Source organism: Mesorhizobium sp. M1088, assembly GCF_040318575.1.
In the GTDB taxonomy this organism is placed as follows: Bacteria; Pseudomonadota; Alphaproteobacteria; order Rhizobiales; family Rhizobiaceae; genus Mesorhizobium.
In genome coordinates, this window is the sequence record NZ_JAMYMO010000042.1 from 1 (window position 1) to 50217 (window position 50217).

The 50217-nt window shown below is 61.7% G+C and carries 56 protein-coding genes; 48 read left to right on the plus strand and 8 right to left on the minus strand.

What is annotated here, in order from left to right:
- The first annotated feature begins 373 nt into the window (after positions 1-373).
- The 3 genes from rpoB (at position 374) to NKH49_RS29290 (ending at position 9587) form a co-directional block, all read left to right on the plus strand.
- On the plus strand, positions 374-4510 hold the full coding sequence (rpoB, locus tag NKH49_RS29280) for a DNA-directed RNA polymerase subunit beta (protein ID WP_352682666.1): 4137 nt from the start codon (positions 374-376) through the stop codon (positions 4508-4510).
- 131 nt (positions 4511-4641) lie between these two features.
- Entirely contained in the window at positions 4642-8838 is a 4197-nt protein-coding gene (gene rpoC / locus NKH49_RS29285; protein WP_352643136.1) for a DNA-directed RNA polymerase subunit beta', read from the plus strand.
- An 83-nt stretch (positions 8839-8921) separates the two neighbouring features.
- Positions 8922-9587, plus strand: coding sequence for an O-methyltransferase (locus NKH49_RS29290; protein WP_352474774.1), 666 nt, complete (start codon positions 8922-8924; stop codon positions 9585-9587).
- A gap of 48 nt (positions 9588-9635) precedes the next feature.
- Here the strand turns inward: NKH49_RS29290 and NKH49_RS29295 are convergent, their stop codons facing one another.
- Together NKH49_RS29295 and NKH49_RS29300 are read right to left on the minus strand one after the other, a co-directional pair.
- The gene (locus NKH49_RS29295; RefSeq protein WP_352929050.1) at positions 9636-10565 is read right to left on the minus strand and encodes a Gfo/Idh/MocA family protein; all 930 of its coding nucleotides are present in this window, start codon (positions 10563-10565) and stop codon (positions 9636-9638) included.
- A 123-nt stretch (positions 10566-10688) separates the two neighbouring features.
- The gene (locus tag NKH49_RS29300) at positions 10689-10970 is read right to left on the minus strand and encodes a transcriptional regulator (RefSeq protein WP_254817147.1); all 282 of its coding nucleotides are present in this window, start codon (positions 10968-10970) and stop codon (positions 10689-10691) included.
- A 462-nt stretch (positions 10971-11432) separates the two neighbouring features.
- Here NKH49_RS29300 and rpsL point away from each other — a divergent pair, with 462 nt between their 5' ends.
- The 31 genes from rpsL to rplQ all read left to right on the plus strand — a co-directional run bounded on the left by rpsL (position 11433) and on the right by rplQ (position 30430).
- Positions 11433-11804, plus strand: a complete 372-nt coding sequence (gene rpsL, locus NKH49_RS29305) for a 30S ribosomal protein S12 (protein WP_006333356.1) — start codon at positions 11433-11435, stop codon at positions 11802-11804.
- A gap of 85 nt (positions 11805-11889) precedes the next feature.
- On the plus strand, positions 11890-12360 hold the full coding sequence (gene rpsG, locus NKH49_RS29310; protein ID WP_008875664.1) for a 30S ribosomal protein S7: 471 nt from the start codon (positions 11890-11892) through the stop codon (positions 12358-12360).
- A 30-nt stretch (positions 12361-12390) separates the two neighbouring features.
- Positions 12391-14481 (plus strand): elongation factor G, encoded by a 2091-nt coding sequence (gene fusA / locus NKH49_RS29315; RefSeq protein ID WP_023680448.1) that lies wholly within the window; start codon positions 12391-12393, stop codon positions 14479-14481.
- Between the two features lie 67 nt (positions 14482-14548).
- Positions 14549-15724 (plus strand): elongation factor Tu, encoded by a 1176-nt coding sequence (tuf, locus tag NKH49_RS29320; protein ID WP_352614181.1) that lies wholly within the window; start codon positions 14549-14551, stop codon positions 15722-15724.
- Between the two features lie 63 nt (positions 15725-15787).
- Positions 15788-16096 carry a 30S ribosomal protein S10 gene (gene rpsJ / locus NKH49_RS29325; protein WP_006205468.1) on the plus strand — a complete coding sequence of 103 codons (309 nt, stop codon included), beginning with the start codon at positions 15788-15790 and terminating at the stop codon, positions 16094-16096.
- Positions 16097-16192: 96 nt separating this feature from the next.
- A complete protein-coding gene (rplC, locus tag NKH49_RS29330) occupies positions 16193-16921 on the plus strand; it encodes a 50S ribosomal protein L3 (protein ID WP_352451050.1) in 729 nt (242 codons plus the stop codon).
- Entirely contained in the window at positions 16921-17541 is a 621-nt protein-coding gene (gene rplD / locus NKH49_RS29335) for a 50S ribosomal protein L4 (RefSeq protein WP_023675140.1), read from the plus strand. Before rplC ends, rplD begins: the two co-directional genes overlap by 1 nt.
- Positions 17538-17831, plus strand: a complete 294-nt coding sequence (locus tag NKH49_RS29340) for a 50S ribosomal protein L23 (protein WP_023675139.1) — start codon at positions 17538-17540, stop codon at positions 17829-17831. Before rplD ends, NKH49_RS29340 begins: the two co-directional genes overlap by 4 nt.
- 22 nt (positions 17832-17853) lie before the next feature.
- Positions 17854-18687 carry a 50S ribosomal protein L2 gene (rplB, locus tag NKH49_RS29345; protein WP_023675138.1) on the plus strand — a complete coding sequence of 278 codons (834 nt, stop codon included), beginning with the start codon at positions 17854-17856 and terminating at the stop codon, positions 18685-18687.
- A gap of 16 nt (positions 18688-18703) precedes the next feature.
- Complete coding sequence (gene rpsS / locus NKH49_RS29350; protein WP_006205463.1) at positions 18704-18982, plus strand: 30S ribosomal protein S19; 279 nt, start codon at positions 18704-18706, stop codon at positions 18980-18982.
- 2 nt (positions 18983-18984) lie between these two features.
- Positions 18985-19374: a 50S ribosomal protein L22 gene (gene rplV, locus NKH49_RS29355; RefSeq protein WP_006205462.1), complete on the plus strand. Its 390-nt coding sequence runs from the start codon at positions 18985-18987 to the stop codon at positions 19372-19374.
- On the plus strand, positions 19374-20099 hold the full coding sequence (gene rpsC / locus NKH49_RS29360) for a 30S ribosomal protein S3 (RefSeq protein ID WP_023675137.1): 726 nt from the start codon (positions 19374-19376) through the stop codon (positions 20097-20099). The genes rplV and rpsC overlap by 1 nt, the downstream gene beginning before the upstream one ends.
- 27 nt (positions 20100-20126) lie before the next feature.
- Positions 20127-20540, plus strand: coding sequence for a 50S ribosomal protein L16 (gene rplP / locus NKH49_RS29365; protein WP_006205460.1), 414 nt, complete (start codon positions 20127-20129; stop codon positions 20538-20540).
- Between the two features lie 13 nt (positions 20541-20553).
- Positions 20554-20754 carry a 50S ribosomal protein L29 gene (rpmC, locus tag NKH49_RS29370; protein ID WP_006205459.1) on the plus strand — a complete coding sequence of 67 codons (201 nt, stop codon included), beginning with the start codon at positions 20554-20556 and terminating at the stop codon, positions 20752-20754.
- An 11-nt stretch (positions 20755-20765) separates the two neighbouring features.
- Positions 20766-21005, plus strand: a complete 240-nt coding sequence (gene rpsQ, locus NKH49_RS29375) for a 30S ribosomal protein S17 (RefSeq protein WP_023675136.1) — start codon at positions 20766-20768, stop codon at positions 21003-21005.
- A gap of 82 nt (positions 21006-21087) precedes the next feature.
- The gene (gene rplN, locus NKH49_RS29380; protein WP_006205457.1) at positions 21088-21456 is read left to right on the plus strand and encodes a 50S ribosomal protein L14; all 369 of its coding nucleotides are present in this window, start codon (positions 21088-21090) and stop codon (positions 21454-21456) included.
- Between the two features lie 12 nt (positions 21457-21468).
- Positions 21469-21783 (plus strand): 50S ribosomal protein L24, encoded by a 315-nt coding sequence (rplX, locus tag NKH49_RS29385; protein ID WP_254817150.1) that lies wholly within the window; start codon positions 21469-21471, stop codon positions 21781-21783.
- On the plus strand, positions 21776-22354 hold the full coding sequence (rplE, locus tag NKH49_RS29390) for a 50S ribosomal protein L5 (protein WP_008875670.1): 579 nt from the start codon (positions 21776-21778) through the stop codon (positions 22352-22354). The genes rplX and rplE overlap by 8 nt, the downstream gene beginning before the upstream one ends.
- 27 nt (positions 22355-22381) lie before the next feature.
- Positions 22382-22687 carry a 30S ribosomal protein S14 gene (gene rpsN / locus NKH49_RS29395; RefSeq protein WP_352451046.1) on the plus strand — a complete coding sequence of 102 codons (306 nt, stop codon included), beginning with the start codon at positions 22382-22384 and terminating at the stop codon, positions 22685-22687.
- Between the two features lie 12 nt (positions 22688-22699).
- Entirely contained in the window at positions 22700-23098 is a 399-nt protein-coding gene (gene rpsH, locus NKH49_RS29400; RefSeq protein ID WP_006205453.1) for a 30S ribosomal protein S8, read from the plus strand.
- A gap of 89 nt (positions 23099-23187) precedes the next feature.
- Positions 23188-23721 (plus strand): 50S ribosomal protein L6, encoded by a 534-nt coding sequence (rplF, locus tag NKH49_RS29405; RefSeq protein WP_023675133.1) that lies wholly within the window; start codon positions 23188-23190, stop codon positions 23719-23721.
- An 85-nt stretch (positions 23722-23806) separates the two neighbouring features.
- Complete coding sequence (gene rplR / locus NKH49_RS29410) at positions 23807-24166, plus strand: 50S ribosomal protein L18 (RefSeq protein ID WP_023675132.1); 360 nt, start codon at positions 23807-23809, stop codon at positions 24164-24166.
- 83 nt (positions 24167-24249) lie between these two features.
- Positions 24250-24813: a 30S ribosomal protein S5 gene (rpsE, locus tag NKH49_RS29415; RefSeq protein ID WP_006333394.1), complete on the plus strand. Its 564-nt coding sequence runs from the start codon at positions 24250-24252 to the stop codon at positions 24811-24813.
- Positions 24814-24837: 24 nt separating this feature from the next.
- Positions 24838-25035 (plus strand): 50S ribosomal protein L30, encoded by a 198-nt coding sequence (gene rpmD, locus NKH49_RS29420; RefSeq protein ID WP_006205449.1) that lies wholly within the window; start codon positions 24838-24840, stop codon positions 25033-25035.
- A gap of 22 nt (positions 25036-25057) precedes the next feature.
- Positions 25058-25531 carry a 50S ribosomal protein L15 gene (rplO, locus tag NKH49_RS29425; RefSeq protein WP_352929052.1) on the plus strand — a complete coding sequence of 158 codons (474 nt, stop codon included), beginning with the start codon at positions 25058-25060 and terminating at the stop codon, positions 25529-25531.
- A 191-nt stretch (positions 25532-25722) separates the two neighbouring features.
- Positions 25723-27063 carry a preprotein translocase subunit SecY gene (gene secY, locus NKH49_RS29430; RefSeq protein WP_352471807.1) on the plus strand — a complete coding sequence of 447 codons (1341 nt, stop codon included), beginning with the start codon at positions 25723-25725 and terminating at the stop codon, positions 27061-27063.
- The gene (locus tag NKH49_RS29435; protein WP_352614179.1) at positions 27060-27671 is read left to right on the plus strand and encodes an adenylate kinase; all 612 of its coding nucleotides are present in this window, start codon (positions 27060-27062) and stop codon (positions 27669-27671) included. The genes secY and NKH49_RS29435 overlap by 4 nt, the downstream gene beginning before the upstream one ends.
- 198 nt (positions 27672-27869) lie before the next feature.
- The gene (gene rpsM / locus NKH49_RS29440) at positions 27870-28238 is read left to right on the plus strand and encodes a 30S ribosomal protein S13 (protein ID WP_006205445.1); all 369 of its coding nucleotides are present in this window, start codon (positions 27870-27872) and stop codon (positions 28236-28238) included.
- A gap of 139 nt (positions 28239-28377) precedes the next feature.
- On the plus strand, positions 28378-28767 hold the full coding sequence (gene rpsK / locus NKH49_RS29445) for a 30S ribosomal protein S11 (RefSeq protein WP_006205444.1): 390 nt from the start codon (positions 28378-28380) through the stop codon (positions 28765-28767).
- A 104-nt stretch (positions 28768-28871) separates the two neighbouring features.
- Positions 28872-29882: a DNA-directed RNA polymerase subunit alpha gene (locus NKH49_RS29450; RefSeq protein WP_023675128.1), complete on the plus strand. Its 1011-nt coding sequence runs from the start codon at positions 28872-28874 to the stop codon at positions 29880-29882.
- A gap of 116 nt (positions 29883-29998) precedes the next feature.
- Positions 29999-30430: a 50S ribosomal protein L17 gene (gene rplQ, locus NKH49_RS29455; protein ID WP_023675127.1), complete on the plus strand. Its 432-nt coding sequence runs from the start codon at positions 29999-30001 to the stop codon at positions 30428-30430.
- 66 nt (positions 30431-30496) lie between these two features.
- Here the strand turns inward: rplQ and NKH49_RS29460 are convergent, their stop codons facing one another.
- Complete coding sequence (locus NKH49_RS29460) at positions 30497-31123, minus strand: hypothetical protein (protein WP_352614178.1); 627 nt, start codon at positions 31121-31123, stop codon at positions 30497-30499.
- A gap of 134 nt (positions 31124-31257) precedes the next feature.
- On the opposite strand from NKH49_RS29460, the gene NKH49_RS29465 reads away from it, so the two are divergent.
- The 10 genes from NKH49_RS29465 (at position 31258) to NKH49_RS29510 (ending at position 41127) form a co-directional block, all read left to right on the plus strand.
- The gene (locus NKH49_RS29465; RefSeq protein WP_352614177.1) at positions 31258-32745 is read left to right on the plus strand and encodes a DegQ family serine endoprotease; all 1488 of its coding nucleotides are present in this window, start codon (positions 31258-31260) and stop codon (positions 32743-32745) included.
- Positions 32746-32788: 43 nt separating this feature from the next.
- A complete protein-coding gene (locus NKH49_RS29470; protein WP_352502953.1) occupies positions 32789-34099 on the plus strand; it encodes a replication-associated recombination protein A in 1311 nt (436 codons plus the stop codon).
- A gap of 136 nt (positions 34100-34235) precedes the next feature.
- Entirely contained in the window at positions 34236-35066 is an 831-nt protein-coding gene (locus tag NKH49_RS29475) for an aspartyl/asparaginyl beta-hydroxylase domain-containing protein (RefSeq protein WP_352614176.1), read from the plus strand.
- A 31-nt stretch (positions 35067-35097) separates the two neighbouring features.
- On the plus strand, positions 35098-35466 hold the full coding sequence (gene crcB / locus NKH49_RS29480) for a fluoride efflux transporter CrcB (RefSeq protein ID WP_352929055.1): 369 nt from the start codon (positions 35098-35100) through the stop codon (positions 35464-35466).
- Between the two features lie 125 nt (positions 35467-35591).
- Positions 35592-35963, plus strand: a complete 372-nt coding sequence (locus tag NKH49_RS29485) for a CrcB family protein (protein ID WP_352451039.1) — start codon at positions 35592-35594, stop codon at positions 35961-35963.
- Positions 35960-36298 carry a DUF190 domain-containing protein gene (locus NKH49_RS29490; protein WP_352541989.1) on the plus strand — a complete coding sequence of 113 codons (339 nt, stop codon included), beginning with the start codon at positions 35960-35962 and terminating at the stop codon, positions 36296-36298. Before NKH49_RS29485 ends, NKH49_RS29490 begins: the two co-directional genes overlap by 4 nt.
- A gap of 62 nt (positions 36299-36360) precedes the next feature.
- Positions 36361-37341, plus strand: a complete 981-nt coding sequence (locus NKH49_RS29495) for an RluA family pseudouridine synthase (RefSeq protein WP_352451037.1) — start codon at positions 36361-36363, stop codon at positions 37339-37341.
- Positions 37342-37409: 68 nt separating this feature from the next.
- Positions 37410-38261, plus strand: coding sequence for a DMT family transporter (locus tag NKH49_RS29500; RefSeq protein ID WP_502907960.1), 852 nt, complete (start codon positions 37410-37412; stop codon positions 38259-38261).
- Positions 38262-38263: 2 nt separating this feature from the next.
- A complete protein-coding gene (locus NKH49_RS29505; RefSeq protein ID WP_352929066.1) occupies positions 38264-39055 on the plus strand; it encodes an ATP12 family chaperone protein in 792 nt (263 codons plus the stop codon).
- Between the two features lie 185 nt (positions 39056-39240).
- Positions 39241-41127 (plus strand): MFS transporter, encoded by a 1887-nt coding sequence (locus NKH49_RS29510; RefSeq protein WP_352929059.1) that lies wholly within the window; start codon positions 39241-39243, stop codon positions 41125-41127.
- An 85-nt stretch (positions 41128-41212) separates the two neighbouring features.
- Here the strand turns inward: NKH49_RS29510 and NKH49_RS29515 are convergent, their stop codons facing one another.
- Complete coding sequence (locus tag NKH49_RS29515; protein WP_352772917.1) at positions 41213-41407, minus strand: DUF2735 domain-containing protein; 195 nt, start codon at positions 41405-41407, stop codon at positions 41213-41215.
- 319 nt (positions 41408-41726) lie between these two features.
- Between NKH49_RS29515 and NKH49_RS29520 the strand changes: the two genes are divergently transcribed.
- Entirely contained in the window at positions 41727-42767 is a 1041-nt protein-coding gene (locus NKH49_RS29520; RefSeq protein WP_023717535.1) for a glutamine synthetase beta-grasp domain-containing protein, read from the plus strand.
- A 116-nt stretch (positions 42768-42883) separates the two neighbouring features.
- Here the strand turns inward: NKH49_RS29520 and glnA are convergent, their stop codons facing one another.
- Both glnA and NKH49_RS29530 read right to left on the minus strand, forming a co-directional pair.
- Positions 42884-44293: a type I glutamate--ammonia ligase gene (glnA, locus tag NKH49_RS29525; protein WP_023675115.1), complete on the minus strand. Its 1410-nt coding sequence runs from the start codon at positions 44291-44293 to the stop codon at positions 42884-42886.
- Positions 44294-44347: 54 nt separating this feature from the next.
- Complete coding sequence (locus tag NKH49_RS29530) at positions 44348-44686, minus strand: P-II family nitrogen regulator (protein ID WP_019857988.1); 339 nt, start codon at positions 44684-44686, stop codon at positions 44348-44350.
- Between the two features lie 358 nt (positions 44687-45044).
- Here NKH49_RS29530 and NKH49_RS29535 point away from each other — a divergent pair, with 358 nt between their 5' ends.
- Genes NKH49_RS29535 through NKH49_RS29545 form a run of 3 tightly spaced genes read left to right on the plus strand, consistent with a single transcriptional unit; the run spans position 45045 to position 48561 of the window.
- On the plus strand, positions 45045-46574 hold the full coding sequence (locus tag NKH49_RS29535; RefSeq protein ID WP_352815518.1) for an NAD(P)H-hydrate dehydratase: 1530 nt from the start codon (positions 45045-45047) through the stop codon (positions 46572-46574).
- Positions 46571-48433, plus strand: coding sequence for a hypothetical protein (locus NKH49_RS29540; protein WP_352929062.1), 1863 nt, complete (start codon positions 46571-46573; stop codon positions 48431-48433). Before NKH49_RS29535 ends, NKH49_RS29540 begins: the two co-directional genes overlap by 4 nt.
- The gene (locus tag NKH49_RS29545; protein WP_352919798.1) at positions 48388-48561 is read left to right on the plus strand and encodes a hypothetical protein; all 174 of its coding nucleotides are present in this window, start codon (positions 48388-48390) and stop codon (positions 48559-48561) included. The genes NKH49_RS29540 and NKH49_RS29545 overlap by 46 nt, the downstream gene beginning before the upstream one ends.
- Positions 48562-48605: 44 nt before the next feature.
- Here the strand turns inward: NKH49_RS29545 and NKH49_RS29550 are convergent, their stop codons facing one another.
- Both NKH49_RS29550 and NKH49_RS29555 read right to left on the minus strand, forming a co-directional pair.
- The gene (locus NKH49_RS29550) at positions 48606-49676 is read right to left on the minus strand and encodes a M48 family metallopeptidase (protein ID WP_352815522.1); all 1071 of its coding nucleotides are present in this window, start codon (positions 49674-49676) and stop codon (positions 48606-48608) included.
- Between the two features lie 7 nt (positions 49677-49683).
- Positions 49684-50217: carboxyl transferase domain-containing protein (locus NKH49_RS29555; RefSeq protein WP_352929064.1), on the minus strand; the 534-nt coding region annotated here is incomplete at its 5' end.

Sequence of the window (50217 nt, forward strand, 5' to 3'; positions counted from 1 at the left end):
CCGCGGGTCATGCCCGCGGTACCCCCCGCCCACGCGAAAAATTGAAAGGCCCCGGGGCACCCCGCGGGCGCAATGGCCTACGTGATGAACGGGTGGCCTCCGGGCGGCGGGCGCCGCGCGGCCCGCCACTCCTTTCGCGTCGAAGGGAGGCTGCGTAACGCGAAGAGTGCGAAAACCTCTTTCCTGAGGGCCGCAAACCGGCCTTCAGGAAACGGGTTTTCTCCCGTTTCTGGCCCGCCGCCAATTGGCGCCGGGTGAAAAGACAAGAAGCCGCCGACAGGCGGCGGGCAACAAGGCAGGGCCGCCAAGGTGGCCCGAGATGCAAGGCGAGCCGCGGCGAGGCTCGTCCCGAGAATTGAGCTAAGGAGCGACGATGGCCCAGACCCAGACTTTCAATGGCCGCAGACGCGTACGCAAGTTTTTCGGAAAGATCCCGGAAGTTGCGGAGATGCCGAACCTGATCGAGGTTCAGAAAGCATCCTATGACCAGTTCCTGATGGTGGAGGAGCCCAAGGGTGGGCGTCCTGACGAGGGACTGCAGGCAGTTTTCAAGTCGGTCTTCCCGATTTCCGATTTTTCCGGCTCCTCGATGCTGGAATTTGTGAAGTATGAGTTCGAGGGACCGAAATTCGACGTTGACGAATGCCGTCAGCGCGACCTGACCTATGCGGCGCCGCTCAAGGTGACGCTGCGCCTCATCGTGTTCGATATCGACGAGGATACCGGCGCCAAGTCGATCAAGGACATCAAGGAGCAGGACGTCTACATGGGCGACATGCCGCTCATGACCTTGAACGGCACCTTCATCGTCAACGGCACCGAGCGCGTCATCGTCTCGCAGATGCACCGTTCGCCGGGCGTCTTCTTCGACCATGACAAGGGCAAGTCGCACTCGTCCGGCAAGCTCCTGTTTGCCGCGCGCGTCATTCCCTATCGCGGTTCGTGGCTCGACATCGAGTTCGACAGCAAGGACGTCGTGCATGCCCGCATCGATCGCCGCCGCAAGATCCCGGTGACGTCGCTGCTGATGGCGCTCGGCATGGACGGCGAAGAGATCCTGTCGACCTTCTACAACAAGATCACCTACAAGCGCGCCGGCGACCATTGGCGCATCCCGTTCAACGTCGACCGTTTCCGCGGCCTCAAGGCCGTTGGTGACCTGGTCGACGCCGACACCGGCGAAGTCGTCGTCGAGGCCGGCAAGAAGATCACCGCCCGCCAGGCCAGGGCGCTTGGCGAAAAGGGTCTCAAGGCGATCAAGGCGACCGACGAGGATCTGCTCGGCAACTACCTTGCCGAGGATATTGTCAACTACGGGACCGGCGAGATCTTCCTCGAAGCCGGTGACGAGATCGACGAAAAGACGCTGAAAGTGCTGCTTGGCACCGGTGACGATGAGATCAAGGTCCTCGACATCGACCACGTCAACGTCGGCGCCTACATCCGCAACACGCTCAACGTCGACAAGAACGAGAGCCGCCAGGACGCGCTGTTCGACATCTACCGCGTCATGCGCCCCGGCGAGCCGCCGACGCTGGAAACCGCTGAGGCCATGTTCAACTCGCTGTTCTTCGACAGCGAGCGCTATGATCTGTCGGCCGTTGGCCGCGTCAAGATGAACATGCGCCTCGAGCTCAAGGCCGAGGATACCGTGCGCGTGCTGCGCAAGGACGACATCCTGGCCGTGGTCAAGACGCTCGTCGAACTGCGCGACGGCAAGGGCGAGATTGACGACATCGACAATCTCGGCAACCGCCGCGTGCGTTCGGTCGGCGAGCTGATGGAGAACCAGTACCGCGTCGGCCTGCTGCGCATGGAGCGCGCGATCAAGGAACGCATGTCCTCGATCGAGATCGACACGGTGATGCCGCAGGACCTGATCAACGCCAAGCCGGCGGCTGCCGCCGTGCGCGAGTTCTTCGGTTCCTCGCAGCTGTCGCAGTTCATGGATCAGACCAACCCGCTTTCGGAGATCACCCACAAGCGCCGTCTTTCGGCGCTTGGACCGGGCGGTCTGACCCGCGAGCGTGCCGGTTTCGAAGTGCGCGACGTGCACCCGACGCATTACGGCCGCATCTGCCCGATCGAGACGCCGGAAGGCCCGAACATCGGCCTGATCAACTCGCTTGCGACCTTCGCGCGAGTCAACAAATACGGCTTCATCGAGAGCCCGTACCGCAAGATCGTCAACGGCAAGCTGACCAATGAGGTCGTTTACCTCTCGGCTATGGAAGAGGCCAAGCACCACGTCGCGCAGGCCAATGCCGAGCTCGACAAGAATGGTCATTTCGTCGACGAATTCGTCATTTGCCGCAACGCCGGCGAAGTGATGATGGCGCCGCGCGAAAACGTCGATCTGATGGACGTGTCGCCGAAGCAGATGGTGTCGGTGGCCGCGGCCCTGATCCCGTTCCTCGAGAACGATGACGCCAACCGTGCGCTGATGGGCTCGAACATGCAGCGTCAGGCCGTGCCGCTGGTGCGCGCCGAAGCGCCGTTCGTCGGCACCGGCATGGAGCCGATCGTCGCCCGTGACTCGGGCGCCGCCATCGGCGCCCGCCGCGGCGGCATCGTCGACCAGGTGGACGCGACGCGTATCGTCATCCGCGCCACGGAAGATCTCGATCCCGGCAAGTCCGGCGTCGACATCTACCGGCTAATGAAGTTCCAGCGTTCGAACCAGAACACCTGCATCAACCAGCGTCCGCTGGTGCGCATGGGCGACCGGGTCAACAAGGGCGACATCATCGCCGACGGCCCGTCGACCGAGCTCGGCGATCTGGCCCTCGGCCGTAACGTGCTGGTCGCGTTCATGCCGTGGAACGGCTACAACTACGAGGATTCCATCCTCCTGTCCGAGCGCATCGTCGCCGACGACGTCTTCACCTCGATCCACATCGAGGAGTTCGAAGTCATGGCCCGCGACACCAAGCTGGGGCCGGAGGAGATCACGCGCGACATTCCCAACGTCTCGGAAGAAGCGCTGAAGAACCTCGATGAGGCCGGCATCGTCTACATCGGTGCGGAAGTGCAGCCGGGCGACATCCTGGTCGGCAAGATCACGCCGAAGGGCGAAAGCCCGATGACGCCGGAAGAAAAGCTGCTGCGCGCCATCTTCGGTGAAAAGGCCTCGGACGTGCGCGACACCTCGATGCGCATGCCTCCGGGAACCTTCGGCACCGTCGTCGAAGTGCGTGTCTTCAACCGCCACGGCGTCGAGAAGGACGAGCGCGCCATGGCGATCGAGCGCGAGGAGATCGAACGCCTCGCCAAGGACCGCGACGACGAGCAGGCGATCCTCGACCGCAACGTCTATTCGCGTCTTTCCGACGTTCTCGTCGGCAAGGAAGCGATTGCCGGGCCGAAGGGCTTCAAGAAGGGCTCGAAGCTGTCGAAGGACACGCTCGACGAGTATCCGCGTTCGCAGTGGTGGCAGTTTGCCGTGGAGAACGAAAAGCTCCAGAGCGAACTGGAAGCCCTGCGTGGCCAGTACGACGATTCCAAGAAGGCGCTCGAGCAGCGCTTCATGGACAAGGTCGAGAAGGTGCAGCGCGGCGACGAGATGCCTCCGGGCGTCATGAAGATGGTCAAGGTCTTCGTGGCCGTGAAGCGCAAGATGCAGCCCGGCGACAAGATGGCCGGCCGACACGGCAACAAGGGTGTCGTGTCGCGGATCGTTCCGGTCGAGGACATGCCTTTCCTCGAGGACGGCACGCATGCCGACATCGTGCTCAACCCGCTGGGTGTGCCGTCGCGCATGAATGTCGGCCAGATTCTGGAGACGCACCTGGGCTGGGCCTGCGCCGGAATGGGCAGGAAGATCGGCGATCTGATCGATGCGTACAAGACAGCGGGCGACATCAAGCCGCTGCGCAAGACGCTCGAGAGCTTCATGCCGGCCAACGACCGCAACGAGCCGGTCCGCGAATATGACGACGAGAGCATCGTTCGCCTCAGCGAGCAGATGCGCCGCGGCGTCTCCATCGCGACACCGGTGTTCGACGGCGCGCATGAGGCCGACATCAACATCATGCTGGAGCAGGCGGGCCTGCACACCAGCGGTCAGTCGCAGCTCTATGACGGGCGCACTGGCGAGCCGTTCGATCGCAAAGTGACGATGGGTTACATATATATGCTCAAGCTTCACCACCTTGTGGACGACAAGATCCACGCGCGTTCGATCGGTCCGTACTCGCTCGTTACCCAGCAGCCGCTGGGCGGCAAGGCGCAGTTCGGTGGCCAGCGCTTCGGCGAGATGGAGGTCTGGGCGCTCGAAGCGTACGGCGCCGCCTACACGCTGCAGGAGATGCTGACGGTGAAGTCGGATGACGTCGCCGGACGCACCAAGGTCTACGAGGCGATCGTCAGAGGCGACGACACCTTCGAGGCCGGCATTCCCGAGAGCTTCAATGTTCTCGTCAAGGAAATGCGGTCTCTCGGCCTCAATGTCGAGCTGGAGAACACCAAGCTCGACGACAACCCGATCCGGCTGCCCGACGCGGCCGAGTAAGCAAGACGTCCGGCCGCGGTCTTCCCGCGACCGGACGCACCAAATTCTCGGCCGATGGCCGATCAAGTCGGCGGGCGTTTGGCCCGCGCTAGATGCAAGGGGTTTTCGAGGACCCCGAAAAGGAGAACGGCATGAACCAAGAGGTCATGAATCTCTTCAATCCCCAGGCGCCTGCGCAGGTGTTCGATTCCATCCGGATCTCGCTTGCCAGCCCTGAGAAGATTCTGTCCTGGTCGTTCGGCGAGATCAAGAAGCCGGAGACCATCAACTATCGCACCTTCAAGCCGGAGCGTGACGGCCTGTTCTGCGCGCGCATTTTTGGCCCGATCAAGGACTATGAATGCCTGTGCGGCAAGTACAAGCGCATGAAATACAAGGGCGTCATCTGCGAAAAGTGCGGCGTCGAAGTCACGCTGTCGCGCGTCCGCCGCGAGCGCATGGGCCATATCGAGCTGGCGGCACCGGTCGCCCACATCTGGTTCCTGAAGTCGCTGCCGTCGCGCATCGGCACGCTGCTCGACATGACGCTGAAGGACATCGAGCGGGTCCTCTACTTCGAGAACTACATCGTTACCGAACCCGGCCTCACCGCGCTGAAGGAGCACCAGCTGCTCAGCGAGGAAGAGTACATGATGGCCGTCGACGAGTATGGCGAGGATTCGTTCACCGCCATGATCGGCGCCGAGGCGATCCACGACCTTCTGGCCGGCATGGACCTCGAGAAGATCGCCGGCGATCTGCGTTCTGAGCTGGCTTCGACCACCTCCGAGCTCAAGCATAAGAAGTACCTGAAGCGGCTCAAGGTCGTCGAGAACTTCATGGAGTCCGGCAACCGTCCGGAATGGATGATCATGAAGGTGGTTCCGGTGATCCCGCCGGACCTGCGCCCGCTTGTCCCGCTGGACGGCGGCCGTTTCGCCACGTCGGATCTGAACGACCTCTATCGCCGCGTCATCAACCGCAACAACCGCTTGAAGCGGCTGATCGAGCTGCGCGCGCCCGGCATCATCGTGCGCAATGAAAAGCGCATGCTGCAGGAAGCCGTCGATGCGCTGTTCGACAACGGCCGCCGCGGCCGCGTCATCACCGGCGCCAACAAGCGTCCGCTGAAGTCGCTGTCCGACATGCTGAAGGGCAAGCAGGGGCGGTTCCGCCAGAACCTGCTCGGCAAGCGCGTCGACTATTCCGGCCGCTCGGTCATCGTCACCGGTCCGGAGCTCAAGCTCCACCAGTGCGGCCTGCCGAAGAAGATGGCGCTCGAACTGTTCAAGCCCTTCATCTACGCCCGTCTCGACGCCAAGGGCTACTCCTCGACCGTCAAGCAGGCGAAGAAGCTGGTCGAGAAGGAGCGTCCGGAGGTCTGGGATATCCTCGACGAGGTCATCCGCGAGCATCCGGTGCTGCTGAACCGCGCACCGACGCTGCACCGCCTTGGTATCCAGGCGTTCGAGCCGATCCTGATCGAAGGCAAGGCGATCCAGCTTCACCCGCTGGTCTGCACGGCCTTCAACGCCGATTTCGACGGCGACCAGATGGCGGTCCACGTGCCGCTGTCGCTGGAAGCGCAGCTTGAAGCCCGCGTGCTGATGATGTCGACCAACAACATCCTGCACCCGGCTTCGGGCGCGCCGATCATCGTGCCGTCGCAGGACATGGTTCTCGGTCTCTACTACCTTTCGATCGTCAATCAGAACGAGCCGGGCGAGGGCATGGTGTTTGCCGACATGGGCGAACTCCAGCACGCGCTCGAGACCAAGGCGGTGACGCTGCATGCCAAGATCAAGGGGCGCTTCCGCACGGTCGACGCCGACGGCAAGGTCGTGTCGAAGATCTACGACACCACGCCTGGCCGCATGATCATCGGCGAGCTGCTGCCGAAGAACCACAACGTGCCCTACGAGACCGCCAACCAGGAGATGACCAAGAAGAACATCTCCAAGATGATCGACACCGTCTACCGCCATTGCGGTCAGAAGGAGACGGTCATTTTCTGCGATCGCATCATGGCTCTCGGCTTCAGCCACGCCTGCCGTGCCGGCATTTCGTTCGGCAAGGACGACATGCTGATCCCGGACGCCAAGATCAAGCTGGTCTCCGACACCGAGGCTTTGGCCAAGGAGTACGAGCAGCAGTACAATGACGGTCTGATCACCCAGGGCGAGAAGTACAACAAGGTCGTCGACGCCTGGGCCAAGTGCTCGGAAAAGGTCGCCGACGAAATGATGGCCCGCATCAAGGCGGTCGAGTTTGAGGACAACGGCCGTCAGAAGCCGATGAACTCGATCTACATGATGTCGCACTCCGGTGCGCGCGGCTCGCCCACCCAGATGCGCCAGCTCGCCGGCATGCGCGGCCTGATGGCCAAGCCTAGCGGTGAAATCATCGAGACGCCGATCATCTCGAACTTCAAGGAAGGCCTCACCGTGCTCGAGTACTTCAACTCGACCCACGGCGCCCGCAAGGGGCTGGCCGACACCGCCTTGAAGACGGCGAACTCGGGTTACCTGACGCGTCGTCTCGTCGACGTGGCGCAGGACTGCATCGTCAACTCGCTCGACTGCGGCACCGACAAGGGCCTCACCATGCAGCCGATCGTCGATGCCGGTCAGGTCGTCGCCTCGGTTGGTCAGCGCGTTCTCGGCCGCACCTCGCTCGACGACATCACCCACCCGGTCACCGGCGAGGTTCTGGTCAAGGCCGGAACGCTGATGGACGAGCGTGACGTGGAACTGATCGAAAAGGCCGGCGTGCAGTCGGTTCGCATCCGTTCGGCGCTGACCTGCGAGGTCAGGGTCGGCGTCTGCGCGGTCTGCTACGGACGCGATCTGGCCCGCGGCACTCCCGTCAACCAGGGCGAGGCTGTCGGCGTTATCGCGGCGCAGTCGATCGGCGAGCCGGGCACCCAGCTCACCATGCGTACCTTCCACATGGGCGGCACGGCGCAGGTGGTGGATTCCTCGTTCCTTGAAGCCTCGTACGAGGGCAAGGTCGAGATCCGCAACCGCAACGTGGTGCGCAACTCCGACGGCCAGCTGATGGTCATGGGCCGCAACATGGCGGTGCTGATCCTCGACGAAGCCGGCAAGGAACGCGCCACGCACCGCGTCACCTACGGTTCGCGTATCTTCGTCGACGATGGCGACAAGGTGAAGCGCGGCCAGCGCATTGCCGAGTGGGATCCTTATACCCGCCCGATCCTCACCGAAATCGAGGGCAGGGTGGCATTCGAGGATCTGGTCGATGGCATTTCCGTTCAGGAAACCGCCGACGAATCGACCGGCATCACCAAGCGCGAGGTCATCGACTGGCGTTCGACGCCACGCGGCAACGACCTCAAGCCGGCGATCGTCGTCCAGGATGCTAAGGGCAAGGTCGGCAAGCTGTCGAAAGGCGGCGACGCCCGCTTCCTGCTCTCGGTCGAGGCCATTCTTTCGGTCGAGCCGGGCGCACAGGTTCGTCCCGGCGACGTGCTGGCGCGTATCCCGATGGAAAGCGCCAAGACCAAGGACATCACCGGCGGTCTGCCGCGTGTTGCCGAACTGTTCGAGGCACGCCGTCCGAAGGACCACGCCATCATCGCCGAGATCGATGGCACGATCCGCTTCGGCCGCGACTACAAGAACAAGCGCCGCATCATCATCGAGCCGCATGACTCGACGCTTGAGCCAGTCGAATACCTGATCCCGAAGGGCAAGCCGTTCCATCTCCAGGACGGCGACGTCATCGAGAAGGGCGACTACATCCTCGACGGCAATCCGGCGCCGCACGACATCCTGGCGATCAAGGGCGTGGAGGCGCTTGCCTCCTACCTCGTCAACGAAATCCAGGAGGTCTACCGACTGCAGGGCGTGTCGATCAACGACAAGCACATCGAGGTGATCGTTCGCCAGATGCTGCAGAAGGTCGAGATCACCACGCAGGGCGATTCGACCTACATTCCGGGCGACCACGTCGATGTGATCGAGCTGGAAGAGGTCAATGAGCGCCTGGTCGAGGAAGGCAAGAAGCCGGCCGAAGGCCAGCCGGTGCTGCTCGGCATCACCAAGGCCTCGCTGCAGACGCCGTCCTTCATCTCCGCCGCCTCCTTCCAGGAGACGACGAGGGTGCTGACCGAAGCTGCGGTTGCGGGCAAGACCGACATGCTGCAGGGGCTGAAGGAAAACGTCATCGTCGGCCGGCTGATCCCGGCCGGTACCGGCGGTACGATGAGCCAGATCCGGCGCATCGCCACCTCGCGCGACGAGTTGATCATCGACGAGCGCCGCAAGGCGTCCGGCGTCGAGGTCGCCGAGCCGATGCTGACCGACATGGTTAACGCCGCGCAGTAAGCGCACAAGCAAGAGAAGATAGAAAAGGGGCCCAAGTGGCCCCTTTTCGCGTTGTGGTTCCCCAATCGGATCGGAGGAGAACGATGAGCAGGAAGATCTGGGCTTCTGTCGACGACTACATTGTCGAAGCTCTTTTCGAGGCGGATCCCGCCCTCGATGCCGTTCTGGCGGCCAACCATGATCAGGGCCTGCCGCCTATCGACGTTTCCCCGGCACAAGGCAAGCTGCTCTCACTTCTTGCGCGAATGCAGGGAGCGAGGAAGGTACTCGAAATCGGCACGTTGGGCGGTTATTCGACAATCTGGATGGCGCGAGCATTGCCGATGGACGGCAAGGTCGTGACGCTCGAGCTTGATCCGCACCACGCCAGTGTCGCGCGGTCGAACTTTGAACGAGCAGGGGTGTCTGACCGTGTGGAACTGCGAGTCGGACCGGCGCTTCAATCGCTTGCGGCCTTAGGCGCCGAGAATGCCGGGCCGTTCGACTTCATCTTCATCGACGCCGACAAGCCGAACAACCCGCACTATCTGTCCTGGGCCATGCGTCTTTCGAGGCCGGGGACCGTCATCGTCTGCGACAATGTCATCCGTGACGGCGCGGTGGTGAATGAAGATGGTCGCGATGCCAATGTCGAAGGGGCACGCGCGGCGTTCTCGTTCATCGGCAGCGACAAACGTCTGGAAGGCACCGCGATCCAGACTGTTGGCGCCAAGGGCTATGACGGCTTTGCAATAGCGATCGTTAATTGAATTTGTGCGGTGCGCCGGCCGGACCTGCGATCCGGCGGCGCCCACTGATCAATCGAAAAACGCCTCCACCACATTGCGCTTGCCGAGCATGAAGGCGTCGGCGACGTGCTGCAGGGGCGCGAGATCGACGTCGGAGGTGCCGGCGCGCACGATCTCGGCGAAGCGCTTGTAGAGCATCGGATATTCGGCTTCCGGCTCCTCGTGAACGACGCGGCCATCGATGGCAAGCTTTGAGCCGCCGCCAGAAAGCACCATCGATCCTGCCTCGGTATCGGCCAGGACGTCCCAGCTTTGCGGGCCGGTCTGACGCCAATCGAGTTCCATCGTCACCGGCAGACCGTTCGACGTGCGGAAGGCGATATGGGCGGCGATGGGGGCCGCGCGGTTTTCGGGGAAATCGAGTTCTGCCGAGCTGATGAACATCGGCGGCAGGATGTGGGTAGCGATCGACAGGGCGTTGATGCCGGGATCGAACACGCCAAAGCCGCCGGGAGCCCAGATCCATTCCTGATTCGGATGCCAGCGGCGCACGTCTTCTTTCCAATTGATGGCGGCCGACCTGATCGTTGTCGATCCAAGGAATGCGCGCGCAGCTTCGACAGCCGGCGCATAGCGTGAATGCCAGCTGGCGAACAGGCAGACGCCGTTCGCTGTCGCCAGCGCCTTCAGGTCTTCGACCTCGCTGACCGTGGCGCCGGGCGGCTTTTCCAGGAAAACATGCTTTTTCGCCGCCAGCGCCAAGCGCGCGGCGTCGTAACGAAACTGCGGCGGCATGCACAGCGACACCGCCTCGAGCTCCGGCGTTGCGTCGAGCATCGCCTCGATCGTCGGGAAGTTCGGGATGTCCTCGACTTTGCCATGGCGGCTGGCTGCAGCAACCAGGCGATAATCTTGGTCCTTCGCCAGCGCCGGCAGATGCTGGTCACGGACGATCTTCCCCACGCCGACGATGCCGAGCTTGATGGGATTAGAGGACATGGGAGCTCCGCAGGTTGAGTGTGCTTGGTTTTGCCAGAGGTCGCTTCTTAGCAGAGAACTTGTGCCGGGCAAGTCGCCGGGCTTTGTCGCCGGCCCGTGAGATCGACCGCGATTCAGATCTCTTCAGATCGGCACATCGAACGTCACGATCGACACTTCGCCTTCGAGCGCGCCCTGATAGGCGGACAGATGCGGCTCCTCGTCCGGCACGCCGTCCAGGTCGCCGATCTGATCGAGCTCTGCCTCGGCATAACCTTCGGCGGCAAGCGATTCGAGAGCGCGGCGCACCGCCGAATCGTCGTCCGGTGCGACCAGCATCACATGCACGCCTTCCGGCTTGCCGCCTTTGCGCTTCCACACCCGGCCGGTAATAATGGTGACCGGGCGCTCCTCATTGTCATTCACGGGTTCGTACCTCCGGGCGAGGGGGGTTGGGCTGTTCATGCCGCCTTTTCGCACGAAGCACGGCCTGGAAACAGGCGCAAGCCGGTCACTTTCTGGCTTCCTCTTGAAAAACGGCGCAAGAAAATTACATGCGCTTTTCGCATGGCTGCCAAGCCTCGGGTTCAGCGCAATATTTGCCGCTCCGGGGTTGACGGACAGTGGCCATACGAGTAGAAGCCGCCCAGTCAGAACCGATGTGAGGCTCTTGCTTCCGAAGCGACACGCTTTGGAGTTTGCCTCAAACAGGGTTCGTTTTACGAGCGAAAAGACATTTCCGGCGTGCATGAAGCGGATTCCGCTTCCTCTGCCATTTGTTCGGGCAAGACCGCGAGGCGCGGTTTGTGGCCCGAATTTGCGTATGGAAATGACGCTTTGAGCGGCCCTGACCGGGCGAGACACGGAATTGAGAGACAAGAGGGTTTAATGCCTACCGTCAACCAGCTGATCCGCAAGCCGCGCATTGCGCCGGTGAAGCGCAACAAGGTCCCGGCCATGCAGCAGAACCCGCAGAAACGGGGCGTCTGCACGCGCGTCTACACCACGACGCCGAAGAAGCCGAACTCGGCGCTGCGCAAGGTGGCCAAGATCCGCCTGACCAATGGTTTTGAAGTGATCGGTTACATCCCCGGCGAAGGCCACAACCTTCAGGAGCACTCGGTGGTGATGATCCGCGGCGGCCGCGTCAAGGATCTTCCGGGCGTCCGTTACCACATCATCCGCGGCGTGCTCGACACGCAAGGCGTGAAGAACCGCAAGCAGCGCCGTTCGAAATACGGCGCCAAGCGTCCGAAGTGACCGAAGCGTAGCCAAGGTCGTTCCGGGCGGCGTCAAGCGACGATCCGGGATCCAGGCCACCGCGTAGAATTGAGGCAGAGAAAAAATGTCCCGTCGTCACAGTGCAGAAAAGCGTGAGATCAATCCGGACCCGAAGTTCGGCGATCTGATCGTCACCAAGTTCATGAACGCCGTCATGTATGACGGCAAGAAGTCGGTTGCCGAGACCATCGTCTACGGCGCGCTCGACCAGGTTCAGTCCAAGACCAAGCAGGAGCCGGTCACCGTCTTCCATCAGGCGCTCGACAATGTCGCGCCGCATGTGGAAGTGCGTTCGCGCCGCGTCGGCGGCGCCACCTACCAGGTTCCGGTCGACGTGCGCCCCGAGCGCCGTCAGGCATTGGCCATCCGCTGGCTGATTGCCGCCGCCCGCAACCGCAACGAGACCACGATGGTCGACCGCCTCTCCGGCGAGCTGATGGACGCGGCCAACAACCGCGGCACCGCCGTCAAGAAGCGTGAAGACACCCACAAGATGGCAGAAGCCAACCGCGCTTTCGCGCACTACCGCTGGTAAAGCGCGAACGAGACTGAAGAGGCACCTCCCATGGCCCGCGAATATAAAATCGAAGACTACCGCAATTTCGGTATCATGGCGCATATCGACGCCGGCAAGACGACGACCACCGAGCGCGTCCTCTATTACACGGGCAAGTCGCACAAGATCGGCGAAGTCCACGACGGCGCTGCCACCATGGATTGGATGGAGCAGGAGCAGGAGCGCGGCATCACCATCACGTCGGCCGCGACCACGACCTTCTGGAAGGGTCGCGACGGCAAGATGCACCGCTTCAACATCATCGACACCCCCGGCCACGTCGACTTCACCATTGAAGTCGAGCGTTCGCTGCGCGTGCTCGACGGCGCCATTGCGCTGCTCGATGCCAATGCCGGTGTCGAGCCGCAGACGGAGACCGTCTGGCGCCAGGCCGACAAGTATCGCGTGCCGCGCATGATCTTCTGCAACAAGATGGACAAGATCGGCGCCGACTTCTACCGCTCGGTCGAGATGATCGGATCGCGCCTCGGTGCGCATGCCGTCGTCATGCAGCTGCCGATCGGCGCCGAGACCGAGTTCAAGGGTGTCGTCGACCTCGTCGAGATGAACGCGCTGGTCTGGCGCGACGAGACGCTGGGCGCTGCCTGGGACATCGTCGAGATCCCTGCCGACCTCAAGGCTCGTGCCGAAGAATACCGCGAGAAGATGATCGAGGCCGCCGTCGAAATGGACGAGACGGCGCTCGAGAATTACCTCGAAGGCAAGATGCCGAGCAACGACGAGATCCGTGCGCTCATCCGCAAGGGCACGATCGCGGTGAAGTTCTATCCGATGTTCTGCGGCTCGGCCTTCAAGAACAAGGGCGTGCAGCCGCTGCTCGACGCCGTCGTCGAATATCTGCCGTCGCCGGCCGATGTCCCGGCCATCAAGGGCGTCGACGCCAAGACCGACGCCGAGATCGAGCGTCATGCCGACGACAACGAGCCGCTGTCGATGCTTGCCTTCAAGATCATGAACGACCCGTTCGTCGGTTCGCTCACCTTTGCCCGCATCTATTCGGGCAAGCTCACCAAGGGCATCTCGGTCGACAACACCGTGAAGGGCAAGAAAGAGCGCATCGGCCGCATGCTGCAGATGCATGCGAATTCGCGCGCCGACGTCGAAGAGGCGTTTGCCGGCGACATCGTCGCCCTCGCTGGCCTCAAGGACACCACCACCGGCGACACGCTCAGTGATCCGCTGCATCCGGTCATCCTCGAGCGCATGGAATTCCCCGATCCGGTCATCCAGATCGCCATCGAGCCGAAGACCAAGAACGACCAGGAAAAGATGGGTCTCGCCCTTCACCGCCTGGCCGCCGAGGATCCGTCCTTCCGCGTCAAGACTGACGAGGAATCGGGCCAGACGATCATTTCCGGCATGGGCGAGCTTCACCTCGACATCATCGTCGACCGCATGCGCCGCGAGTTCAAGGTCGAGGCCAATGTCGGCGCGCCGCAGGTGGCCTACCGCGAGACGATCACCCGCAAGCACGAGCAGGACTACACGCACAAGAAGCAGACCGGCGGTACCGGCCAGTTCGCCCGCGTCAAGATCCTGTTCGAGCCGAATCCGGAAAGCAGCGAATTCGAGTTCGAAACCAAGATCGTCGGCGGCGCTGTGCCGAAGGAATACATCCCCGGTGTCGAAAAGGGCATCAACAGCGTCATGACCTCGGGCCCGTTCGCCGGCTTCCCGATGATCGGCGTCAAGGCGACGCTGATCGATGGCGCCTACCACGACGTGGACTCGTCGGTTCTGGCCTTCGAAATCGCCGGCCGCGCCTGCTTCCGTGAAGCAGCCCCCAAGCTTGGCGTGCAGTTGCTCGAGCCGATCATGAAGGTCGAAGTGGTGACGCCGGAAGATTATGTCGGCAGCGTAATCGGCGACCTGAACGGCCGTCGCGGCCAGATCCAGGGCCAGGAAGCCCGTGGCGTAGCTGTGGTCATCAACGCGATGGTGCCGCTCGCCAACATGTTCAAATACGTGGACAACCTTCGCTCGATGAGCCAGGGCCGCGCGGCCTACACGATGCAGTTCGACCACTACGAGCCGGTCCCGACCGCGGTCGCCCAGGAAGTCCAGAAGAAATACGCGTAACTCGAAACGAGTTGCATCAGTAACTTAATTCAAGGCCCGCACGGGCTGGCAGGAATGGAGAGATCACATGGCAAAAGGTAAATTCGAGCGCACTAAGCCTCATGTGAACATTGGCACGATTGGTCACGTCGACCATGGCAAGACGTCGCTGACGGCGGCGATCACCAAGTATTTTGGCGAATACAAGCGCTACGACCAGATCGACGCTGCGCCCGAAGAGAAGGCGCGCGGCATCACCATTTCGACGGCGCACGTCGAATACGAGACCGCCAACCGCCACTATGCCCATGTCGACTGCCCCGGCCACGCCGACTATGTGAAGAACATGATCACCGGTGCCGCGCAGATGGACGGCGCGATCCTGGTGGTGTCGGCCGCCGACGGCCCGATGCCGCAGACCCGCGAGCACATCCTTTTGGCCCGCCAGGTCGGCGTGCCCTCGATCGTGGTGTTCTTGAACAAGGTCGACCAGGTCGACGACGCCGAGCTGCTCGAGCTGGTCGAGCTCGAGGTGCGTGAGCTTTTGACCAAGAACGAGTTCCCCGGCGACGACATTCCGATCGTCAAGGGTTCGGCGCTTGCCGCCCTTGAAGACAGCGACAAGAAGATTGGCGAGGACGCCATCCGCGAATTGATGGCTGCGGTCGATGCCTACATCCCGACGCCGGTGCGTCCGCTCGACAAGCCGTTCCTGATGCCGATCGAGGACGTGTTCTCGATCTCGGGCCGTGGCACGGTGGTGACCGGCCGCGTCGAGCGCGGCGTCGTCAAGGTCGGCGAGGAGCTGGAGATCGTCGGCATCCGTCCGACCACCAAGACGACCTGCACGGGCGTCGAGATGTTCCGCAAGCTGCTCGACCAGGGCCAGGCCGGCGACAACATCGGCGCGCTACTGCGCGGTGTCGACCGTGAAGGCGTCGAGCGCGGCCAGGTCCTGGCCAAGCCCGGCACCGTCAAGCCGCACAAGAAGTTCGTTGCCGAAGCCTACATCCTGACCAAGGACGAGGGCGGCCGCCACACGCCGTTCTTCACCAACTACCGTCCGCAGTTCTATTTCCGCACGACGGACGTGACCGGCATCGTGTCGCTGCCGGAAGGCACCGAGATGGTGATGCCGGGCGACAACATCACCGTCGATGTCGAGCTGATCGTGCCGATCGCCATGGAAGAGAAGCTGCGCTTCGCCATCCGTGAAGGCGGCCGCACCGTCGGTGCCGGCATCGTCGTCACCATCACAGAGTAATTTGGACTTAAACCGATCTGTCGCGGGCGCTGCCCGCGCCGCGCCAGAACAAGGAAGTGACGCATGAACGGACAGAATATCCGCATCCGCCTGAAGGCGTTTGATCACCGGGTGCTCGACGCCTCGACACGGGAAATCGTGTCGACCGCCAAGCGCACCGGCGCCAACGTCCGCGGCCCCATTCCGCTGCCGACGCGGATCGAAAAGTTCACGGTCAACCGGTCGCCTCACGTCGACAAGAAGAGCCGCGAGCAGTTCGAGATGCGCACGCACAAGCGTCTGCTCGACATCGTCGACCCGACCCCGCAGACGGTCGATGCTTTGATGAAGCTCGACCTGGCCGCCGGTGTCGACGTCGAGATCAAGCTCTAAGGAACCAGAGGTCAGCGGGGCGACCCGGAACTCTGAAGGAACAAGAGGCGTGGAGGGGCGACAGCCCCGACAGGGAACTCTAAAGGAATTGAACCGATGCGTTCAGGTGTGATTGCAAAGAAGGTGGGAATGACCCGCATCTACAACGATGCCGGGGAACATGTTCCCGTCACTGTTCTCCAGATGGAGAACTGCCAGGTCGTGGCGCAGCGCACGCAGGAGAAGAACGGCTATACCGCCGTCCAGCTCGGCGTTGGCCTTGCCAAAGTGAAGAACACGTCGAAGGCGATGCGCGGCCATTTCGCGACCGCTTCCGTCGAGCCCAAGGCCAAGGTTGCCGAGTTTCGCGTCTCTGCCGACAACATGATCGATGTTGGCGCCGAGATCACTGTCGAGCACTTCGTCGTCGGCCAGAAGGTCGATGTGACGGGCACCACGATCGGCAAGGGCTTCCAGGGCGTCATCAAGCGGCACCACATGGGTGGCGGCCGCGCAACACACGGCAACTCGGTGTCGCACCGTACACACGGCTCGACCGGCCAGCGCCAGGATCCGGGCAAGGTGTTCAAGGGCAAGCATATGGCCGGCCACATGGGCGACACCCGCGTCACCACGCAGAATGTCGAGGTCGTCTCGACCGACGCCGATCGCGGCCTGATCCTGATCCGCGGTGCGGTCCCGGGTTCGAAGGGTGCATGGATCCTGGTCCGCGACGCGGCCAAGGTGGCGCTTCCGGCCAATGCGCCGAAGCCCGCTGCGATCCGCGCCCTTGCGACTGACGGTGCCGCCACGAACGAGGCCCCGGCCACAGAGGGAGCGGAATAATGGACCTCAAGATTACAACGCTTGGCGGCAAGGACGCCGGCAAGCTGAAGCTCTCCGAAGAGATTTTCGGCCTCGATCCGCGCGAGGACATCCTGCAGCGCGTCGTGCGCTGGCAGCTTGCCAAGAAGCAGCAGGGCACGCACAAGGCCAAGGGTCGCGCGGAAATCGCCCGCACCGGCGCCAAGATGTACAAGCAGAAGGGTACGGGCCGCGCCCGTCACCATTCGGCTCGCGCTCCGCAGTTCCGCGGCGGCGGCAAGGCCCACGGCCCGGTCGTGCGCAGCCACGAGCACGATCTGCCTAAGAAGGTGCGTGCGCTCGGCCTGAAGCATGCCCTCTCGGCCAAGGCCAAGAGCGCGTCGATCATCATCATCGACGAGCTGAAGCTGACCGAGGCCAAGACCAAGGCGCTGATCGCGAATTTCGCGACGCTGGGCCTGAGCAACGCCCTGGTGATCGGCGGCGCCGAGCTTGACAAGAACTTCAAGCTGGCGGCGACCAACATCCCGAACATCGACGTGCTGCCCATCCAGGGCATCAACGTCTACGACATTCTGCGCCGCGGCACGCTGGTCCTTTCCAAGGCCGCCGTCGAGGCTCTCGAGGAGCGCTTCAAATGACCGACCTTCGTCATTACGACGTGATCGTCTCGCCGGCGATCACTGAAAAGTCGACCATGGCTTCCGAGCAGAACCAGGTCGTCTTCAATGTCGCCAAGAAGGCGTCGAAGCCGGAAATCAAGGCCGCCGTCGAAGCGCTGTTCGGCGTCAAGGTGATGGCCGTGAACACGCTTGTCCGCAAGGGCAAGATCAAGCGCTTCCGCGGCACGATCGGCCGCCAGAGCGACGTCAAGAAGGCGGTTGTGACGCTGGCCGAAGGCCAGTCGATCGACGTCGCGACGGGTCTCTGAGCAAGGTCGCGAGGACAGAACAATGGCACTGAAAAAATTCAACCCGGTAACGCCGAGCACCCGTCAGCTGGTCATCGTCGATCGCTCGGGCCTCTACAAGGGCAAGCCCGTCAAGGGTCTGACCGAGGGCCTGACCAAGTCGGGCGGCCGCAACAATTACGGCCGCATCACAGCCCGCTTCATCGGCGGCGGTCACAAGCGCACCTACCGCATTATCGACTTCAAGCGCCGCAAGTTCGACGTCGTCGGCACGGTCGAGCGTATCGAGTACGATCCGAACCGCACCGCCTTCATCGCGCTGATCAAGTATGACGATGGCGAGCTGTCCTACATCATCGCCCCGCAGCGTCTGGCTCCCGGCGACAAGATCGTGGCCGGTGAATCGGTCGACGTGAAGCCGGGCAACGCGATGCCGCTGGCCTCGATGCCGGTCGGCACGATCGTCCACAATATCGAGCTGAAGCCCGGCAAGGGCGCTCAGGTCGCCCGTTCGGCCGGCGGTTATGGCCAGCTCGTCGGCCGCGACCAGGGCATGGCGATCCTGCGCCTCAATTCGGGCGAGCAGCGTGTCGTCCACGGCTCCTGCATGGCCACTGTCGGCGCCGTGTCCAACCCGGACCACGGCAACATCAATGACGGCAAGGCAGGCCGCACCGTGTGGCGCGGCAAACGTCCGCACAATCGCGGCGTGACCATGAACCCGGTCGACCATCCGCATGGCGGCGGCGAAGGCCGCACCTCGGGTGGCCGCCATCCGGTTTCGCCCTGGGGCAAGCCGACCAAGGGCAAGAAGACGCGGTCCAACAAGGCGACCGACAAGTTCATCCTGCGCTCGCGCCATCAGCGCAAGAGCTAAGAAGAGGTAACGCCAAGTGACTCGTTCGATTTGGAAAGGCCCCTTCATCGACGGCTACCTTCTGAAGAAGGTGGACAAGGTTCGTGAAGGTGGTCGCAATGAGGTGATCAAGATGTGGAGCCGCCGCTCCACCATCCTGCCGCAGTTCGTCGGCTTCACCTTCGGTGTCTACAACGGCCAGAAGCACGTTCCCGTCTCGGTGAACGAGGACATGGTCGGTCACAAGTTCGGTGAATTCGCTCCGACCCGGACCTATTACGGTCACGGCGCGGATAAGAAGGCGAAGAGGAAATAATCATGGGCAAGGCCAAAGCTCCGCGCAGGCTTGCTGACAACGAAGCGCGCGCCGTGTTGCGCACGATCCGTATCAGCCCGCAGAAGCTGAACCTGGTTGCCGCGCTGATCCGCGGCAAGAAGGTCGCGACAGCGCTTTCCGACCTCGAATTCTCGGCCAAGCGGATTTCCGGCACGGTCAAGAAGACGCTGGAATCGGCGATCGCCAACGCGGAAAACAACCACGACCTCGACGTCGATGCGCTGATCGTGGCGGAAGCCTATGTCGGCAAGTCGATCGTCATGAAGCGGTTCCATGCCCGTGGCCGTGGGCGCGCCAGCCGTATCGAGAAGCCGTTCTCGCACCTCACGATCGTCGTTCGTGAAGTCGAAGAAAAAGGGGAGGCCGCATAATGGGCCAGAAAGTCAATCCGATCGGTCTGCGTCTCGGCATCAACCGCACCTGGGATTCGCGCTGGTTCGCGAACACCGGCGAGTACGGCAAGCTGCTGCACGAGGACATCAAGATCCGCAAATATCTTGAGAAGGAACTCAAGCAGGCTGCGATCTCGAAAGTCGTGATCGAGCGTCCGCACAAGAAGTGCCGCGTCACCATCCATGCGGCGCGTCCGGGCCTGATCATCGGCAAGAAGGGCGCCGACATCGAGAAGCTTCGCAAGAAGCTGATGGAGATGACCAAGTCCGAGACGCATCTGAACATCGTCGAAGTGCGCAAGCCGGAGATCGACGCGACCTTGGTCGCCCAGTCGATCGCCCAGCAGCTCGAGCGCCGCATCGCGTTCCGCCGCGCCATGAAGCGTGCCGTGCAGTCGGCGATGCGCCTCGGTGCCGAAGGCATCCGCATCAACTGCGCCGGCCGTCTCGGCGGCGCCGAGATCGCGCGCATGGAATGGTATCGCGAAGGCCGCGTGCCGCTGCATACGCTGCGTGCCGACGTCGACTACGGCACGGCCGAGGCGAATACGGCCTACGGCATCTGCGGCGTCAAGGTCTGGGTGTTCAAGGGCGAAATCCTCGAGCACGACCCGATGGCTTCGGAGCGCCGCGCCACCGAGGGCGATCATGCGCATGGCGGTGGTGGTGAGCGCGAACGCGGTCGCCGTCGCGAAAACGCGTAAGACATTTAGGAATTTGGAGTTAGAACGATGCTGCAGCCAAAGCGCACAAAGTTCCGCAAGCAGTTCAAGGGCCGCATCCACGGTACCGCCAAGGGCGGCACCAACCTGGATTTCGGTGGTTTCGGACTGAAGGCGCTTGAGCCGAACCGCGTCACCGCGCGTGAGATCGAGGCGGCCCGCCGCGCGATCACCCGCGAGATGAAGCGTGCCGGCCGCGTGTGGATCCGTATCTTCCCGGACGTGCCGGTGACGTCGAAGCCGACCGAAGTCCGTATGGGTAAGGGCAAGGGCGCGGTCGACTACTGGGCGGCACGCGTCAAGCCCGGCCGCATCATGTTCGAGATCGACGGCGTCAACGAGGAAACCGCCCGTGAGGCGCTGCGTCTCGGCGCGGCCAAGCTCTCGGTCAGGACGCGCTTCGTACAGCGCATCGCAGAATAAGGACGGGCTGATCATGAAAGCCGAAGACATCCGGACCAAGACCCAGGACCAGCTGACCGACGACCTGGCCAGCCTGAAGAAGGAGCAGTTCAACCTGCGCTTTCAGAAGGCCACCGGCCAGCTTGAGAAGACCGCGCGCGTGAGGCAGGTCCGCAAGGACATTGCGCGTATCAAGACCATCGCTGCGGAAAAGTCCGCGGCCAAGAAGGCTTAAGGACGAAAACCATGCCAAAGCGCATTCTGCAGGGCACCGTCGTCAGCGACAAGAACGAGAAGACGGTTGTCGTCAAGGTCGAACGGCGCTTCACGCATCCCGTGATGAAGAAGACCGTGCGCATGACCAAGAAGTACAAGGCGCACGACGAGAACAACGCCCACAAGGTCGGCGATCAGGTGTTCATCCAGGAATCGAAGCCGATTTCCAAGGACAAGCGCTGGGTCGTGGTGTCTTCGGACCAGGCCTGATCAGGGCCAACGAAACGAATTTTGGACAGACCGGGGAGGGGTGAGAAACCCGTCCCGTTAGAAAAGAAGAAGGCGGCCAGTCATGATTCAGATGCAAACAAACCTCGACGTCGCGGATAATTCCGGCGCCCGTCGTGTCATGTGCATCAAGGTGCTGGGCGGCTCGAAGCGGAAATACGCTTCCGTGGGCGACATCATCGTGGTGTCGATCAAGGAAGCCATCCCGCGCGGCCGCGTCAAGAAGGGCGATGTGATGAAGGCGGTCGTGGTTCGCACGGCCAAGGACATCCGCCGCCCGGACGGCAGCGTGATCCGTTTCGACAAGAACGCAGCCGTTCTCGTCGACAACAAGAAAGAGCCGATCGGCACGCGTATCTTCGGACCGGTTCCGCGCGAACTCCGCGCCAAGAACCACATGAAGATCATCTCGCTCGCGCCTGAAGTGCTGTAAGGAGCCGGACCAATGCAGAAGATTAGAAAAGGCGACAAGGTCGTCGTGCTGGCCGGCAAGGACAAGGGCCGTTCGGGCGAAGTCCTCTCGGTACAGCCGAAGGACGACACCGCGCTGGTGCGCGGCGTCAACCTGATCCGTCGTCACCAGAAGCAGTCCCAGTCCCAAGAGGGCGGGATCATCACCAAGGAAGCGCCGATCCAGCTGTCGAACATCGCGCTGGCCGACCCCAAGGATGGCAAGCCGACCCGGGTCGGCTTCATCTTCCAGAAGGACGGCAAGAAGGTGCGCGTCGCCAAGCGCTCGGGAGAAGTCATCAATGGCTAAGGCTCAAACCAAGCAGGCAACTGCCCAGAACACGCCGCGCCTCAAGCAGGTCTACAACGAGACCATCCGCAAGGCGCTGCAGGAGCAGTTCGGCTACGAGAACGAGATGCAGGTTCCGCGCATCGACAAGATCGTGCTGAACATGGGCGTCGGCGAGGCGACCGGCGATTCGAAGAAGCCTTCGATCGCGGCGGAAGACCTTGCGATGATCGCCGGCCAGAAGGCCGTCGTCACCCGCGCCCGCAACTCGATCGCCGGCTTCAAGGTCCGCGAGAAGATGCCGATCGGCGCCAAGGTCACGCTGCGCAAGGAACGCATGTACGAGTTCCTCGACCGCCTCGTGAACATCGCACTGCCGCGCGTCCGCGACTTCCGCGGACTTAATCCGAAGAGCTTCGATGGCCGTGGCAACTATGCCATGGGCATCAAGGAACACATCGTGTTTCCGGAGATCAACTACGACAAGGTTGATCAGATCTGGGGCATGGACGTCATCGTTTGTACGACTGCGAAGACGGACGACGAAGCCAGGGCATTGCTCAAGGCCTTCAACTTCCCCTTCCGCCAGTAACGGCAGCGAGAAAAGGAAAAATCTGAAATGGCAAAGACCAGCTCAGTCGAGAAGAACAACAGGCGCCGCAAGCTTGCGGACCAGTTCGCTGCCAAGCGCGAGGTGCTCAAGGCGATCATCATGGATCAGTCCAAGCCGATGGAAGAGCGCTTCCGCGCCCAGCTGAAGCTTTCGGCGCTGCCGCGCAACTCGGCCAAGACCCGCATCCGCAACCGCTGCGAAGTCACCGGACGTCCGCGTGCCTATTATCGCAAGCTCAAAGTATCGCGTATCGCGCTTCGTGATCTCGGCAATAACGGCCAGATCCCGGGCCTGGTCAAGTCGAGCTGGTAAGGAGGACATAACATGTCATTGAGCGATCCTCTCGGCGATATGCTGACCCGCATCCGCAACGCGTATGGCCGCAAGAAGTCGAGCGTTTCGACGCCGGCCTCGCGCCTGCGTACCCGCGTCCTCGACGTGCTGAAGGCGGAAGGCTATATCCGCGACTACAGCCAGACCGACTTCGACAACGGCAAGTCCGAAATCGAGATCGAGCTGAAGTATTTCGATGGTGCGCCGGTGGTGCGCGAAATCGCTCGGGTCTCGAAGCCCGGCCGCCGCGTCTACGTTTCGGCCAAGTCGATACCGCACGTCGCCAACGGCCTCGGCATCGCCATCCTTTCGACGCCGAAGGGCGTGATGGCCGACCACGAAGCGCGTGAACAGAATGTCGGCGGGGAAATCCTCTGCCAGATCTTCTGATCTGGTATGTGACCCGGTTGGAAACAGGTTTTCGGGATCTAGTCCCGAAAGCCGAGACCTGAAACAAGAGAAGTGACGAGGACAACAAAATGTCTCGTATTGGAAAGAAACCCGTTTCGCTGCCGCAGGGCGTGACCGCGACCGTCAACGGCCAGACCGTGACGGCGAAGGGTCCGAAGGGCGAGCTGAAGTTCGTGGTGAACGACGAAGTGCTGGTCAAGATGGAAGGCAGCGAGATCGCTGTCCAGCCGCGCGACCAGACCAAGACTGCCCGTTCCAAGTGGGGCATGTCGCGCACGCAGATCGTCAACATCCTGCAGGGCGTCAAGGACGGCTTCGAAAAGAAGCTCGAGATCACCGGCGTCGGCTATCGTGCCGCCATGCAGGGCAAGAACCTGCAGCTGGCGCTCGGCTTCAGCCATGACGTCGTCTACGAGACGCCGCAGGGCGTGACGATTTCGGTGCCGAAGCCGACGGAAATCACGGTGACCGGCATCGATAAGCAGCAGGTCGGCCAGGTTGCCGCCGAGATCCGCGAGTATCGCAGCCCCGAGCCCTACAAGGGCAAGGGTGTCCGCTATGCCGGCGAGAAGATCGTCCGCAAGGAAGGCAAGAAGAAGTAATTTTAACGCCGCGGGGAGCGGTCGCGGGAGGCTCGTCCTACCGCATATGGTTGCCCCCGTTTTTTGAAGGCAAGGAACTGATATCATGGGCTCGAAAGAATCCACCCAACGCCGCGCCCAGCGCGTCCGCCGCCAGATCAAGAAGGTTGCCGGCGATCGTCCGCGCTTGTCGGTCCATCGCACGTCGAAGAACATCTATGTCCAGGTGATCGACGACGCCAAGGGCCACACGATCGCGGCTGCTTCGACGCTCGAGAAGGAGCTCAAGGGTTCGCTCAAGACCGGCGCCGACACGGCGGCGGCCGCTGCCATCGGCAAGCTGATCGCCGAGCGTGCCTCGAAGGCCGGCGTCAAGGAAGTCGTCTTCGACCGCGGCGCCTACATCTACCACGGCCGTGTCAAGGCGCTTGCCGAGGCTGCCCGTGAAGGTGGTCTGAGCTTCTAAAAACGAAATTCGCCCCCGGCGACCCACAGAGGCGCCGGATATCATCATCAACCGTGCTTCCGGAAAAAAACAAGGAACAGGATATGGCACAGGAACGTAGGGATGGCGGCCGCGGCCGTGATCGCGAAGAGCGCGACGACGGCATGGTCGACAAGCTCGTCCACATCAACCGTGTCGCCAAAGTCGTCAAGGGCGGCCGGCGCTTCGGCTTTGCGGCACTTGTTGTCGTCGGCGACCAGAAGGGCCGCGTCGGCTTCGGCCACGGCAAGGCGCGCGAAGTGCCGGAGGCGATCCGCAAGGCGACCGAATCGGCCAAGCGCGACATGATCTTCGTGCCGCTGCGCTCAGGCCGCACGCTGCACCACGACGTCGAGGGACGCTGGGGTGCGGGACGCGTTCTGCTGCGCGCCGCCAAGCAAGGTACCGGCATCATCGCCGGCGGCCCGATGCGCGCCGTTTTCGAGACGCTCGGCATGCATGACGTGGTCGCCAAGTCGATGGGTTCTTCGAACCCCTACAACATGGTTCGTGCCACTTTCGACGCGCTGAAGAGCCAGATGCATCCGAAGGATGTCGCTGCAGCGCGCGGCATCAAGTATTCGACCCTTCAGGCCCGCCGCGGCACCGCCGTTGCGGCTGAAGAATAGTCGACGCTGACCAGGGATTTGACCATGGCCAAGAAAGCAACCAAGACCATCACCGTCGAGCAGATCGGTTCGCCGATCCGCCGGCCGAAGGAGCAGCGCGCAACGCTGGTCGGCCTCGGCCTCAACAAGATGCACAAGCAGCGCACGCTGGAGGATACGCCCTCGGTGCGCGGCATGATCGCTGCCGTCCAGCATCTCGTCCGCGTCGTGGACGAGGGCTGAACCAGAGCGCAGGAGAACCCAGATGAAACTCAATGATCTGCGTGACAAGGACGGCGCGACGCACTCCAAGAAGCGTCTCGGCCGTGGCATCGGCTCCGGTTCGGGCAAGACCGCCGGTCGCGGCGTCAAGGGCCAGAAGGCGCGCTCCGGCGTCGCCGTCAACGGCTTCGAGGGTGGCCAGATGCCGCTCTACCGCCGCCTGCCGAAGCGCGGCTTCAACAATATCTTCGCCAAGAGCTTCACCGTCGTGTCGCTGGCCCGCATCCAGGCGGCGCTCGATGCCAAGAAGCTCGACGCCAAGACAGTTGTAACGGCCGAGGCGCTGGTTGCGGCTGGCGTCATCCGTCGCGTCAAGGACGGCGTGCGCATCCTTTCAGACGGCGACATCAAGGCCAAGCTTGTCTTCGACGTAGCCGGAGCCTCCAAGGCCGCGATCGAGAAGATCGAAAAGGCCGGCGGCTCGGTGAAGCTGCCTGAGAAGGCAGCCGCCGAGTAACGGCAATTTGAAGCACGGCCGGCAAAGGTGGAATTCGGTTTTGCCTGCGGTCGTGCTTTGATCCGACAGATGTGACGGCCGCATCAACGCGGCCGCTTGCATGTTTGCAGTCCGGAGCTTATCTCGTGAGTTTCGGTGACACGCGCCGCCTGAGCTGCGGGCATCGAGCGTGACCAAGCGGAGAATCAGGCATGGCTTCGGCTGCTGAACAACTAGCCTCGAATCTGAATTTTTCGGCCTTCGCCAAGGCCGAGGATCTGAAGAAGCGCATCTGGTTCACCATCGGCGCGCTGCTCGTCTACCGTCTTGGCACCTATATCCCGCTGCCCGGCATCAATCCGGACGCGTTTGCCCACGCCTTCTCGTCGCAGAGCAAGGGCGTGCTTGGCATGTTCAATATGTTTGCAGGCGGTGCCGTGCAGCGCATGGCGATCTTTGCCCTCGGCATCATGCCCTATATCTCCGCCTCCATCATCATGCAGCTGATGACCTCGGTCATTCCGTCGCTGGAAGCGCTGAAGAAGGAAGGCGAGCAGGGCCGCAAGATTATCAACCAGTATACGCGCTACGGGACCGTGCTTCTGGCGTTGGTCCAGGCCTACGGCATTTCGGTCGGGCTCGAGGGCGGAAACGGCATCGTCAACGATCCCGGCATCTTTTTCCGCATCTCGACCGTCGTCACGCTGGTCGGCGGCACCATGTTCCTGATGTGGCTCGGCGAGCAGATCACCGCCCGCGGCATCGGCAACGGCATTTCGCTGATCATCTTCTCCGGCATTGTCGCCGGCCTGCCGCGCGCCATCTCCGGTACCTTGGAGCTAGGCCGCACCGGAGCGCTGTCGACCGGCCTGATCCTGGCGATCATCGTGCTCGCCATTATCGTTATCGGCCTGATCGTCTTTTTCGAGCGCGCCCAGCGCCGCCTGCTGATTCAGTACCCCAAGCGCCAGGTCGGCAATCGCATGTTCCAGGGCGATACCTCGCATCTGCCGCTGAAGCTCAACACATCCGGCGTCATTCCGCCGATCTTCGCTTCGTCGCTATTGCTGCTGCCGGCGACCGTCGCCGGTTTCTCGCAGACGACGAACATGCCCGCTTGGGCCAGCACCATCCTGGCATCGCTCGGTCATGGCCAGCCGCTCTACATGGCCTTCTACGCGGCGATGATCGTGTTCTTCGCCTTCTTCTACACGGCGATCGTCTTCAACCCGAAGGACACCGCGGACCAATTGAAGAAGCATTCGGGCTTCATCCCGGGCTATCGCCCGGGCGAGCGCACCGCGGACTATATTGACTATGTGCTCACCCGCATCACCGTCGTCGGCGCCATCTATCTGGTGCTGGTGTGTCTGCTGCCCGAGTTCCTGATTTCAGCGACTGGCGTACCGTTCTACCTTGGTGGCACTTCGCTCCTGATCGTGGTCAGTGTAACGCTCGATACGGTGGCGCAGATTCAGGGTCACCTGATCGCGCACCAGTATGAGGGCCTGATCAAGAAGTCGAAGCTGCGCGGGGGGAAAAAGGCCAGATGAGGTTGATATTGCTTGGACCGCCGGGGGCGGGCAAGGGGACACAAGCACTGAGACTGGTAGAACGACACGGCATCCCACAGCTTTCCACGGGGGACATGCTGCGTGCTGCTGTCCAGGCCGGCACCGAAGTCGGCAAGCGCGCCAAAGCGGTGATGGACGCTGGCGAACTGGTGTCCGACGCTATCGTCAACGCCATCGTAGCCGAGCGCATCGATCAAGCTGATTGCGCAAACGGCTTCATCCTTGACGGGTATCCCCGAACTCTGGTGCAAGCGGACGCCGTTGAGGAAATGCTGTCGGATCGCGGACTGGAGCTAGATGCGGTCATCGAATTTGTCGTCAATGACAAGGCGCTGGTTGGCCGAATCGTCAAGCGCGCCGAAGAAGCCAAGGCCGCAGGCCTGCCGGTGCGCAAGGACGACAGTCCAGCGGTGTTCGAAGAACGCTTGAGGGAATATTACAAGAAAACCTCGCCGCTGATCGGCTACTACTACGCCAAGGGTAAACTCAGGGGCGTCGATGGCATGGCCGACATCGATGCGGTGACGCAGCAGATCGAGGCGGTGCTCAGGGCGACGACCCGGCGGGTTGGCCAGGCGGCCGGCTAGAGAATCGAACGATTGCGCTTGACTGGAGCGGTCCGCTGGGGTATGGCGGCCCGTCTTCCTATCAGGCATGAGGCTTGCTTGTCCGCAAGGGCAAGGCAGGCCGCTTTGAACTGGAAACTCCCGCAAGGGCCGGCCTCCACCGGACGCGGGGCAACTTGAAGCGCCGGCTCGCCCGGCCTATATGGAGAAGAGAAGAACATGGCTCGTATAGCCGGCGTCAACATTCCGACCAACAAGCGCGTTGTCATTGCGCTTCAATACATTCACGGCATTGGCAAGAAGTTCGCCCAGGAGATCGTCGACAAGGTCGGCATCCCGGCCGAGCGCCGCGTCAACCAACTGACCGACGCGGAAGTGCTGCAGATCCGCGAGACCATCGACCGCGACTACCAGGTCGAGGGCGACCTGCGCCGCGAAGTGTCGATGAACATCAAGCGGCTCATGGACCTCGGCTGCTACCGCGGCCTGCGTCACCGTCGCTCGCTGCCGGTTCGTGGCCAGCGCACGCACACCAATGCGCGCACCCGTAAGGGCCCGGCCAAGTCGATTGCCGGAAAGAAGAAGTAATTTAGGGCAGTAAGGGGGTAGGGCAGTAAGGCAATAGGGACGGCAGACATACTGCCCTACTGCCATATTCCCCCACTGCCTTCTCCCTGGTGGAGCCGCTGGCATTACGGCGGTGTAGAGATCAACTGAAAGGACTATCATGGCCAAGGAAGCCGCTCGTGTTCGCCGTCGCGAACGCAAGAATATCTCGTCGGGCGTTGCCCACGTCAATTCGACCTTCAACAACACGATGATCACCATCACCGACGCACAGGGCAATTCGATTGCCTGGTCGTCGGCCGGAGCCCAGGGCTTCAAGGGATCGCGCAAGTCGACCCCTTTCGCTGCCCAGATGGCTGCCGAAGATGTTGCCAAGAAGGCTCAGGAACACGGCATGCGCATGCTCGAGGTCGAGGTCTGTGGACCCGGCTCCGGTCGTGAATCGGCGTTGCGCGCACTGCAGGCAGCAGGGTTCACCATCACCTCGATCCGTGATGTGACGCCGATCCCGCACAACGGCTGCCGTCCGCGCAAGAAGCGCCGCGTCTAAAGAATTTACCGAACGCCGCGCGAGCGCCTCAAGGGCGCTCCTCCACGGCATTCCAGGTCGCCCGCCACGATTGGATGGTGGCGGGACAACGGAAGGAAAGCACTATGATCCAGAAAAATTGGCAAGAACTGATCAAGCCGAACAAGATCGAGTTCTCGTCGAAGAAGAAGACGCTGACCACGCTGGTCGCCGAGCCGCTCGAGCGCGGCTTCGGCCTCACCCTAGGCAACGCGCTGCGCCGCGTGCTTCTGTCTTCGCTGCGTGGCGCGGCTGTAACCGCCGTGCAGATCGACGGCGTTCTGCATGAATTCTCGTCCATCGCCGGCGTCCGCGAGGACGTGACCGACATCGTTTTGAACATCAAGGAAATCGCCATCCGCATGGAAGGCGACGGCCCCAAGCGCATGGTCGTCCGGAAGCAGGGACCGGGCGCGGTTCTCGCCGGCGACATCCAGACGGTCGGCGACGTCGAGATCCTCAATCCCGACCACGTCATCTGCACGTTGGACGAAGGCGCTGAAATCCGCATGGAATTCACCGTCGATACCGGCAAGGGCTATGTGCCGGCCGACCGTAACCGCGCCGAGGACGCGCCGATCGGGCTGATCCCCGTCGACAGCCTGTATTCGCCGGTCAAGAAGGTCTCGTACAAGGTCGAGAACACCCGCGAGGGCCAGGTTCTCGACTATGACAAGCTGACCATGACCATCGAGACCGACGGTTCGATTTCGGGCGAGGACGCGGTGGCCTTCGCCGCTCGCATCCTGCAGGACCAGCTCGGCCTGTTCGTCAATTTCGACGAGCCGCAGAAGGAAGTCGCTGCCGAACAGGTTACCGAGCTTGCCTTCAACCCGGCGCTGCTCAAGAAGGTCGACGAACTCGAGCTTTCGGTGCGTTCGGCCAACTGCCTGAAGAACGATAACATCGTCTATATCGGCGATCTGATACAGAAGACCGAAGCCGAGATGCTGCGCACCCCGAACTTCGGCCGCAAATCGCTGAACGAGATCAAGGAAGTCCTGGCGGCGATGGGCCTTCATCTCGGCATGGAAGTGCCGGACTGGCCGCCGGAAAACATCGAAGACCTCGCCAAGCGTTACGAAGATCAATATTAAGCATGATCCCGAACCGAAGGTCAGCGCAGCAAAAAGTTGCAGACTTTTCGGACAAGATCATGCGGCTAACCAACTGAGGCTCAGGCCTCTTGAAACCGCAATGAAGGAGAAGAGCCATGCGCCACGGATTTAAAGGCCGCCGGTTCGCCCGCAGCATAAGCCATCGCAAGTCGATGTTTGCCAACCTTGCCGTGTCGCTTATCGAGCACGAGCAGATCCTCACCACGCTGCCGAAGGCGAAGGATTTGCGTCCGATCGTCGAAAAGCTGGTGACGCTCGGCAAGCGCGGCGACCTGCACGCCCGCCGCCAGGTTATTGCCCAGATCGGCAATGAAGGCGTCGTCAAGCGCCTGTTCGATACCATCGCGCCGCGCTACGCGACCCGCAACGGCGGCTATCTGCGCATCATGAAGGCCGGCTTCCGCCACGGTGACAATGCCGCAATGGCGGTCATCGAATTCGTCGACCGCGACACCTCGGCCAAGGGCGCCGGCGACCGTGCCCGCATCGAGGCCGAAGGCACCGAAGAGGAAGCCGCAGCCGCATAAGGCTTGGTTTTTCCCGAGAGAGTTTAAGGGGCCCGAGGGCCCCCTTTTCGTTGATGTGGCGACCTCTTACCTCGCAACGTTGAGGTAGTCTCTTCCGCCTATTGACTTCCAATCAATCGCATTTGTTATCCTCTTGATTGCCGGAAATGAATAAGAATAAATGCTGTCGACCTCCGTTCGATGATCGATATCGCGTATCAATTGGGACACAGTCACGCCGTTCAGATATTTTTCGGCGTCCCGATCTTTGATAAAGTCAGTATCAACGCGGAAATAAATCTGAATGGGACCCGCGCAGATATTCAGGTCGATATCATTCATCGATGCGACGTAGAACACCATAGCCTCTTCTGGTGTCCACAGGCCCGCGTCCAGGAATTCCGATGGCTTTGTTCTGCTGTCGAACCCATCCATTGAAAGAGCAAATTCGTCTGTTATTCGTTTGCTCTTGCCGCGAATTTCATACACATGTTCGATCTGAAACCAATTCAGCACATGTGGCGGGTCTTTGTCGAACGAGGCCTCAAGCGTTCCGTAAAACCAGTACTCGGGCACCGCCTCCGCATACTCGGTCAGCCAGCCGTCCGGCGCACCGAACGCTTCGGCAATTTCGATCATTTTCATGCCTGGGACAACAGGGCCCAAAGTGCCGGTCTTCAAAAAATCACGGAATGACAGGAGCTGTTTTTTCATGAGGGTCGACAAGGCTTTCCGGTTGCGAGCTCACCTATAACTGCTTTGCCGCCCAAAATAATCGGATTTCAGCGGCTTAGCCTTTCATTTTGCACAATCGTCAGGACAATGGCGCCCGACTTGGAGGATTCGGAATGCGCGTTAAACGGCTGTCCCTTGTTCTGATCTGCGCCTTGATGGCGCTGGCCATCGTGCCGGCGGCCAGGCACGCGCTGGCGGAGGAGAACAAGCCAGACCCCGGTTTGTCCGACGTGCTGACGGATCTATTGCATGGCGTCGAAGGCGAAAACGCCACTTCCGGCCCCGACAAGCGCGTGCCGTTCGGCCGCGAGGAGGTGCAACTGTCCTTCGCGCCGCTGGTCAAGCAGACAGGGCCGGCCGTGGTCAATGTCTACGCCTCGCAAACCGCCAAGGTGACGTCGCCCTTCGACGGCGATCCGTTCTTCGAGGAGTTCTTCGGCCGTTCGCAGCCGCGCGCGCAGTCTTCGCTCGGTTCGGGGGTGCTGGTCGATCCCACCGGCGTCGTGGTCACCAATTTCCACGTCGTCAAGAACGCTGACCAGGTCAAGGTAGCGACCGCCGACGGGCGCGAATTCGACAGCAAGGTGCTGCTCAAGGATGAGACGCTCGACCTCGCCGTGCTCAAGATTTCTTCTGACAAGCCGTTCCCGGTGATCGCTATCGGCGATTCCGACGCGCTCGAGGTCGGTGATCTGGTGCTGGCGATCGGCAATCCGTTCGGTGTCGGCCAGACCACCACCAGCGGCATCATTTCGGCCGTGGCGCGCAGCCATATCGGCGTCTCCGATTCCAGCTTCTTCATCCAGACCGACGCCGCCATCAACCCCGGCAATTCCGGTGGCGCGCTGGTCAACATGGGAGGGCAGCTGATCGGCATCAACACGGCGATCTATAGCCGTAGCGGCGGCTCGATCGGCATCGGCTTTGCCATCCCTTCGAACATGGTCCGCGCTTTCGCCGATGCGGCCAAGGCCGGACTCGACTTCTTCGAGCGGCCGTATGCAGGTGCCGAGTTCGAGGCGGTGACGCCGCAGATTGCCGAATCGCTCGGCATTGACAAACCGACCGGTGCGCTGGTTTCTTCGGTCGAAGAGGCGGGACCCGCGGCCAAGGCAGGGCTCAAGCCTGGCGACGTGGTGCTGTCGCTCAACGGCAAGCCGGTCGAGAGCGTCGGGGCGCTGGACTACCGCATGGCGACGCTGTCGATTGGTACGAATGCCAGCTTCGGCGTTCTGAGCAAGGGTCAGCAGGCGACGATGGACATCGCGCTGGAACGGCCGCCTGAGGGCGCCAAAGCTGCGGAACTCACATTGCGCGGCCGCAGCCCGTTCTCCGGTGCCAAGGTTGCTGAACTGTCGCCACGGCTTGCCCAACGGCTCGGTCTGCGCACCGATGTCAAAGGCGTCACCGTGGTCGACATCAACCGCGATTCGCCTGCTGCCGATTTTGGCTTCCAGCCAGGCGACATCGTGCGTGAGGTCAATGGCCTGACGATCGACAAGGCGGCGACCCTGGAACAGGTAGCCCAGCAGGATACGCGCTGGTGGCGCTTTACCGTCGAGCGCGGCGGGCAGATACTGCGCCAGGTGTTGCGTTACTGAGCCCGACCGTCAGCATGATCGGACTCCAGGCAGAAGAAGTTGCATGGCCGATCTGTTCAGTGTCGACGAACCGGAAAAGACGCCGCCCGGCAGGCCGCTGGCGGACCGTCTGCGCCCGAAGAACCTTGGCGAGGTCGTCGGCCAGGAGCATCTGACCGGACCCGACGGCGCGCTGACGCGGCTGATCGGTTCCGGCTCGCTCGGCTCGATGATTTTCTGGGGCCCGCCCGGCACTGGCAAGACCACGGTCGCAAGGCTGCTTGCCGGCGAGACAAGCCTCGCCTTCGAACAGATATCGGCGGTGTTTTCCGGCGTTGCCGACCTGAAGAAAGTGTTCGAGGCAGCGAAGCTGCGCCGCTCGAACGGCCGCCAGACGCTGCTGTTCGTCGACGAGATCCATCGCTTCAACCGCGCCCAGCAGGACAGTTTTCTGCCCGTGATGGAAGACGGCACCGTCGTGCTGGTCGGCGCCACCACGGAGAATCCGTCCTTCGAGCTTAACGCCGCGCTTTTGTCGCGCGCGCGCGTGCTGGTCTTTCACTCACTCGGCGAGGACAGTATTGCCAAGCTGCTGGCGCGGGCCGAACAGGCAGAGGGCAGGCCGCTGCCGCTCGATGAAGACGCGCGGGCGATGCTCATCCGCATGAGCGACGGCGACGGCCGCGCGGCATTGACGCTCGCCGAAGAGGTCTGGCGCGCAGCGAAATCAAAGGAGGTGTTCGGCGCCGAAGCCCTGCAGCGCATCGTCCAGCGCCGCGCGCCGATCTACGACAAGGGACAGGACGGCCACTACAATTTGATCTCCGCCTTGCACAAATCGGTGCGCGGCTCCGACCCCGACGCGGCACTCTACTATCTGGCCCGCATGTTCGACGCCGGCGAAGATCCGCTTTATCTCGGGCGCCGGTTGGTGCGCATGGCGATGGAGGATATCGGGCTGGCCGACCCGCAGGCGCTCGTCGTCGCTAACGCCGCCAAGGACGCCTATGACTATCTGGGCTCGCCCGAGGGCGAACTGGCCTTCGCCGAGGCGACCGTCTATCTCGCCACCGCGCCGAAATCCAATGCAGTCTATACCGCGTTCAAGGCCGCCACACAGGCGGCGAAGGAATTCGGTTCGCTGCTGCCGCCCAAGCACATTCTCAATGCTCCGACCAAGCTGATGAAACAGGAAGATTACGGCGCCGGCTATCGCTACGACCACGACGAGCCCGACGCTTTTTCCGGCCAGGACTATTTTCCGGAGAAGATGGGAAGGCAGACATTCTACGACCCGCCCGAGCGCGGCTTCGAGCGCGATATCAGGAAGCGGCTGGATTATTGGGCGAAGCTGCGCAGCGAGCGGGAAAAGTAGCTGCCAGTCGCACACTGGTGTGATCGCCGTTGTCTGGCGGGATAAAAAACCCTATCAAGGTGCGCCTTCGGCCGGCGGACAGGCCAGAAACGTACCGACGATATTCAGAACGGAATCGCGCCTGGCGCGTGGAAAAATGACAAAAAGAACTCGCAAGACCCTCCGGAAGTTCGCCATAGCGATCCCGCTGCTGGCGCTCGGCTTCTATTTCATTCCCATCCTGACGACAATTTTCATTGTCCTCGGCCTGATCGACGTGTTGCGCAACGACAACAAGAACTGGGCCCTGTTCAGTGGTTATTTCCTCGGCAACGGCATCTTCACCTGGCTGCTTTCGCCCTTCAATCTGCTGGTCGATCTGCTGTGCTACAGAAACCGCGGTGTCTGGAAACTGGACCAGTTTCCTCCGGACTATCAGCGTGAGGTCAACGAGGTTCTCGACGTCTTCAAAGCGCGCAAGGACGAGATCATCGCCGATATCGACGCCAATTTCGGCAGCGGCCGGCGCGGCATGTATGTCTACCAGTGGTATGGCAAGCACAAAATCGACAACGTTGCCGAATTCAACAAGGATTTCAAATACATCAAGACCATCGCCGTGTCGGTGTTCAGGGGCAGGGAATCGACCTCCTGGCATTTCGGACCGCTGCGGCTCAGCCTGCGCATTCTCTACAATCTTCTCCCGGTGAAGGCCGAGGTTTTCGTCGAGTGCAACAACGCCAGGAACTACTGGCACGACAATCCGCTCTATATTTTCGACGACACGCTGCTGCACCGATCGGTCAACGAATATGATGGGCGCCGCTACTGCGTGTTCATGGACATCATCCGGCCATCGCCATTTCCCGGCCTGATCGCCGCTCTTCTCGCCATCGTTTCGGTCAGCGTCGAGCGCATCAATGCCATGTTCTACAAGAACTGGAAGATGATCGGCTCCAGCAAGCCGAAGAAGGCCGGAGCCGCCTGACACCGTGGTGTGACCGGCGCGAGGGAGCACGATGTATTATCTGTTGCTTGTCTGCCTTGGTGGCGCGATCGGTGCAATGGCCCGCTTCTTCCTGTCCGGCTTCGTCGCCCGCCGGGTCGGCGAGACCTTTCCCTGGGGCACTATGGCCGTCAATGTCTCGGGAGCGTTTGCAATCGGTGTCGTTGCGCATGCGGTGGCGCGCGACGGCATGCCCGCCATCTGGGCCTTTACCGTTACCGGCGGCCTCGGCTGCTATACCACGGTTTCTTCCTTCAGCCTGCAGACGCTGGCGCTGGCGCGCGAGGGCGAATGGCGGCGCGCCGGCGGAAATGTGCTGCTTTCGGTTTTTCTGAGCCTCGGCGGCGTGACGCTGGGCTTTGCCGCCGGAAGTCTGCGGTGAGCGGCCCGCGGAAGCTCCGCCACGACGGGACGGACACTACCGCGGCAGGGCATGCGGCGCGCCTCATTGGCCGTCGCAGAACCAACGAAACGGTTCGGCTCTATGCGACCGTGGCCGCAGGCAGCATGATCGGCGGTGTGTTGCGGGCGCTTGCCTCATCGACGAGCACTGCCCTGTGGGGCGCTGGATTTCCCTTCGGCACGCTCCTCGTCAATATTGTTGGCTCGTTCCTCATCGGCTTCTACGCGACATTGACGGGACCGGATGGTCGCGTCTTCGCCGGTCCGCTGCAACGTCAATTCTTCATGGCCGGCTTCTGCGGCGGCCTGACGACCTTCTCCGCTTTCAGCCTTGAAACACTCATCCTCGCGCAAGGCGGGAGGTTTGTGGCGGCGGGACTCAATATCGCGATCTCCGTGGTGGCCTGGCTTGCCGCCGTCTGGCTTGGCCACATCTTTGCAGTTCGGCTCAACCGGCTGAGAGGGTCCAGGCAATGAAGATACCAACACAGGCACAATTGCTGCGCATCTTTATCGGCGAAAACGACAGGGCAGATGGCCGTCCGCTGTATGAGGCTATTGTGCTGAGGGCCCGCGAAATGCAGATAGCCGGCGCGACCGTCCTGCGCGGCGCGATGGGGTTCGGCCATTCCAGCCGGCTTCACACCACGAAGATCCTCCGCCTATCGGAGGATCTGCCACTCGTCATTGAGATCGTCGATGACGAGGAAAAATTGGCCGCTTTCCTGCCCGTGCTTGAAACAATCATGACAAGTGGTTTGATTACGCTGGAGAAAGTTCAGGTTCTGCAATATGGAACCGACAACGAATAAGCGAGTGAGATTGCGGGTACCGGCGAATGCCGTTGCATGCCTGCAAAACGGCGATTGGAATCATGGCAGGCGTTGAACAGATCACAGTGGACGCCGGCGAGGCGGGCATGCGGCTCGATCGCTGGTTCAAGAGCCATTTCCCCGGTCTCGGTTTCGGTCATCTGCAGAAGCTGCTGCGTTCCGGCCAGATCCGCGTCGACGGCGGCAGGGTGAAGGCCGATACCCGCGTCGAAGCCGGCCAGACGGTGCGTGTGCCGCCGCTCGAAGTCGACAAGAAAGGTGAAAGCCCGCTCACCGGTCATTCGATCCGCAACCAGGGCGACGCCGACGTTTTGGCAAAGATGCTGATCCATGAGGACCCGAAGGTCTTCGTCTTCAACAAGCCGGCCGGCCTGGCAGTGCAGGGCGGCTCGGGCGTCACCCGCAATGTCGACGACATGCTGGAAGCCTGGCGCAACCAGAAGGGCGAGAAGCCGCGCCTGGTGCACCGGCTCGACCGCGACACGTCGGGTGTGCTGGTTGTCGCCCGTACAAGGCTCGCCGCCATGAAGCTCGCCGAAGCGTTCCGGGCGCGTGAGACGAAGAAAACCTACTGGGCGCTGGTCAAGGGCGTGCCGCCGAAGCGCGAGGACAAGATCTCGACCTGGCTGATCAAGGAACCGACGCCCGACGGCGATCGTGTGCGTATCGCCAAGCATGGCGAAAAGGGCGCCGATCACGCCGTCTCCTATTACCGCATAGTCGAGCAGGCGGCGCAGACCCTGTCCTGGCTGGAAATGGAACCCTATACCGGGCGCACCCACCAGCTTCGCGTCCATGCCGCCCATATCGGTTGCCCGATCATCGGCGACCCCAAATATTTCGAGGCCGACACCAATTGGGATTTTCCAGGCGGCATGCAGAACCGGCTGCATCTGCACGCGCGCCGCATCGTTATCCCGCATCCCGACAAGGGCTTTGTCGACGTCACCGCACCGATGCCGCCGCATATGCGCCAGAGCTGGAACCTGCTCGGTTTCGACGAGCAGAGTGCCGAGGACTAGCGCTGGTGGGCGTCGCCACAGAAACCCTCGACCGCCGTGACGCGGTCGATCTGGCGGCAGCCGCCATCATGGTTGGGTTGACTTTTTCCTGGGGGCTGAACTACGTCGCCGCCAAGATCTCCTACGCCGGCTACGATCCCATTTTCCTGTCGATCGCACGGTCGGTGATCGGCGGCCTGTGTGTTTTCGGCTGGTGCCGCTGGCGCGGCAGTGCGCTGTTCACGCCCGACAAGACCCTCGTCGCCGGCATTCTGGCAGGCGCGCTTTTCGGTCTCGAGTTCCTGTTTCTCTATGTCGGGCTCGAGCATACCACTGTCGTGCGCAACACTTTGCTGGTCAACACCATGCCGTTCTGGATGTTGGTCGGCGGTCATTTCCTGCTGGGCGAAAGCATCACGGCACGCAAGCTCGTTGGTCTTCTGCTCGCTTTCGCTGGATTGATCGCGGTGTTTTCCGATAAACTGAGCGCCAATGGCGGCGCAACATTGGGTGGCGATTTGCTGGGTGCCGGCATTCTGTGGGCCGTGACCAATATCGTCATCAAGCGGTCGAAGCTGGTGACGGCCAGCGCCGAAAAGCTGCTGCTCTATCAGCTGGCCGGAGCCGCTGTCGTCGGCATTTTGGTGATGCCCTTTGCCGGGCCGCCCGTCCGCAGCTTTACTCTTCTGCCGACCTTGGCTCTGCTGTTCCAGGCCGTCTATGTCGTCGCCTTCACCTATGTGCTGTGGTTCTGGCTGCTGCGGCGCTACCCTGCATCTGGACTGTCGAGCTTCACTTTCCTGTCGCCGGTATTTGGTGTGCTGTGCGGCGCCGTGTTCTTGAATGAGCCGCTGACCGTTCGTATCTTCCTGGCACTCGCCCTGATCGCCGCCGGACTCATCATCGTCAACCGGCCGGCCCGAAAACAAAGTCCCGGATGAGCATGCGCGATATATTGAACGACCTCGAAGCTGGAAAGCTGCTCTCTGATCCGGACCCGGTGCGTCGCGCCCAGATCCAGATGAAGACGCCGCTGCCGAAGCGCTTCTACAAGACCGTCGCGGTAGCACCGGTCGAAGACAGTTTTGCCGTCCATCTCGATGGCAAGCCCGTCCGCACGCCGGCCAAGGCGCTGCTGGCGCTGCCGACCGAAAAGGCGGCTGCTCTCGTCGCCGAGGAATTCGCCGCACAGGAGGAGACCATCAACCCGGTGACGATGCCGGTGATGCGTCTGGTCAATACGGCAATCGATGGCGTCGCCAGTGATCCCCAGGCCGTGCTGGAGGATATCCTGCGCTTTGCCTCGTCCGATCTGCTCTGCTACCGCGCCGATGCGCCCCAAGGACTCGTCGAGCGGCAGAACCAGCTTTGGGATCCGGTCATCGACTGGGTGCGCAGCGCTCTCGGCGCCCGGTTCCATCTTGCCGAAGGCGTGATCCATGTCGAACAGCCGCGCGAGAGTATCGCGCTGCTTGGCCAGCATCTTGCCCAACGTGCCGATCCGCTGCGCCTTGCCGCCATCCACGTCATGACGTCGCTGACCGGATCGGCGCTGCTGGCGCTGGCCGTCGACTTCGGCGAGCTCGACGGCGAGGCGGCCTGGGCTGCCGGTCATGTCGACGAGGACTGGCAGGCCGAGCAATGGGGCCATGATGCCGAGGCCGTCGCGCGCCGCGCTACCCGCAAGCGCGACATGATGGCCGCAGTCAGGCTGCTCGAAGCTCTCAAAGGCTGACGGCACCGCCTGCGATTTCGCACTGCACATTAGACCAAAGTCATAATCCCAAAGGCGGTCTGCCTCTGGGCACTGCTTTCTGTCATTTTTTGCACCGATGGCTGCACTGAGTCTGCGTTGCGAGGAAACGCGGACGATGAAGTGCCGCATCGAGGACTGACAGAATCACACGGGAGGATACGCTCATGGCAATGGCATCGACCGCCGGCAAAACAAGCCGCGGCATGACGCGCGAGGAGAAGAAGGTCATCTTCGCTTCCTCGCTCGGCACCATTTTCGAATGGTACGATTTCTATCTCTACGGTGCATTGGCGGCCGCGATCGGCACCGCATTCTTCAACTCCTATCCGGAAACAACGAGAAATATCTTCGTGCTTCTGGCGTTTGCCGCAGGCTTCATCGTTCGCCCGCTTGGTGCCCTGGTGTTTGGCCGCATCGGCGATCTCGTCGGCCGCAAGTACACATTTCTTGTCACCATCATGATCATGGGTCTATCGACCTTCCTGGTCGGCGTGCTTCCCGGCTCCGCCAGTTGGGGCATTGCCGCGCCGATCATGCTGATTGCGCTCCGTCTGCTGCAGGGTCTGGCGCTTGGCGGCGAATATGGCGGCGCCGCGACCTACGTCGCCGAGCACGCTCCAGATGACCGCCGTGGCTTCTACACCTCATGGATCCAGACCACCGCAACGCTCGGCCTGTTCCTGTCGCTGATCGTGATTCTGATTGTGCAGAATTCCCTCAGCAAGGAAGATTTCACAGCTTGGGGCTGGCGCATTCCGTTCCTGGTTTCCGCGGTCCTGCTCGCCATCTCGGTCTGGATTCGCCTGTCACTTGCCGAGTCTCCGACCTTCCAGCGTATGAAGGCCGAGGGCAAAGGCTCCAAGGCACCCCTGTCCGAAGCCTTCGGCCAGTGGAAAAACGCCAAGATCGCATTGCTGGCGCTGCTTGGCCTTACCGCTGGCCAGGCCGTGGTCTGGTACAACGGCCAGTTCTACGCGCTGTTCTTCCTGCAGAACGTGCTCAAGGTCGATCCGCAGTCGGTCAATATCATGATCGCAATCGCGCTGGCGCTTGGCACCATCTTCTTCGTCGTATTCGGCTGGCTCTCCGACAAGATCGGCCGCAAACCGATCATCATGGCGGGTTTGGCGCTGGCGATCGTCACCACCTTTCCACTGTTCAAGGCACTGACCCGCGCCGCTAATCCCACTCTAGCTACCGCGCAGGAAAATGTTCGAGCAACCGTCACCGCGGCACCGGGCGACTGCAGTTTCCAATTCAATCTGACCGGAACATGGAAATTCACCAGCTCGTGCGATGTTGCCACGGCATTCCTTGCGAAGAGTTCCGTGCCATACGATGTGGTCACGACAGCCGCGCCCGGAACTGCTGCAACGGTCAAGATCGGCAACGAAACGACTGAAGCCTATGACGCGGTCGCGGTTGGCGACCAGTTGAAGGCCAAGGAGACAGCCTTCGGCAAGGCAATCAATATCGCCTTACAGGATGGAGGTTATCCTCTAAAGCGTGCGGCATCGAAAGTGGCCGACCAGAAGCTCGACGCTTTTGTGGCTGCCAATCCCGAGCTTAAACTCGATGCCACCGCGATTCGTGCCGGCGAAAAAACAACCGTCCCGACAGACAAGGCAGTCGCGGACAAGATCCTGACCAAGGAAGAAGCGGCTGGCGCAACCGAGGTGACAGTCTACAACATTCCCGCGTCCGGCGCTTTTGCCATGTTCGCGGATCCGGCGCAGATCAACTGGCCGCTGACCATCGGCATCCTGTTCATCCTGGTTCTGTACGTGACCATGGTTTACGGGCCGATTGCTGCGATCCTGGTCGAGATGTTCCCGACCCGCATCCGCTACACCGGCATGTCGCTGCCTTATCATATTGGCAATGGCTGGTTTGGCGGTTTACTGCCGGTGACCGTCTTCGCGCTGAGCGCGGCTAAGGGCAACATCTATTACGGCCTCTGGTATCCGGTCGCTGTTGCAGCGATGTCGCTGATCATCGGCATGATCTTCGTCAGGGATACGCTCGGAACGGACCTGCACACCAAACAGTAGCCGGCCTGTCCGGTTCAAAGCAAGGCCCGGCGCGAGTGATCGCGCCGGGCTTTTCCAATCTATCGAGTGCATGGAGGGGAAGGGCTTAGCTCTTCCGATCCTGGCTCGCTTCCTCGATCGCTGCTTCATGATACCAGGCACTTCCGAAATCCGTTCGGTTGCGCAACGAAGCAAGTTCTGCCGCGAACTTAGCCTTTCCGCTTAAATTTGAGGCAGAAGCGCGCGCTGCCACCGGGAACACCAGGATTTTGGCCGACTGACGAGTGGAAGTGATTTCCATTGTCGGTTTCCTTTCTTCGACAGAACCTTGCCGATTCAACCTTTCCCCAACATAGGTTCAGCAACCGAAATAGGCAACATGATTACTAAAAGATCAGTACTTGCACATTATTTGTGCAAAATGTGCTTGTGGATGATCCGAACGCAGCATGACGGCGGACCAGCGATTTTGGGCGGATACAACCTCTCTTTTGCCGCATCCATCGCCGGCGAGAATGGCACACGAATTGCATTTTAGTAATCCGGCAGGTCGGCTGCTGGATAGGCCGGCTCGCCCCGGCGCCATCCAGGGTTCGGTGATCAAGCAACGAGAGGCTAGAATGACGAAATACAAGCTCGAGTACATTTGGCTCGATGGATACACCCCGGTTCCCAATCTTCGCGGAAAGACGCAGGTCAAGGACTACGCCGAGTTTCCGACGCTCGACCAGCTTCCGCTGTGGGGCTTCGACGGTTCTTCGACCATGCAGGCCGAGGGCCACAGCTCCGACTGCGTTTTGAAGCCGGTCGCCGTTTATCCGGATCCCGCCCGCACTAATGGCGCGCTCGTCATGTGCGAGGTCATGATGCCGGACGGCGTCACGCCGCATGCGTCCAACAAACGCGCCACCATCCTCGACGACGAGGGCGCCTGGTTCGGCTTCGAGCAGGAGTATTTCTTCTACAAGGACGGCCGCCCGCTCGGCTTCCCCGAGAGCGGCTATCCGGCGCCGCAAGGCCCGTACTATACCGGCGTCGGCTATAGCAATGTCGGCTCCGTCGCCAGGCAGATCGTCGAGGAGCATCTCGACCTTTGCCTTGCCGCCGGCATCAACCATGAAGGCATCAACGCCGAAGTGGCCAAAGGCCAGTGGGAATTCCAGATCTTCGGCAAGGGCTCCAAGAAGGCCGCCGACCAGATGTGGATGGCACGCTATTTGATGCAGCGCCTGACCGAGAAATACGGCATCGACATCGAATATCACTGCAAGCCGCTCGGCGACACCGACTGGAACGGCTCGGGAATGCATGCCAACTTCTCGACAGCCTATATGCGCGAAGTCGGCGGCAAGGCGTATTTCGAAGCGCTGATGGCGGCTTTCGACAAGAACCTGATGGATCACATCGCCGTCTACGGGCCGGACAACGACAAGCGTTTGACCGGCAAGCACGAGACCGCGCCGTGGAACAGGTTCAGCTATGGCATCGCCGATCGCGGTGCCTCGATCCGCGTGCCGCACTCCTTCATCAACAACGGCTACAAGGGCTATCTCGAAGATCGCCGGCCGAATTCGCAGGGCGACCCCTACCAGATCGCCTCGCAGATATTGAAGACGATCGCCTCCGTCCCGACCAGCGCCGAGGTTTCGGCAGCGGCTTGAGCATTCGTCATGGCGTGGACCTCAGGTCTGCGCTGTGACTTTCTCTCCAATCGCATCACAATAAAAAACCCCGGCGTCTTTGCCGGGGTTTTTTCTATTGGCTGCAACGATCCGGATCACACCGAATAATACATATCGTATTCGACCGGATGCGGGGTCATTTCGAAGCGCATTACCTCGGCCATCTTGAGCTCGATATAGCTGTCGATCTGGTCGTCGTCGAATACGCCGCCGGCCTTCAGGAAGCCGCGGTCCTTGTCGAGGCTCTGCAAAGCCTCGCGCAGCGAGCCGCAGACGGTCGGGATTTTCTTCAATTCCTTCGGCGGCAGGTCGTAGAGATCCTTGTCCATCGGCTGTCCCGGGTGGATCTTGTTCTTGATGCCGTCAAGGCCGGCCATCAGCATGGCGGCGAAGGCAAGATAGGGGTTCGCGCCCGGATCGGGGAAGCGGACCTCGACGCGCTTGGCCTTCGGCGACGAGCCGAACGGAATGCGGCACGAGGCCGAGCGGTTGCGTGCCGAATAGGCGAGCAGCACCGGCGCTTCATAACCCGGCACCAGGCGCTTGTAGGAGTTGGTCAGCGGGTTGGTAAAGGCGTTGATCGCCTTGGCATGCTTGATGATGCCGCCGATATAGAACAGGCAGCTCTCGGACAGGCCGGCATATTCGTTGCCGGCGAAGGTCGGCTTGCCTTCCTTCCAGATCGACTGGTGGACATGCATGCCCGAGCCATTGTCGCCGAACACCGGCTTCGGCATGAAGGTGGCGGTCTTGCCATAGGCGTTGGCAACCTGGTGCACGACATATTTGTAGATCAGCATCTTGTCGGCGTTGCGGACCAGCGTGTCGAACTTGATGCCGAGCTCGTGCTGTGCGGCGGCCACTTCGTGGTGGTGCTTTTCGACGCGCACGCCCATCTCGGCGAGCACGGTGAGCATTTCCGAGCGCATGTCCTGCGCCGAATCGACCGGCGGCACCGGGAAATAGCCGCCCTTGATGCGCGGCCGATGACCGAGGTTGCCGGTCTCGTAGTCGGTGTCGTCATTGGACGGCAGTTCGGTCGAATCCAGCCTGAAGCCGGTGTTGTAGGGATCGGCCTTGTACTTGACGTCGTCGAACACGAAGAACTCGGCTTCAGGACCGACGAAGATTTGGTCGCCGATGCCTTCGGCCTTCATGTAGGCCTCGGCTTTTTTTGCGGTGCCGCGCGGGTCGCGATTGTAGGACTCCCCGGAGATCGGATCGAGGATGTCGCACAGGATGACCATGGTCGACTGCGCGAAGAACGGGTCCATATGCACCGTATCGGAATCCGGCATCAGCACCATGTCGGACTCGTTGATCGCCTTCCAGCCAGCGATCGAGGAACCATCGAACATGACGCCATCGGCAAACATGTCTTCCTCGACCTCGACGACATCCATCGTAACGTGCTGCAGTTTGCCCTTCGGATCGGTGAAGCGCAGATCGACGAACTTAACGTCGTTGTCCTTGATCTGCTTCATGATGTCTTTGGCTGTCGTCATGTCCCTGCTTCCCTATGTGATGACGTTTTGAACATGGCCTTTTAACGGGAAAATTCAGACGGCGTCCATGCCGGTTTCCCCGGTGCGGATGCGCACCACTTCCTCGATGTTGGAGACGAAGATCTTGCCGTCGCCGATACGGCCAGTCTGGGCCGCCTTGCGGATGGCTTCGATCGCTGCTTCGACCGCATCGTCGCCGAGCACGACTTCGATTTTCACCTTCGGCAGGAAGTCGACGACATATTCGGCGCCGCGATAAAGCTCGGTATGGCCCTTCTGGCGGCCAAACCCTTTGGCCTCGGTAACGGTGATACCTTGCAGGCCGGCCTCCTGAAGCGCTTCCTTCACTTCGTCTAGCTTGAATGGCTTGATGATCGCTTCGATCTTTTTCATGTAAAAAGTGGCCTCCACTGCCAAAAAAGACGGGTTGTGAGCCCCGCTTGCGCCTCAATCAAGCACGAACTGTGCCAATTGATGGGGTGCCGGGTGGGCTCACATGATTTGGATACCATGCTACGCGGGAATGTACATTCGCGTCATTCTCCGCGTCGGATGCGCCATGAGCGCCACGAGCCTAAACAACGCCGGTCCCGTCGTCCGCACAAAAAATGGGCAGATCGGATATTTCATGGGCAGCTGCGGACCTGCGACTCGTCGCTCCGGGCATTGCCGGTGTGTTTCATAACCTTCGTAGTTTGCGTCGGATCAAAAACTGGACAATGCTTCGGCAGATGATGTGCATGTCGCCCGCATGAGCCACGAACTTCTTTCTCCGTCCGAAATGGCCGAGGCCGACCGGCTGGCGATTGCCGCTGGTCCATTCGACGGCATCGGCCTGATGCGCAATGCCGGCGCTGCGGTTGCTGCCGTGGTGCTCAAGCGCTACCCGAAAGCAACGCGCGTCCATGTGCTTTGCGGCCCCGGCAACAATGGCGGCGACGGCTATGTCGTGGCGCGCATCCTTCGGGAGAGCGCCGTCGATGTCTCTGTGTGGGCGTCCGGATCGCCCAAACGCGGCCGTGATGCGGCACTCGCTGCCTCGGAATGCCCGGTTGAAGCTCGGCCGCTGTCGGATTTTGTTGCCGAGATGGGCTCGGTCGTGGTTGACGCGGTCTATGGGGCGGGGCTGTCCAAGCCGCTGTCCGGCGACGCCGCCAAGGTGATCGACATTGCGGCGGAATTGAATTTGCCGGTTGTTGCGGTCGACCTGCCGTCGGGCGTTTCAGGCGAGAGCGGCAATGTGTTAGGAAAGGCCTTCCGGGCCCGGACCACGGTGACCTTCGCGCGAAAAAAGCCAGGCCATCTTTTGTTGCCGGGGCGCGAGCTGTGCGGCGAAATCGTGCTCGCTGATATCGGCATAAGCGACAGTGTTGTTGCGCAGCTTGAACCACGAACATTCGAGAACATTCCGGCGCTCTGGCTTGGCCGCTTTCCGGTTCCGGCCGTCGACGCCCATAAGTATAAACGCGGCCATGTCGGCGTCTTTTCCGGCGGGCCGTCGGCGACGGGTGCTGCGCGGCTGTCGGCGCTTGCCGCGGCTAGGAGCGGGGCAGGGGCCGTCACCTTGCTGTCGCCGGCGAACGCCATCCATGTGAACGCGGCGCATCTGACCTCGATCATGCTGCGCAAGCTAGACACTGTCGCGGATGTGGACGAATTCGTCGGCAGCCGCCGGCCATCGGCCTTCGTGCTCGGCCCAGGATTTGGCATTGGTGAGAAGACGCGCGAATTCGCCCTGGCCGTGCTGAATGGCGCTCGTGGGCAAGACGGTGGGATCGACGGACTGGTGCTCGACGCCGACGGCGTCACCTCGTTTCGCGACGCGACGGATGCCCTGTTCGAAGCCGCCAGCCGGCCGAGCGCGCCGGCTCTGGTGATGACGCCGCATGACGGCGAATTCGTCAGGCTTTTTTCAGATATCGCCGAGGACAAGGACCTGTCCAAACTGGCCAAGGCACGCGCCGCAGCCGAACGGGCCAACGCCACTCTCGTCTACAAGGGTGCCGACACTGTGATTGCGGCCCCCGATGGCCGGGCAGCGATCAACGACAATGGCGCGCCTTGGCTGGCCACCGCCGGTTCGGGCGACGTGCTGTCGGGTATCATCGCCGCGCTGCTGGCGCAGGGCATGCCGGCCTTTGAAGCGGCCTGTGCGGCAGTCTGGATCCATGCCGAGGCCGGCAGCCGTTTCGGACCGGGGCTGATCGCCGAGGACCTGCCGCTGGCGCTGGTGCCGGTCCTGCGCGAGCTCGTTGAAAGCCGCGGGAAGGCTGCCGAATGAACCGCCTGATTGCGCTGCTCGTTGCGATCATTAGTGCCATATCCATGGCGCAGGCCGCGAACGCCGGAACTCCGCTGACCATCGTCGACGACCCGGCCGTTCTCGCCGCTCTCGACAGCAACGGTTACGGGTTCGCCGGCATTTTCGGCGTCGATGGCAACGGCGATTTGAAGACGCTTTATGATAAGGCGCCCGCTTACCACGCGATCGTCGAAACGATTGCAAGCGACGTCGCGGCATTGCGGGCCGAGATGAAGGCCGGCGGCCGGCCGCTTTACGAGGTGACCGACGGCAATGTTGGCCGCGTCATGGACATGCGCTGGCTGAGGACCGAGGCCGCACGCTTCCGCCTTGTCGGCGTGGTCAACCGGCTCGACCGGCGCGACTTCGCCGCCTTGCAAGGCGACACGAGTTGCGGCGAAGTGCGCTTCATCTATCGCCTCGCCTACGGCTTCAAGAAGAACGGCAAGGTTCTGGCCTCGCGCCTGCCGTTCAATTTCAGTGCCGTCTACGATGCCGCGCCGGATGCCGACGGCGGTTGTGTCGGCGTCGCGGGACGCTGGGCACCACAACTCGACGAGAGCGTCGATGCCGGCTGGCTGACCGGTGGGCCGCTGGAAAGGACGGCGCTCACCTTCAAGCAGCTCGAGCTCAATGCGCAAGTGGTGCGCTTCCCCTCCGGCCAGGAGACCGAATTCGGCGGGCAGGCTGCCTATCTCATGCGAATTTTCGGCATCGACGGAGCGGCTGTCAGCGAAAAGCCGCTGGAAAACACGCCCGACACGGCACGTCTCGCCGAAGATGCTGCGCTGAAAGCAAGACTTGCCGACTATGTCCGCACCAATGTCGCGGCGGTCGATCTCGGCATCTACAAAATCCCCGATGAATTCTTGGCAAGGAAGGTCATCTCCTGGTCGACCTTCGGCAGCGCAAGGCAGGCCAACCACCCGTTTGCGCCATTATTCCAGCCTGCGGATTTTGTCGGGCTCGATTATTCCGCCTTGAGGCTGGTGCGCACGCCGGAGGCACTGGTCGAGCGGCTGGACAACGGCGCCTGCCAGGGCTGCCATCAGGCGGGCTCGACCGCCGGCTTCCATTTCATCGGCCTGGACGATAAGACGACCTCGCCGCTCAACCGCATCGAGGTCGGCATCTCCCCGCATCTCCACGCCGACATCCCGCGCCGCGTCGCCTGGCTGCACGCGACTGCCGACGGCAAGGAACCGAACCGCTTTCGCCCGTTATCGTTCGCGCCGCCGGCGACCTGGAACGATGCCGGCGAAATCGCCTATTCGCCGGCCGAGATGGCGATGCCTTGCCTGATGCCACAGGATGCGGCCCGCTTCGGCGCGACATGGCAATGCGGTGGCGGCACCGTCTGCACGCCGTTGACAACCGCGTCCGGCGTGCGCACCAAGCTGGCGCAATGCCTGTTGCCCAAGGACAGCGAAGATATGTTTTCCGGCCACCCTTGTTTAACGGGATCCATCGCCAGCAACCCGGCACAGCCTTTCAATGACCGGTATACCATCACCGGTCAGTTCGCCGCGTTCGCACCAAGCATTTCGCGCGCCGCCTACACCTGCCGACCGCCGAAGATCGGTGTGCCGGCGGGTATCGCCTATCGCGGCTGCGATGACCGGGATCGCAGCTTTGCCGCCTTCAAGACGGGCAAGCCGATGCCGAACGAGATTTGCGGGCTGGTTGGCGGCAAGAAATTCGACACCTGCGTGGCGACCAATAATTTCGATCAGTGCCTGGGCGGCGCCGTCAATCGCGGCAATCGTCCGACCATTTCTGCCGCGAGGATTACATGTGTCAGTCGCTGCCGCCCGATACACCCGGTATCGGCAAAGTGAAGGGCATCGGCTTCTGCTCGCCGACCTATTTTATCTTCCAGATGCGCATCGACAATCACGCCACGCCGTGGTCGGGCGCTGTCCGCGCGACGATGGGAGCCGGGTTCGGAGCAGCGGAAGCGGAATAGGCCGACGACTCTGACATTGGCCGCAGTAGCTCCAGGGCGGACAGCTATCGATCGAGGTCGTCGGCGATGTTCGATGTCCATTCACCGTCGAAATGCCGGACGCGTTCGGCGACCACCTCATCGCTCAGCAGGCTCGACAAGGCGGAAACCAGAACTGGTTCTATCTCTGGAGCCGAGCTAAATCCAAGAGCATTCAAACGTTCGGACCAGGGCGGATGATCCGCGCTTTCGTTATCTGGCGCGTCCCAGGCCTTTTGCGCATATTCTTGCAGGATGGGAAGCCTCGACAGGTGACTGGCGGCCGCCAGAACTCTTTCGAGTGGTGGACGAGGCGGTACCATGGTGCCAAGCAGTTCACGTTTAAGCGGAATATACACTTGGTCATCGAAGAACGCACTGGCGGCACCGACCAGCAGCAGGGCGCGGGCCGCTTCATATGCATCGCCGGACATCGCTGCATGACGATCCGCGTCAATTTCCGCCCGCCGCGACAACCGTATTTCTTCGCGCTCCAGCGTGCGCGACAGCGGGCCAAGCATCCAGTAGAACAGGCTGCCCGAAACTGTTTTTCCCGGTGGGGCGAAGTCGAAGATTAGATCGAAGCTCTTTTCGAGTTCGGCCAGGTTGAGCCCGCCATTTGTATCTTTATTTTTCAGATGGGCGTCCTCATGGGCCAAGATCGCCGCAACCCCCTTTTGGTCGGTCACTGCGAGCAGCGGCAGGCCCACGGTGAGAATTGCCCTGCGACCAAGCAGGCCCAGAAACGGCCGCTCTTCACCGATACTGGCGTTGAGATCGGGGCTCAGCACGATGGTAGTCCGGCTGGCGCGGTGTTTGCCGGCAATACTCTCCCAGATGGCCCATAATTTCGGGGCTGATTCCCGAGTAATCCCGTCCACCTTGCTGGGTCGAAAACCGGCGAACAATGTCCCGATCAACAGAACCATGCCCAGCATCGCAGCTGGGATCGCAACAACGCCAGCCGCGATGACGGCGAGCGGATGCCGGTCGAGAAACCAGAACCATAAGACTGTTGGGCAGAACAGCGGCAGAGCGAAAAGCAGGACGGCAAACCTGCCGAAGTGCGCTCCCATGTAGAAGACCAGGCGCGACATCAACCCCTCACAGCGGAATGTTGTCGTGCTTCTTCCAGGGGTTTTGCATATCCTTGTTGCGCAGCATCCTGAGCGCGCGGGCGATGCGGCGGCGGGTTGAATGCGGCATGATCACCTCGTCGACATAGCCACGCTCGGCGGCAACGAAGGGCGACAGGAAGCGATCTTCGTAAGCCTTTGTGTGTGCTGCAATTTTCTCCGCGTCGCCGATGTCCTTGCGATAGATGATCTCGACCGCGCCCCTGGCCCCCATCACCGCAATCTGCGCCGTTGGCCAGGCATAGTTCATGTCACCGCGCAAATGCTTTGACGCCATGACGTCATAGGCGCCGCCATAGGCCTTTCTGGTGATGACGGTGATCTTTGGCACGGTCGCTTCGGCATAGGCGAACAGAAGCTTGGCGCCGTGCTTGATCAACCCGCCATATTCCTGCGCGGTGCCCGGGAGGAAGCCCCGGCCCAAGGAGAAAGTGTAGATGGGGCTGGCGCAGCCCTGGCCCAAGACCCCACAAAGGACCCCCGAGCCGGCTGGAGGGCAAAA

What these genes read in the sequence shown, in the direction of transcription:
- rpoB (WP_352682666.1), top strand. Translation starts at nt 374, where the DNA reads ATGGCCCAGACCCAGACTTTCAATGGCCGCAGACGCGTACGCAAGTTT.
- rpoC (WP_352643136.1), top strand. Translation starts at nt 4,642, where the DNA reads ATGAACCAAGAGGTCATGAATCTCTTCAATCCCCAGGCGCCTGCGCAG.
- NKH49_RS29290 (WP_352474774.1), top strand. Translation starts at nt 8,922, where the DNA reads ATGAGCAGGAAGATCTGGGCTTCTGTCGACGACTACATTGTCGAAGCT.
- NKH49_RS29295 (WP_352929050.1), bottom strand. Translation starts at nt 10,565, where the DNA reads ATGTCCTCTAATCCCATCAAGCTCGGCATCGTCGGCGTGGGGAAGATC.
- rpsL (WP_006333356.1), top strand. Translation starts at nt 11,433, where the DNA reads ATGCCTACCGTCAACCAGCTGATCCGCAAGCCGCGCATTGCGCCGGTG.
- rpsG (WP_008875664.1), top strand. Translation starts at nt 11,890, where the DNA reads ATGTCCCGTCGTCACAGTGCAGAAAAGCGTGAGATCAATCCGGACCCG.
- fusA (WP_023680448.1), top strand. Translation starts at nt 12,391, where the DNA reads ATGGCCCGCGAATATAAAATCGAAGACTACCGCAATTTCGGTATCATG.
- tuf (WP_352614181.1), top strand. Translation starts at nt 14,549, where the DNA reads ATGGCAAAAGGTAAATTCGAGCGCACTAAGCCTCATGTGAACATTGGC.
- rpsJ (WP_006205468.1), top strand. Translation starts at nt 15,788, where the DNA reads ATGAACGGACAGAATATCCGCATCCGCCTGAAGGCGTTTGATCACCGG.
- rplC (WP_352451050.1), top strand. Translation starts at nt 16,193, where the DNA reads ATGCGTTCAGGTGTGATTGCAAAGAAGGTGGGAATGACCCGCATCTAC.
- rplD (WP_023675140.1), top strand. Translation starts at nt 16,921, where the DNA reads ATGGACCTCAAGATTACAACGCTTGGCGGCAAGGACGCCGGCAAGCTG.
- NKH49_RS29340 (WP_023675139.1), top strand. Translation starts at nt 17,538, where the DNA reads ATGACCGACCTTCGTCATTACGACGTGATCGTCTCGCCGGCGATCACT.
- rplB (WP_023675138.1), top strand. Translation starts at nt 17,854, where the DNA reads ATGGCACTGAAAAAATTCAACCCGGTAACGCCGAGCACCCGTCAGCTG.
- rplV (WP_006205462.1), top strand. Translation starts at nt 18,985, where the DNA reads ATGGGCAAGGCCAAAGCTCCGCGCAGGCTTGCTGACAACGAAGCGCGC.
- rpsC (WP_023675137.1), top strand. Translation starts at nt 19,374, where the DNA reads ATGGGCCAGAAAGTCAATCCGATCGGTCTGCGTCTCGGCATCAACCGC.
- rplP (WP_006205460.1), top strand. Translation starts at nt 20,127, where the DNA reads ATGCTGCAGCCAAAGCGCACAAAGTTCCGCAAGCAGTTCAAGGGCCGC.
- rpmC (WP_006205459.1), top strand. Translation starts at nt 20,554, where the DNA reads ATGAAAGCCGAAGACATCCGGACCAAGACCCAGGACCAGCTGACCGAC.
- rpsQ (WP_023675136.1), top strand. Translation starts at nt 20,766, where the DNA reads ATGCCAAAGCGCATTCTGCAGGGCACCGTCGTCAGCGACAAGAACGAG.
- rplN (WP_006205457.1), top strand. Translation starts at nt 21,088, where the DNA reads ATGATTCAGATGCAAACAAACCTCGACGTCGCGGATAATTCCGGCGCC.
- rplX (WP_254817150.1), top strand. Translation starts at nt 21,469, where the DNA reads ATGCAGAAGATTAGAAAAGGCGACAAGGTCGTCGTGCTGGCCGGCAAG.
- rplE (WP_008875670.1), top strand. Translation starts at nt 21,776, where the DNA reads ATGGCTAAGGCTCAAACCAAGCAGGCAACTGCCCAGAACACGCCGCGC.
- rpsN (WP_352451046.1), top strand. Translation starts at nt 22,382, where the DNA reads ATGGCAAAGACCAGCTCAGTCGAGAAGAACAACAGGCGCCGCAAGCTT.
- rpsH (WP_006205453.1), top strand. Translation starts at nt 22,700, where the DNA reads ATGTCATTGAGCGATCCTCTCGGCGATATGCTGACCCGCATCCGCAAC.
- rplF (WP_023675133.1), top strand. Translation starts at nt 23,188, where the DNA reads ATGTCTCGTATTGGAAAGAAACCCGTTTCGCTGCCGCAGGGCGTGACC.
- rplR (WP_023675132.1), top strand. Translation starts at nt 23,807, where the DNA reads ATGGGCTCGAAAGAATCCACCCAACGCCGCGCCCAGCGCGTCCGCCGC.
- rpsE (WP_006333394.1), top strand. Translation starts at nt 24,250, where the DNA reads ATGGCACAGGAACGTAGGGATGGCGGCCGCGGCCGTGATCGCGAAGAG.
- rpmD (WP_006205449.1), top strand. Translation starts at nt 24,838, where the DNA reads ATGGCCAAGAAAGCAACCAAGACCATCACCGTCGAGCAGATCGGTTCG.
- rplO (WP_352929052.1), top strand. Translation starts at nt 25,058, where the DNA reads ATGAAACTCAATGATCTGCGTGACAAGGACGGCGCGACGCACTCCAAG.
- secY (WP_352471807.1), top strand. Translation starts at nt 25,723, where the DNA reads ATGGCTTCGGCTGCTGAACAACTAGCCTCGAATCTGAATTTTTCGGCC.
- NKH49_RS29435 (WP_352614179.1), top strand. Translation starts at nt 27,060, where the DNA reads ATGAGGTTGATATTGCTTGGACCGCCGGGGGCGGGCAAGGGGACACAA.
- rpsM (WP_006205445.1), top strand. Translation starts at nt 27,870, where the DNA reads ATGGCTCGTATAGCCGGCGTCAACATTCCGACCAACAAGCGCGTTGTC.
- rpsK (WP_006205444.1), top strand. Translation starts at nt 28,378, where the DNA reads ATGGCCAAGGAAGCCGCTCGTGTTCGCCGTCGCGAACGCAAGAATATC.
- NKH49_RS29450 (WP_023675128.1), top strand. Translation starts at nt 28,872, where the DNA reads ATGATCCAGAAAAATTGGCAAGAACTGATCAAGCCGAACAAGATCGAG.
- rplQ (WP_023675127.1), top strand. Translation starts at nt 29,999, where the DNA reads ATGCGCCACGGATTTAAAGGCCGCCGGTTCGCCCGCAGCATAAGCCAT.
- NKH49_RS29460 (WP_352614178.1), bottom strand. Translation starts at nt 31,123, where the DNA reads ATGAAAAAACAGCTCCTGTCATTCCGTGATTTTTTGAAGACCGGCACT.
- NKH49_RS29465 (WP_352614177.1), top strand. Translation starts at nt 31,258, where the DNA reads ATGCGCGTTAAACGGCTGTCCCTTGTTCTGATCTGCGCCTTGATGGCG.
- NKH49_RS29470 (WP_352502953.1), top strand. Translation starts at nt 32,789, where the DNA reads ATGGCCGATCTGTTCAGTGTCGACGAACCGGAAAAGACGCCGCCCGGC.
- NKH49_RS29475 (WP_352614176.1), top strand. Translation starts at nt 34,236, where the DNA reads ATGACAAAAAGAACTCGCAAGACCCTCCGGAAGTTCGCCATAGCGATC.
- crcB (WP_352929055.1), top strand. Translation starts at nt 35,098, where the DNA reads ATGTATTATCTGTTGCTTGTCTGCCTTGGTGGCGCGATCGGTGCAATG.
- NKH49_RS29485 (WP_352451039.1), top strand. Translation starts at nt 35,592, where the DNA reads ATGATCGGCGGTGTGTTGCGGGCGCTTGCCTCATCGACGAGCACTGCC.
- NKH49_RS29490 (WP_352541989.1), top strand. Translation starts at nt 35,960, where the DNA reads ATGAAGATACCAACACAGGCACAATTGCTGCGCATCTTTATCGGCGAA.
- NKH49_RS29495 (WP_352451037.1), top strand. Translation starts at nt 36,361, where the DNA reads ATGGCAGGCGTTGAACAGATCACAGTGGACGCCGGCGAGGCGGGCATG.
- NKH49_RS29500 (WP_502907960.1), top strand. Translation starts at nt 37,410, where the DNA reads ATGGTTGGGTTGACTTTTTCCTGGGGGCTGAACTACGTCGCCGCCAAG.
- NKH49_RS29505 (WP_352929066.1), top strand. Translation starts at nt 38,264, where the DNA reads ATGCGCGATATATTGAACGACCTCGAAGCTGGAAAGCTGCTCTCTGAT.
- NKH49_RS29510 (WP_352929059.1), top strand. Translation starts at nt 39,241, where the DNA reads ATGGCAATGGCATCGACCGCCGGCAAAACAAGCCGCGGCATGACGCGC.
- NKH49_RS29515 (WP_352772917.1), bottom strand. Translation starts at nt 41,407, where the DNA reads ATGGAAATCACTTCCACTCGTCAGTCGGCCAAAATCCTGGTGTTCCCG.
- NKH49_RS29520 (WP_023717535.1), top strand. Translation starts at nt 41,727, where the DNA reads ATGACGAAATACAAGCTCGAGTACATTTGGCTCGATGGATACACCCCG.
- glnA (WP_023675115.1), bottom strand. Translation starts at nt 44,293, where the DNA reads ATGACGACAGCCAAAGACATCATGAAGCAGATCAAGGACAACGACGTT.
- NKH49_RS29530 (WP_019857988.1), bottom strand. Translation starts at nt 44,686, where the DNA reads ATGAAAAAGATCGAAGCGATCATCAAGCCATTCAAGCTAGACGAAGTG.
- NKH49_RS29535 (WP_352815518.1), top strand. Translation starts at nt 45,045, where the DNA reads ATGAGCCACGAACTTCTTTCTCCGTCCGAAATGGCCGAGGCCGACCGG.
- NKH49_RS29540 (WP_352929062.1), top strand. Translation starts at nt 46,571, where the DNA reads ATGAACCGCCTGATTGCGCTGCTCGTTGCGATCATTAGTGCCATATCC.
- NKH49_RS29545 (WP_352919798.1), top strand. Translation starts at nt 48,388, where the DNA reads ATGTGTCAGTCGCTGCCGCCCGATACACCCGGTATCGGCAAAGTGAAG.
- NKH49_RS29550 (WP_352815522.1), bottom strand. Translation starts at nt 49,676, where the DNA reads ATGTCGCGCCTGGTCTTCTACATGGGAGCGCACTTCGGCAGGTTTGCC.